The 55,908-nt window shown below is 74.7% G+C and carries 56 protein-coding genes, 1 other RNA gene, 1 pseudogene and 1 riboswitch (1 of these 59 only partly in view); of the genes and pseudogenes, 23 read left to right on the top strand and 35 right to left on the bottom strand.

Translation table 11 applies throughout. The annotated features are described in order from the left end of the window. Positions 1–292: the start of a protein kinase domain-containing protein gene (locus tag ACI79W_RS16760; RefSeq protein WP_456563222.1), read on the bottom strand. The gene continues 1,325 nt to the left of window position 1, outside the view; 292 of the gene's 1,617 nt are visible here — the first part of the coding sequence; the start codon lies at positions 290–292; its stop codon lies off the left edge, out of view. Between the two features lie 93 nt (positions 293–385). Between ACI79W_RS16760 and ACI79W_RS16755 the strand changes: the two genes are divergently transcribed. The 3 genes from ACI79W_RS16755 to ACI79W_RS16745 all read left to right on the top strand — a co-directional run bounded on the left by ACI79W_RS16755 (position 386) and on the right by ACI79W_RS16745 (position 3,661). Continuing rightward, entirely contained in the window at positions 386–1,636 is a 1,251-nt protein-coding gene (locus ACI79W_RS16755) for an NAD(P)/FAD-dependent oxidoreductase (RefSeq protein ID WP_456563221.1), read from the top strand. 85 nt (positions 1,637–1,721) lie between these two features. Further along, positions 1,722–2,996, top strand: a complete 1,275-nt coding sequence (gene lipB / locus ACI79W_RS16750; RefSeq protein WP_456563220.1) for a lipoyl(octanoyl) transferase LipB — start codon at positions 1,722–1,724, stop codon at positions 2,994–2,996. A gap of 71 nt (positions 2,997–3,067) precedes the next feature. Then, positions 3,068–3,661, top strand: a complete 594-nt coding sequence (locus ACI79W_RS16745) for a carboxymuconolactone decarboxylase family protein (RefSeq protein ID WP_456563219.1) — start codon at positions 3,068–3,070, stop codon at positions 3,659–3,661. A gap of 54 nt (positions 3,662–3,715) precedes the next feature. Here ACI79W_RS16745 and leuS read toward each other — a convergent pair whose 3' ends face one another. Beyond that, on the bottom strand, positions 3,716–6,607 hold the full coding sequence (leuS, locus tag ACI79W_RS16740; protein WP_456563218.1) for a leucine--tRNA ligase: 2,892 nt from the start codon (positions 6,605–6,607) through the stop codon (positions 3,716–3,718). Between the two features lie 452 nt (positions 6,608–7,059). On the opposite strand from leuS, the gene ACI79W_RS16735 reads away from it, so the two are divergent. After that, complete coding sequence (locus ACI79W_RS16735) at positions 7,060–8,607, top strand: diguanylate cyclase domain-containing protein (RefSeq protein WP_456563217.1); 1,548 nt, start codon at positions 7,060–7,062, stop codon at positions 8,605–8,607. Positions 8,608–8,614: 7 nt separating this feature from the next. Here the strand turns inward: ACI79W_RS16735 and ACI79W_RS16730 are convergent, their stop codons facing one another. Next, on the bottom strand, positions 8,615–9,328 hold the full coding sequence (locus ACI79W_RS16730) for a winged helix-turn-helix transcriptional regulator (protein ID WP_456563216.1): 714 nt from the start codon (positions 9,326–9,328) through the stop codon (positions 8,615–8,617). 187 nt (positions 9,329–9,515) lie between these two features. Here ACI79W_RS16730 and ACI79W_RS16725 point away from each other — a divergent pair, with 187 nt between their 5' ends. Then, positions 9,516–10,565: a class I SAM-dependent methyltransferase gene (locus ACI79W_RS16725; RefSeq protein ID WP_456563215.1), complete on the top strand. Its 1,050-nt coding sequence runs from the start codon at positions 9,516–9,518 to the stop codon at positions 10,563–10,565. Between the two features lie 16 nt (positions 10,566–10,581). Here the strand turns inward: ACI79W_RS16725 and ACI79W_RS16720 are convergent, their stop codons facing one another. Beyond that, positions 10,582–11,511: an LLM class F420-dependent oxidoreductase gene (locus ACI79W_RS16720; RefSeq protein WP_456563214.1), complete on the bottom strand. Its 930-nt coding sequence runs from the start codon at positions 11,509–11,511 to the stop codon at positions 10,582–10,584. A gap of 115 nt (positions 11,512–11,626) precedes the next feature. On the opposite strand from ACI79W_RS16720, the gene ACI79W_RS16715 reads away from it, so the two are divergent. The 3 genes from ACI79W_RS16715 (at position 11,627) to ACI79W_RS16705 (ending at position 14,798) form a co-directional block, all read left to right on the top strand. Beyond that, positions 11,627–12,721 (top strand): hypothetical protein, encoded by a 1,095-nt coding sequence (locus tag ACI79W_RS16715; protein WP_456563213.1) that lies wholly within the window; start codon positions 11,627–11,629, stop codon positions 12,719–12,721. A gap of 83 nt (positions 12,722–12,804) precedes the next feature. Then, entirely contained in the window at positions 12,805–13,791 is a 987-nt protein-coding gene (gene lipA, locus ACI79W_RS16710) for a lipoyl synthase (RefSeq protein WP_456563212.1), read from the top strand. Between the two features lie 170 nt (positions 13,792–13,961). Continuing rightward, entirely contained in the window at positions 13,962–14,798 is an 837-nt protein-coding gene (locus tag ACI79W_RS16705; protein WP_456563211.1) for a DUF4191 domain-containing protein, read from the top strand. Between the two features lie 61 nt (positions 14,799–14,859). On the opposite strand, the gene ACI79W_RS16700 is transcribed toward ACI79W_RS16705, so the two are convergent. After that, positions 14,860–15,078, bottom strand: coding sequence for a hypothetical protein (locus ACI79W_RS16700; protein ID WP_456563210.1), 219 nt, complete (start codon positions 15,076–15,078; stop codon positions 14,860–14,862). A 196-nt stretch (positions 15,079–15,274) separates the two neighbouring features. Next, positions 15,275–15,694, bottom strand: a complete 420-nt coding sequence (locus ACI79W_RS16695; RefSeq protein ID WP_456563209.1) for an RDD family protein — start codon at positions 15,692–15,694, stop codon at positions 15,275–15,277. A 166-nt stretch (positions 15,695–15,860) separates the two neighbouring features. Between ACI79W_RS16695 and glnA (ACI79W_RS16690) the strand changes: the two genes are divergently transcribed. Then, on the top strand, positions 15,861–17,297 hold the full coding sequence (gene glnA, locus ACI79W_RS16690) for a type I glutamate--ammonia ligase (protein WP_456563208.1): 1,437 nt from the start codon (positions 15,861–15,863) through the stop codon (positions 17,295–17,297). A gap of 528 nt (positions 17,298–17,825) precedes the next feature. After that, on the top strand, positions 17,826–18,431 hold the full coding sequence (locus tag ACI79W_RS16685) for an SGNH/GDSL hydrolase family protein (protein ID WP_456563207.1): 606 nt from the start codon (positions 17,826–17,828) through the stop codon (positions 18,429–18,431). 7 nt (positions 18,432–18,438) lie between these two features. Here ACI79W_RS16685 and ACI79W_RS16680 read toward each other — a convergent pair whose 3' ends face one another. Further along, on the bottom strand, positions 18,439–18,978 hold the full coding sequence (locus tag ACI79W_RS16680; protein ID WP_456563206.1) for a DUF1353 domain-containing protein: 540 nt from the start codon (positions 18,976–18,978) through the stop codon (positions 18,439–18,441). A 101-nt stretch (positions 18,979–19,079) separates the two neighbouring features. Here ACI79W_RS16680 and ACI79W_RS16675 point away from each other — a divergent pair, with 101 nt between their 5' ends. Then, positions 19,080–20,093 (top strand): iron-containing redox enzyme family protein, encoded by a 1,014-nt coding sequence (locus ACI79W_RS16675; RefSeq protein WP_456563205.1) that lies wholly within the window; start codon positions 19,080–19,082, stop codon positions 20,091–20,093. A gap of 12 nt (positions 20,094–20,105) precedes the next feature. Here ACI79W_RS16675 and ACI79W_RS16670 read toward each other — a convergent pair whose 3' ends face one another. Further along, entirely contained in the window at positions 20,106–20,999 is an 894-nt protein-coding gene (locus tag ACI79W_RS16670; protein ID WP_456563204.1) for a bile acid:sodium symporter family protein, read from the bottom strand. Positions 21,000–21,227: 228 nt separating this feature from the next. On the opposite strand from ACI79W_RS16670, the gene ACI79W_RS16665 reads away from it, so the two are divergent. Further along, positions 21,228–22,775, top strand: coding sequence for a methyl-accepting chemotaxis protein (locus tag ACI79W_RS16665; protein ID WP_456563203.1), 1,548 nt, complete (start codon positions 21,228–21,230; stop codon positions 22,773–22,775). A gap of 18 nt (positions 22,776–22,793) precedes the next feature. On the opposite strand, the gene ACI79W_RS16660 is transcribed toward ACI79W_RS16665, so the two are convergent. The 6 genes from ACI79W_RS16660 to ACI79W_RS16635 all read right to left on the bottom strand — a co-directional run bounded on the left by ACI79W_RS16660 (position 22,794) and on the right by ACI79W_RS16635 (position 30,142). After that, the gene (locus ACI79W_RS16660; RefSeq protein WP_456563202.1) at positions 22,794–23,120 is read right to left on the bottom strand and encodes a CDGSH iron-sulfur domain-containing protein; all 327 of its coding nucleotides are present in this window, start codon (positions 23,118–23,120) and stop codon (positions 22,794–22,796) included. A 56-nt stretch (positions 23,121–23,176) separates the two neighbouring features. Continuing rightward, positions 23,177–24,235 (bottom strand): AMIN-like domain-containing (lipo)protein, encoded by a 1,059-nt coding sequence (locus tag ACI79W_RS16655; protein ID WP_456563201.1) that lies wholly within the window; start codon positions 24,233–24,235, stop codon positions 23,177–23,179. A 114-nt stretch (positions 24,236–24,349) separates the two neighbouring features. Beyond that, entirely contained in the window at positions 24,350–27,445 is a 3,096-nt protein-coding gene (locus tag ACI79W_RS16650) for a bifunctional [glutamine synthetase] adenylyltransferase/[glutamine synthetase]-adenylyl-L-tyrosine phosphorylase (protein WP_456563200.1), read from the bottom strand. Further along, a complete protein-coding gene (locus ACI79W_RS16645) occupies positions 27,442–28,182 on the bottom strand; it encodes a type 1 glutamine amidotransferase (RefSeq protein WP_456563199.1) in 741 nt (246 codons plus the stop codon). The genes ACI79W_RS16650 and ACI79W_RS16645 overlap by 4 nt, the downstream gene beginning before the upstream one ends. 62 nt (positions 28,183–28,244) lie before the next feature. Further along, a complete protein-coding gene (gene glnA / locus ACI79W_RS16640) occupies positions 28,245–29,585 on the bottom strand; it encodes a type I glutamate--ammonia ligase (RefSeq protein WP_236831271.1) in 1,341 nt (446 codons plus the stop codon). Between the two features lie 122 nt (positions 29,586–29,707). Then, positions 29,708–30,142, bottom strand: coding sequence for a MarR family winged helix-turn-helix transcriptional regulator (locus tag ACI79W_RS16635; RefSeq protein WP_456563198.1), 435 nt, complete (start codon positions 30,140–30,142; stop codon positions 29,708–29,710). Positions 30,143–30,255: 113 nt separating this feature from the next. Between ACI79W_RS16635 and ACI79W_RS16630 the strand changes: the two genes are divergently transcribed. Genes ACI79W_RS16630 through panB form a run of 4 tightly spaced genes read left to right on the top strand, consistent with a single transcriptional unit; the run spans position 30,256 to position 34,377 of the window. Next, positions 30,256–31,125 carry a universal stress protein gene (locus ACI79W_RS16630; protein WP_456563197.1) on the top strand — a complete coding sequence of 290 codons (870 nt, stop codon included), beginning with the start codon at positions 30,256–30,258 and terminating at the stop codon, positions 31,123–31,125. Positions 31,126–31,166: 41 nt separating this feature from the next. Then, the gene (locus ACI79W_RS16625) at positions 31,167–31,664 is read left to right on the top strand and encodes an N-acetyltransferase family protein (RefSeq protein ID WP_456563196.1); all 498 of its coding nucleotides are present in this window, start codon (positions 31,167–31,169) and stop codon (positions 31,662–31,664) included. A gap of 50 nt (positions 31,665–31,714) precedes the next feature. After that, positions 31,715–33,550: an NAD+ synthase gene (locus tag ACI79W_RS16620; RefSeq protein WP_456563195.1), complete on the top strand. Its 1,836-nt coding sequence runs from the start codon at positions 31,715–31,717 to the stop codon at positions 33,548–33,550. Beyond that, positions 33,547–34,377 carry a 3-methyl-2-oxobutanoate hydroxymethyltransferase gene (gene panB, locus ACI79W_RS16615; RefSeq protein ID WP_456563194.1) on the top strand — a complete coding sequence of 277 codons (831 nt, stop codon included), beginning with the start codon at positions 33,547–33,549 and terminating at the stop codon, positions 34,375–34,377. Before ACI79W_RS16620 ends, panB begins: the two co-directional genes overlap by 4 nt. Positions 34,378–34,382: 5 nt before the next feature. Here the strand turns inward: panB and ACI79W_RS16610 are convergent, their stop codons facing one another. From ACI79W_RS16610 to ACI79W_RS16595, 4 genes are all read right to left on the bottom strand, one after another. Next, on the bottom strand, positions 34,383–34,808 hold the full coding sequence (locus tag ACI79W_RS16610; RefSeq protein ID WP_456563193.1) for a DUF2784 domain-containing protein: 426 nt from the start codon (positions 34,806–34,808) through the stop codon (positions 34,383–34,385). Positions 34,809–34,851: 43 nt separating this feature from the next. After that, positions 34,852–35,613, bottom strand: coding sequence for a helical backbone metal receptor (locus ACI79W_RS16605; RefSeq protein ID WP_456563192.1), 762 nt, complete (start codon positions 35,611–35,613; stop codon positions 34,852–34,854). A gap of 73 nt (positions 35,614–35,686) precedes the next feature. Continuing rightward, positions 35,687–36,382, bottom strand: coding sequence for an NADPH-dependent F420 reductase (gene npdG / locus ACI79W_RS16600; RefSeq protein WP_456563191.1), 696 nt, complete (start codon positions 36,380–36,382; stop codon positions 35,687–35,689). 60 nt (positions 36,383–36,442) lie between these two features. Continuing rightward, positions 36,443–36,637: a hypothetical protein gene (locus tag ACI79W_RS16595; protein WP_456563190.1), complete on the bottom strand. Its 195-nt coding sequence runs from the start codon at positions 36,635–36,637 to the stop codon at positions 36,443–36,445. Between the two features lie 133 nt (positions 36,638–36,770). Here ACI79W_RS16595 and ACI79W_RS16590 point away from each other — a divergent pair, with 133 nt between their 5' ends. Both ACI79W_RS16590 and ACI79W_RS16585 read left to right on the top strand, forming a co-directional pair. Beyond that, positions 36,771–37,892 (top strand): diguanylate cyclase, encoded by a 1,122-nt coding sequence (locus ACI79W_RS16590; RefSeq protein ID WP_456563189.1) that lies wholly within the window; start codon positions 36,771–36,773, stop codon positions 37,890–37,892. Positions 37,893–37,942: 50 nt separating this feature from the next. Beyond that, entirely contained in the window at positions 37,943–39,241 is a 1,299-nt protein-coding gene (locus ACI79W_RS16585; protein ID WP_456563188.1) for a M24 family metallopeptidase, read from the top strand. Between the two features lie 45 nt (positions 39,242–39,286). Here ACI79W_RS16585 and ACI79W_RS16580 read toward each other — a convergent pair whose 3' ends face one another. Beyond that, positions 39,287–39,715, bottom strand: coding sequence for a ChaB family protein (locus tag ACI79W_RS16580; protein WP_456563187.1), 429 nt, complete (start codon positions 39,713–39,715; stop codon positions 39,287–39,289). On the opposite strand from ACI79W_RS16580, the pseudogene ACI79W_RS16575 reads away from it, so the two are divergent. Together ACI79W_RS16575 and ACI79W_RS16570 are read left to right on the top strand one after the other, a co-directional pair. After that, positions 39,635–40,108 (top strand): annotated as a pseudogene (locus ACI79W_RS16575) (hypothetical protein); the annotation flags it as partial. The gene ACI79W_RS16580 and the pseudogene ACI79W_RS16575 overlap by 81 nt on opposite strands. A 119-nt stretch (positions 40,109–40,227) precedes the next feature. Beyond that, positions 40,228–40,776 (top strand): DUF4240 domain-containing protein, encoded by a 549-nt coding sequence (locus tag ACI79W_RS16570; RefSeq protein WP_456563186.1) that lies wholly within the window; start codon positions 40,228–40,230, stop codon positions 40,774–40,776. On the opposite strand, the gene ACI79W_RS16565 is transcribed toward ACI79W_RS16570, so the two are convergent. The 4 genes from ACI79W_RS16565 to ACI79W_RS16550 are packed head-to-tail and all read right to left on the bottom strand — an operon-like array spanning position 40,761 to position 42,828. Next, positions 40,761–41,159 carry an acyl-CoA thioesterase gene (locus ACI79W_RS16565; RefSeq protein WP_456563185.1) on the bottom strand — a complete coding sequence of 133 codons (399 nt, stop codon included), beginning with the start codon at positions 41,157–41,159 and terminating at the stop codon, positions 40,761–40,763. The two genes, ACI79W_RS16570 and ACI79W_RS16565, sit on opposite strands and share 16 nt — an antisense overlap. 1 nt (position 41,160) lies before the next feature. Beyond that, the gene (locus tag ACI79W_RS16560) at positions 41,161–41,391 is read right to left on the bottom strand and encodes a hypothetical protein (RefSeq protein WP_456563184.1); all 231 of its coding nucleotides are present in this window, start codon (positions 41,389–41,391) and stop codon (positions 41,161–41,163) included. 1 nt (position 41,392) lies between these two features. Beyond that, positions 41,393–41,650 carry a DUF2795 domain-containing protein gene (locus ACI79W_RS16555; protein WP_456563183.1) on the bottom strand — a complete coding sequence of 86 codons (258 nt, stop codon included), beginning with the start codon at positions 41,648–41,650 and terminating at the stop codon, positions 41,393–41,395. Positions 41,651–41,694: 44 nt separating this feature from the next. Beyond that, positions 41,695–42,828 (bottom strand): baeRF2 domain-containing protein, encoded by a 1,134-nt coding sequence (locus tag ACI79W_RS16550; RefSeq protein ID WP_456563182.1) that lies wholly within the window; start codon positions 42,826–42,828, stop codon positions 41,695–41,697. Positions 42,829–42,997: 169 nt separating this feature from the next. Here ACI79W_RS16550 and ACI79W_RS16545 point away from each other — a divergent pair, with 169 nt between their 5' ends. Beyond that, positions 42,998–43,342 carry a hypothetical protein gene (locus ACI79W_RS16545; RefSeq protein WP_456563181.1) on the top strand — a complete coding sequence of 115 codons (345 nt, stop codon included), beginning with the start codon at positions 42,998–43,000 and terminating at the stop codon, positions 43,340–43,342. Between the two features lie 90 nt (positions 43,343–43,432). On the opposite strand, the gene ACI79W_RS16540 is transcribed toward ACI79W_RS16545, so the two are convergent. The 9 genes from ACI79W_RS16540 to ACI79W_RS16500 form a co-directional block, all read right to left on the bottom strand. Further along, entirely contained in the window at positions 43,433–44,329 is an 897-nt protein-coding gene (locus ACI79W_RS16540; protein ID WP_456563180.1) for a type II secretion system F family protein, read from the bottom strand. Then, a complete protein-coding gene (locus tag ACI79W_RS16535) occupies positions 44,329–45,270 on the bottom strand; it encodes a type II secretion system F family protein (protein WP_456563179.1) in 942 nt (313 codons plus the stop codon). Before ACI79W_RS16535 ends, ACI79W_RS16540 begins: the two co-directional genes overlap by 1 nt. A gap of 2 nt (positions 45,271–45,272) precedes the next feature. Continuing rightward, positions 45,273–46,715 (bottom strand): CpaF family protein, encoded by a 1,443-nt coding sequence (locus ACI79W_RS16530; protein ID WP_456563178.1) that lies wholly within the window; start codon positions 46,713–46,715, stop codon positions 45,273–45,275. Further along, a complete protein-coding gene (locus ACI79W_RS16525; protein ID WP_456563177.1) occupies positions 46,712–47,905 on the bottom strand; it encodes an AAA family ATPase in 1,194 nt (397 codons plus the stop codon). Before ACI79W_RS16525 ends, ACI79W_RS16530 begins: the two co-directional genes overlap by 4 nt. Next, positions 47,902–48,639, bottom strand: a complete 738-nt coding sequence (gene cpaB / locus ACI79W_RS16520; RefSeq protein WP_456563176.1) for a Flp pilus assembly protein CpaB — start codon at positions 48,637–48,639, stop codon at positions 47,902–47,904. Before cpaB ends, ACI79W_RS16525 begins: the two co-directional genes overlap by 4 nt. A 12-nt stretch (positions 48,640–48,651) precedes the next feature. Further along, entirely contained in the window at positions 48,652–49,623 is a 972-nt protein-coding gene (locus ACI79W_RS16515; protein ID WP_456563175.1) for a pilus assembly protein TadG-related protein, read from the bottom strand. Then, positions 49,611–50,021, bottom strand: a complete 411-nt coding sequence (locus ACI79W_RS16510; protein WP_456563174.1) for a TadE/TadG family type IV pilus assembly protein — start codon at positions 50,019–50,021, stop codon at positions 49,611–49,613. Before ACI79W_RS16510 ends, ACI79W_RS16515 begins: the two co-directional genes overlap by 13 nt. Positions 50,022–50,116: 95 nt before the next feature. Next, complete coding sequence (locus tag ACI79W_RS16505; RefSeq protein ID WP_456563173.1) at positions 50,117–50,338, bottom strand: Flp family type IVb pilin; 222 nt, start codon at positions 50,336–50,338, stop codon at positions 50,117–50,119. A gap of 177 nt (positions 50,339–50,515) precedes the next feature. Further along, entirely contained in the window at positions 50,516–51,175 is a 660-nt protein-coding gene (locus tag ACI79W_RS16500) for a prepilin peptidase (RefSeq protein ID WP_456563172.1), read from the bottom strand. Between the two features lie 245 nt (positions 51,176–51,420). Here ACI79W_RS16500 and ACI79W_RS16495 point away from each other — a divergent pair, with 245 nt between their 5' ends. Next, positions 51,421–52,125, top strand: coding sequence for a class I SAM-dependent methyltransferase (locus ACI79W_RS16495; protein WP_456563171.1), 705 nt, complete (start codon positions 51,421–51,423; stop codon positions 52,123–52,125). 40 nt (positions 52,126–52,165) lie between these two features. Here the strand turns inward: ACI79W_RS16495 and ACI79W_RS16490 are convergent, their stop codons facing one another. The 3 genes from ACI79W_RS16490 to rnpB form a co-directional block, all read right to left on the bottom strand. Further along, positions 52,166–53,449 carry a hypothetical protein gene (locus ACI79W_RS16490; RefSeq protein WP_456563170.1) on the bottom strand — a complete coding sequence of 428 codons (1,284 nt, stop codon included), beginning with the start codon at positions 53,447–53,449 and terminating at the stop codon, positions 52,166–52,168. Positions 53,450–53,616: 167 nt separating this feature from the next. Continuing rightward, positions 53,617–54,510 (bottom strand): LysM peptidoglycan-binding domain-containing protein, encoded by an 894-nt coding sequence (locus ACI79W_RS16485; RefSeq protein WP_456563169.1) that lies wholly within the window; start codon positions 54,508–54,510, stop codon positions 53,617–53,619. A 24-nt stretch (positions 54,511–54,534) separates the two neighbouring features. Beyond that, a riboswitch (cyclic di-AMP (ydaO/yuaA leader) is annotated at positions 54,535–54,631 on the bottom strand. Positions 54,632–54,869: 238 nt separating this feature from the next. Then, positions 54,870–55,271, bottom strand: an RNA gene (gene rnpB, locus ACI79W_RS16480) — RNase P RNA component class A. Between the two features lie 450 nt (positions 55,272–55,721). Between rnpB and ACI79W_RS16475 the strand changes: the two genes are divergently transcribed. Continuing rightward, positions 55,722–55,908, top strand: a 187-nt coding sequence (locus tag ACI79W_RS16475) for a hypothetical protein (RefSeq protein ID WP_456563168.1), incomplete at its 3' end; no start/stop codon positions are given.

Here is a 55,908-nt window from a genome sequence, read left to right as displayed (position 1 = left end):
CCAGCACCAGCGCGACGCGGGCGGCCCCGCCCTGGCGCGGCTGGTGCACCACCTCGACCAGGCGGACCAGGTGCGGGTGGTCGAGCTCGCCGAGCAGCACCGCCTCGCGTGCCTGGCGGGCGGGGTCCCCGGCCACCAGGACCTTCACCGCGACCGGGTCGCCGCCCACCCGCGGGACCGCCTGCCACACCTCCCCCGAAGCACCCCGGCCCAGGAGGCTCTGCAGGACGTAGCCCGGCACGGACGGTGGCGGTGGGGTGCCCGGTGCGGCGGGCGGGTCGGCGGTCGGCACGGGGCAGGACGCTAGGCGCACCCGGCTCCCCCGCGCTGCCGCCGTCCACAGGCCAGGGCCGCGCGGACGGGCGGTGGCCGTTACCGTCTGGCGGTGTCCACGTCGCCCCGGGCCGAGGTCCTCGTCGTCGGGGCCGGCCTGGCCGGGCTCTCCGCCGCCGTCCGGCTGGCCGCGGCCGGCGTCGACGTGCACGTGCTGGAGGCCTCGGACCACGCCGGCGGGCGGCTGGCCACCGAGCGCATCGACGGCTTCGTGGTCGACCGGGGCTTCCAGGTGTTCAACACCGGCTACCCGAGGGCGGCCGACCTGGACCTCCCCGCCCTCGAGCTCGGGTGGTTCGAGCGGGGTGCGGTGATCCGGGTGGGGGGCCGGGCGCACCGGGTCGTCGACCCCCGCCGGCGGCCGACCGCCGTCCTCGGCACCGCGGTGGCGCCGCTGGGTCCCCTGCGGGAGAAGGTGGCGCTGGTCGCCTTCTCGCTCCGCGCCGGCTACGCACCCGTCGGCCGCCTGCTCCGCGACCCCGAGACGACGGCGGAGGAAGCGCTCCAACGCCGCTCCGCCGGCGTGGGCGGAGCGGCGTTGGAGCGCTTCCTCCGCCCCTTCCTCGCCGGCGTCCTGCTCGAGGAGGAGCTCGCCACCTTCAACCGTTACGTGGACCTGCTGTGGCGCAGCTTCGTGCGGGGCTCGACCGGCCTGCCGGCCGCCGGCATGCAGGCGATCGGCGAGCAGCTCGCCGGGCGCCTGGAGACCGGGCGGGTCCACCTGCGCACCGCGGTGCGGTCGGTCTCCCCCGGGTCCGCGACCACCGATGGGGGCACCTGGTCGGCCGACGCCGTCGTCATCGCGACCGACCCGGCGACGGCGTCGCGGCTGCTGCCGGCCATCGAGGCGGAGGCACCCCGGGAGGTGACCACGCACATGCACGTGCTCCCCACGTCGCCGTGGCCCTCTCCGCTGATCGTCCTGGGGCCGCCGCGGGGGCGCGTCGTGAACAGCGCGGTGGTGTCCGACGCCCAGCCCCGGTACAGCCCGGACGGCCGGGCCCTGGTGGCCAGCTCGACGCTGGCCCGCACCCGCGAGGCGGAGGTCCGCGACGAGATCGCCGCCGCGCACGGCGTCCCGGCCTCGGAGCTCGAGCACCTGACGACGGTCACCGTGCCGGGCGCCCAGCCCGCCGCGCTCCCGCCGCTGCAGCTGCGCCGTCCCGTCGACCTCGGGGACGGGCTGTTCGTCTGCGGCGACCACCGGGACACGCCGTCCATCCAGGGGGCCATGGCCAGCGGCGCACGGGCGGCCCGCGCCGTGCTGCGCCGGATGCGCCCCGGGGCCGGAGGAGCCGCCTGATGGCCGCGACCGCGCCGACGATCCCGGCCACCAGCATGGGCTTCGCCTCCCGCGGGCGCGGCCCCGCCGACTGGCGCCTGGTCCGGTGTTCGACCTGGCCGTCGAGCTGGCCGGCGCCCCCGAGCGCCCGCGGCTCTGCTACCTCGGAACGTCCACCGGCGACGACCCCGCCCGCGTCGCCGCCGTCTACGGCGCCTTCGCCAGCAGCCCGGTGCAGGTCGGCCACCTGAGCCTGCACGGTCTCGACGAGGTGTGCCGCGAGGCGTGGCAGGCCGGCGTCGTGCTCGCCGGCGTCTCGGCGGGGTCGCTGTGCTGGCACGTGGGCGGCACCACCGACTCCTACGGCCCCGACCTGCGGCCGCTGACGAACGGGCTCGGCCTCGTCCCGACGTCCAACGGGGTGCACCACGACCCGGCGGAGCAGCGCCGCCCGCTCTACCAGCGGCTGGTCGCCGACGGCACGCTCCTCGGGGGCCACGTCACCGGCGACGGAGCGGGCCTGGTCCACCGGGGCACCGCGCTGGTGGAGGCGGTGGGCGACCGCCCCGGGGCCGCCGCCTACCGCGTGGAGCGCGGCCCGGACGGCACCGCCGTCGAGACCCGCATGGAGCCGCGCCGCCTCGAGAAGGACCCCGTCCTCCTCATCCCTCGCATGCTCGGGCCGAGCCTCGGGACGGGGCCTAGGCTGGCGGCCGTGAGTGAGCTGCGGATCATCCGGGCGGGCACCGTTCCCTACGAGACGGCGTGGGCCCAGCAGCGCGAGCTGCACGCCCGGCGGGTCGCCGGCGAGGCCCCCGACACGCTGCTGCTGCTCGAGCACCCGCCGGTCTACACAGCCGGCAAGCGCACGGAGCCCCACGAGCGCCCCTTCGACGGGACGCCGGTCATCGACGTCGACCGCGGGGGCAAGATCACCTGGCACGGGCCGGGCCAGCTGGTCGGCTACCCGATCGTCGCGCTCCCGGACCCGGTCGACGTCGTCGCGTACGTCCGCCGGCTGGAGGAGGCGCTGATCGAGGTCTGCGCCGGTTTCGGGCTGGCAGCGGGCCGGGTCGAGGGGCGTAGCGGCGTCTGGGTGCCCGCGGACCAGCCCGGCCAGGGGCACCGGCCGGAGCGGAAGGTCGCCGCGATCGGCATCCGGGTCGCGCGCGGCGTCACGATGCACGGCTTCGCCCTCAACTGCGACCCCGACCTCTCCTTCTTCGCCAACATGGTCCCGTGCGGCATCCCCGACGCCGGCGTGACCTCGCTGTCGGCCGAGCTGGGCCGGGACGTCACGACGGCCGAGGCGATGGCGCCGGTCGAGAACGCGATGCGCGCCGTCCTCGGCATCGGCGCGACGACGACCGCGGCACGCTGACCGTCCGCCGGCATCGCTCCCGGAAGGCATCTCAGCACTAAGGTAGTCCTCCCACCGGGAGGAGACCCGATATGCCCAGGATCGAACCGTTGCCGCGGGAATCGCTGCCGGAGTACGAGGACACCTTCCGTGCCGTGGAGGCCGCGCTGGGGGTCCTGCCCAACAGCACGCTGACCATGGCCCGGCGGCCGGAGATCATGGAGGCGTTCGCCCGCCTCAACGGGGTGGTCATGGCCGAGGGCACGGTCGGGGGCGTGCTCAAGCAGCTGGTCGCGACCGTCGTCTCCGGTGCCGCCGGCTGCGCCTACTGCCAGGCGCACACCTCCCACGTCGCGGAGCAGCGCGGCGCTGATGCCCGCAAGCTGGCCGCAGTCTGGGACTTCGAGGCCAGCCCGCTCTTCAGCGACGCCGAACGGGCCGCCCTGCGCGTGGCCCGTGGCGCAGGGCTGACGCCCAACGCCGTCACCGACGAGGACATGGCCGGGCTGCGCCGGTACTTCGACGACGACCAGATCGTCGAGATCGTCGCCGTCATCGCCAACTTCGGCTTCCTCAACCGGTGGAACGACACCATGGCCACGCAACTGGAGCGCTCGCCGCTGGCCTGGGCCACCGACCGCCTGCAGGACGCGGGGTGGGAGGCCGGCAAGCACGCCGGCTCCTGAGCACCCCGCCCGGTGTGCGGTGCGGCCCCGCCGCACCGCACACCGGGCGAGCCCTCAGCCCAGGACGAAGTTGACCAGCCGGCCAGGCACGGCGACGACGCGGCGGATCGTGGCGCCCTCGAGGTAGCCGGCGATCCTCTCGTCGGCCCGGGCGGCGGCCTCCAACGCTGCGGCGTCGGCGTCCGCGGGCACCTGCACCTGCGACCGCACCTTGCCGTTGACCTGGACGGCGACCTGCACCGTGTCCTCGACCACCCACCGCTGGTCGGCCACCGGGAACGGCGCCCACGCCGAGGACCCGTCGTGGCCCAGCCGCGACCACAGCTCCTCGGCCAGGTGCGGCGCCAGCGGGGCGACCATCAGCACCAGCGGCTCGGCGACCGAGCGCGGCACCGGCCGGTCGGACCCGTAGGCCTGGGTGAGGTGGTTGGTCAGCTCGGTGATGCGGGCGATCGCGATGTTGAACCGCAGGGTCGAGTAGCCGTCGCGGACCCCGTCGATCGCCTTGTGCAGCGCGCGCAGCGTCTCCTCCGCCGGCTCCACGTCAGCGGCCCGCACCACCCCGGTCTCCTCGTCGACGACGACCCGCCAGATGCGCTGCAGCAGGCGCTGCGACCCGACGACGGCCTTGGTCTCCCACGGGCGGGACTGCTCCAGCGGGCCGGTCGACATCTCGTAGACCCGGAAGGTGTCGGCACCGTAGGCGCCGATCATCTCGTCCGGCGTCACCATGTTCTTGAGGCTCTTGCCGATCTTCCCGTACTCGCGGTTGACCGGCTTGCCCTCGTAGAAGAACCGGCCGTCCTTCTCCTCCACGTCGGCCGCGGGCACGTAGAAGCCGCGCTCGTCGGTGTAGGCGTAGGCCGAGATGTAGCCCTGGTTGACCAGCCGGCGGAAAGGCTCCTCGCTGGAGACGTGCCCCAGGTCGAACAGCACCTTGTGCCAGAACCGGGCGTACAGCAGGTGCAGCACAGCGTGCTCGACGCCGCCGACGTACAGGTCCACACCGCCGGTGTCCCCGGCCTCCCGGGGCCCCATCCAGTACCGCTCCAGCTCGGGGTCGACCATGCGCTCGTCGTCACCCGGGTCCAGGTAGCGCAGGTAGTACCAGCAGGACCCGGCCCAGTTGGGCATCGTGTTCGTCTCGCGCCGGTACTCCCTGGGCCCGTCGCCCAGGTCCAGCTCGACCGTCGTCCACTCGGACGCGCGGGACAGCGGCGGCTCCGGGGCGGAGTCGGCGTCGTCGTCGTCGAACGTCTTGGGCGAGTAGTCGTCGACCTCGGGCAGCAGCACCGGGAGCATCGACTGCGGCACGGCGACCGGGCGGTCGTGCTCGTCGTAGACGATCGGGAACGGCTCGCCCCAGTAGCGCTGCCGGCTGAACAGCCAGTCGCGCAGCTTGTAGGTGGTGGTCGCCTCGCCGAACCCCTTCTCCACCAGCCAGGCGGTGACGCGGGCGATCGCCTCGGCCTTGTCCAGCCCGTCCAGCGAGATCTCGTCGTTGGCGGAGTTGACCATCCGGCCGGGCCCGGTGTACGCGCCGCTGTCCTCGTCGAAGCCCTCGGGGCGCTCGACGGTCGGCACGATCGCCAGGCCGAACTTCTCCGCGAACTCCCAGTCGCGCTGGTCCTCCCCCGGGACGGCCATGATCGCGCCGGTGCCGTAGCCGGTCAGCACGTAGTCGGCGATGAACACCGGCAGCTCCCGGCCGTTCACCGGGTTGACGGCGGTGGCGCCCAGCCAGACGCCGGTCTTCTCCCGGCCGGCGTCCTGGCGGTCCAGCTCCGACCGCCGGGAGGCCTGCCGCTGGTACTCGCGGACGGCCTCGGCCGGGGTGGCGGCGCCGCCGGTCCAGCGCGCGTCCACGTCGGCGGGCCAGGCGGCCGCCGTCAGCTGCCCGACCAGCGGGTGCTCCGGCGCCAGCACCATGTAGGTGGCGCCGAACAGGGTGTCGGGCCGGGTGGTGAAGACCTCGATCGTCTGCTCACCCGCGGCGAAGCGGATGCGGGCACCGGTCGAACGGCCGATCCAGTTGCGCTGCATCAGCTTCAGGGAGTCCGACCAGTCCAGCCGGTCCAGGTCGGCCAGCAGCCGGTCGGCATAGGCGGTGATCCGCATCATCCACTGCTTGAGCGGGCGCCGGAACACGGGGAAGTTGCCGCGCTCGGACCGGCCGTCGGGCGTGACCTCCTCGTTCGACAGCACGGTGCCCAGCCCCGGGCACCAGTTGACCGGCGCTTCGTGCAGGTAGGCCAGCCGGTGCGCGTCGACGACGACGCCCCGCTGCACCTCGTCCAGCTCGACCCACGGGCGGCCGTAGGGGTTGGTGCCCTCGCCGGGCTCGCGGGTGCCGGCGTCCAGCTCGGCGACCAGCTCCTCGACGGGGCGCGCCTTCCCGGCGACCTCGTCGAACCAGGACCCGAAGATCTGCAGGAAGATCCACTGCGTCCACTTGTAGTAGCCCGGGTCGATCGTCGCGAAGGTGCGGCGCTGGTCGTGGTCGACGCCCAGCCGGCGCAGCTGGGCGCTGATCGCGGCGATGTTGGCCTCGGTGGTGATCCGCGGGTGCTGCCCCGTCTGCACGGCGTACTGCTCCGCCGGCAGGCCGAAGGCGTCGTAGCCCATGGGGTGCAGCACGTTGTCGCCGTCCATGCGCCGGAACCGGCTGGTGACGTCGGTGCCGAGGTAGCCCAGCGGGTGACCGACGTGCAGCCCCGCGCCCGAGGGGTACGGGAACATGTCCATCGCGAAGAACTTCGGCCGGTCGGCGACCCGCTCGAACCCCGCGCTCAGGCGCCCCACCGGGTTGGGCGTGTGGAAGGTGCCCTCGGCCTCCCAGCGGTCCTGCCAGGCCAGCTCGATCCGCTGGGCCAGCGCCGGGGTGTACCGGTGGGGCGGGACGCCGTCGCCCGTGGCCTCGGTGCTGCGGCGGTCGGTCTGGCTCATCGTCTCGTGCTCCCGGATCGTCGTGCGCGCGGTGCGGTACCGGTGGTGGGCAACAAAAAACCCCTCACGCAGGAGGGGTCGCCGTGCTGCTCGAGGGATGTCTGGTCAGCACGGCCGGAGAAGCAGGAGCCGCCCGGTCACGCGCCCGAGCCTACCGCCTGGCCACCCCCCGACCCGCCGCGGGCGCCGGGCGGCCCGGCGACCACCGGCGCCGGCGCGGCCGGAGCGGCGCTGGCCGCGCTCGGCTGCGACGTCGCGCAGGGCTGGGCCGTCGCGCCCCATGCCGGTGGAGGACTTCCTCGGCTGGCTGGCTGGCCGACCGCGCCCGGACCCCGGTGGTCCGGGCGGCGGTCCCCGCTCCCCGCGCGCCGTAGGAACGGATCCGGACGTGAGTGCGCGCGTCGGACGGGGGTTCTCCGTACCCCTGCCCGCCGGTGTGCCAAGGTGCGCGCGTGCGCGCTGATCGAGCCGAGGGGACGGGAACCGGCTGGTCGGAGGCGGTGTGGCGGTCGGTGGTGGCGGCCACCTTCGCCTGCACGGCGGTCTTCGCCCTTGGCGTGTGGCAGCCCCCCGGGACGCCTGCGGCGGACCTCGTCGACTCGGGCGCGCTCGCCGTCGCAGCGCCGCTGCTGGCGGTCGCGGTCTGCCTGCGGGCGGCGCGGCGGACGCCCGCGGAGCGGTTCGTCTGGTGGGCCGCGGCCACCGCCTGGATGTGCAACCTGGTCGGCGACCTCACCCACCGGGTGGTGCTCGCCGGCGACCCGGACCCGCCGTTCCCCTCGGCCGCCGACGTCTTCTGGCTAGCCGCCTACCCGGCGCTGTTCGCCACCCCGGTGCTGATGGTGCACGCACGGCTCACCCGCCCGCGTCCGGGAACCTGGCTCGACGGCCTGGTGGGGGCCCTGGGCGCGACCGCGGTCGCCGTCGCGGCCCTCGACCCGGGCGTCGGGGCCCCGGGCATGTCCGACCTGGCCGTGGCGGTGAACCTGGCCTACCCGGTCGCCGACGTGGTGCTGCTGGCGCTCGTGGGGGCGGTCCTGGCGATGATCGGGCACCGGGCCGATCTCGTCCTCACCACCGTCTGCCTCATCGTGGCCGTGAAGTTCGCCGGTGACCTGCTGCTGGCCCAGCAGCAGGCGGCCGGCGGGTATGTCCCGGGCGGCCCCCTGGACCTGCTCTGGATGGTCAACGCCAGCCTGACCGCCGCGGGCGCGTGGCTGACCCGCCCGCGCCGGCGCGACCCGGACGTGCTGGAGGACCGCATCCGCTGGCGGTCGCTCGCGATCCCCCTGACGTGCGCCGTGGGCTCGCTCGCCGTGCTCGGCGTCCGGTGGGGCGACGGCCGCACGGGACCCGGTGAGATCTGCGCCCTCGCCTGCCTGGCCGCCTTCCTCGTGCGCAGCGCGGTGACCTTCGCGGAGAGCCGGGCCCTGCACGAGGCGCGCCGCCAGGCCGGCACCGACGACCTCACCGGCCTGCCCAACCGCCGGGCGCTGATGCGCCGTCTGCAGGCGGACCTCGGCGCCGAGCGGCCCACCGGTCTGCTGCTGCTCGACCTGGACGGCTTCAAGGCGGTGAACGACGGCCTGGGGCACGAGGCCGGGGACGAGCTGCTGCGCCGGTTGGGCGAGCGGCTGCAGGCGGCGCTGCGGCCCACCGACCTGGTCGCCCGTCTGGGCGGCGACGAGTTCGTGGTGGTGCTCGACGCCACGGACCCCGACGCCGCCCCCGAGTGCGCCGAGCGCTTGGCCGACGCCGTGCGCCGCCCCGTGACCGTCACCGGCGTGCCGGTGCAGGTGGGGGTGAGCATCGGCCTCGCCCTCGCCTCCCGGGACGCCACCGACCCCGCCGCGCTGCTCCGGTGCGCGGACGTGGCCATGTACGCAGCGAAGAGCGCCGGGGGCGGGGTGCGTCGGTACATCACCGACGCCCCGGCGCCGGGACCGCGAACCCCGGCCGCGGCGCCGGCCGTCGAGGCCGACGTCGCACCGTCGGGGTGAGCGCCGCTCAGCCCGCCTGAGCGGCCGGCTCCCGGACGACCGGCCCCGGGGCGGGGCGCGGCGTCAGTGCGACCGAGGAGAGCCGCAGCCACCGCGGGAGGGCCCGGCAGGCCTGCGGCTCGCCGCGCAGCACCAGCTCCCCGGAGCGGATCACCTCGGCCCACGCGACGTCCCCGCGCCACACCCGCGTGAGCGTCCGGAGGGAGCTCTGCACCGTCACCCGCACCGGGAACCCGGGGTCGACGTCGCAGACGTCCACCCCGTCCGCGGCGATCACCAGCCACCAGCGCCGTGCGGTCGCCAGCTCGGGGAAGCAGAACTCGATGACCGTCCGGCCGTCCGGGACCGCCTCGGTGTCGACGTTGCGGTGGATGTCCCACAGCAGCAGGTGCGGGTCCAGGTCGGCGTCGCCGAGCTCGGGGATCCACCGGATGCCCCAGCGGCCGAGCGCGTCGACGATCGGCTCCAGCTCCCGGCCGGACTCGGTGAGCCGGTAGGTCACCCGGTTGCCGTCCTCCCACCGCTCCACGACCCCGGCGCGGACGAGCGTGTGCAGGCGCTTGGACAGCAGCGCCGGCGACATCCGGGGCAGGCCCCGGCGGAGGGCGTTGAAGTGCCGGCTGCCCAGCATGAGCTCGCGGACGACGAGCAGGGTCCACCGCTCGTCGAGCAGCTCCATGGCCTTGGCCACGGGGCAGAACTGGCCGTACTGCGAGGGCATGGCGGGGTCCCTCCCGACGTCCCCGTGCGGTATGGACGGTAGGACCGCGGACGGCTCGCGGGAAGGGTCCTGGGCCGCGGTACAGAGGCAGTACCGGTGCGGTTCAGATCCAGCACTGGAGCACCGGGCCGCGGCAGCGGGACCGTGACCGCGTCACCGGTCCCCACCCTCCTGCGAGAAGGCCACCATGACCACCACCGCCCCCGGCCCGACCCCCACCGCCGCCGGCCCGACCCTGGCCGACGCGGCCCCGACCGTCCTCTCGCTGATCGCGGGCTACGTCGGGCACCGCACCGTGGCGATCGGGCTGCGCACGGGCCTGTTCAGCATGCTCGCCGAGCACCCGGGTTCCACCGCCGACGAGCTCGCGGAGGTCCTGGACCTCGATCCCTTCTACGTCTCCGTCTGGTGCCGCGCGGCCGTGGGCGCGGGGGTCCTCGACCGCACCGGCACCGGCTACCGGCCGGCCCCGCACATGGCCACGCTCCTGCTCGACCCCGGCTCCCCGGCCTACGTCGGCGGGGTCTTCGGCGTCCTGGAGGCGCACGAGGTCTTCGGCCGCTTCGAGCAGGTCCTCACCAGCGGCGAGCGCATGTGGTGGGAGGACACGAGCCCGGCCTGGATCGCGGCGGTGTCGGGCACCGGGACGCCCTTCTACACCCGGCTGGTCCCCGGCGGGCTCGACCGGGTGCCCGGCCTCGCCGAGGCGCTGGAGGCCGGGTGCCGGGTGGTCGACACCGCCTGCGGCGCGGGGGTGGGTCTGGTGCGGCTGGCCACGACCTACCCGCGCTGCACGGTCGTCGGCGTCGACGGCGACCGGCACTCGCTCGACCTCGCCCGGGCACGCGTGGAGGAGGCCGGGCTGGGCGACCGCGTGCAGCTGGTGCACAGCGCCCTGGAGGACATGGAGCTGGAGACCCCCGCACGGGTCGTCGTCAACAACATCTCCATGCACGAGTGCCGGGACATCGACCGGGTCGCCGATAACGTGAAGGCCGCCCTCGAGCCGGGTGGCTGGTTCGTGATCTCGGACTTCCCGTTCCCCGACACCGACGAGGGGCTGCGCACCGTGCCCGGCCGGATCATGAGCGGCATCCAGTTCTTCGAGGCGCAGATCGACGACCAGCTGCTCCCACGGAGCGCGTACGACGAGCTGCTGACCCGCCACGGGTTCACCGACCTGGGCTCGCTGCAGCTGACGCCGATGCACGCGGTGACCCACGGGCGGCGGCCGTAGGTCGCCGGGTGGCGCCTCAGCCGAGCTGGGGCGCCACCTCGCCAGCCACCAGGTCCAGGTGGTCGAGGTCGGAGAGGTCCAGCACCTGCAGGTACACCCGCTGAGCGCCCGCCTCGGCGTAGCGGCCCAGCACCTCGACCGCCTCCGCCGGGGTGCCGGCGACCCCGTGCTCCCGGAGTTCGTCGACGTCACGCCCGATGGCCGCGGCGCGGCGGGCGAGCTCCGCCTCGTCCCTGCCGACGCAGAGCACCAGTGCGGAGCTGAACACCATGGACGACGGGTCCCGACCGGCCTCCTCGCAGGCCTCCCGCACCCCGGCGAAGAGCCGGGCGTTCTCGTCGGCGGGCATGAACGGCACGTTGAACTCGCGCGCGTACCGGGCCGCCAGCCGCGGGGTGCGCCGCTTCCCCCTGCCGCCGACGAGGATCGGCACGCCGCCCTCCTGCACCGGCTTGGGCAGCGCCGGCGAGCCGGAGAGCTGGTAGTGCTGCCCGTCGAAGTCGAACGTGCCGCCCACGGGGGTCCCCCACAGCCCGGTGATGACGGCGAGCTGCTCCTCGTACCGGTCGAACCGCTCCCCCAGCGGCGGGAACGGGATCCCGTAGGCGGTGTGCTCGGCCTCGAACCAGCCCGAGCCGATGCCCAGCTCCACTCGGCCCCCGCTCATCGCGTCGACCTGGGCCACCGAGATCGCCAGCGGGCCGGGGAGCCGGAAGGTGCCCGCGGTCATGAGCGTGCCCAGCCGGATGCGGCTGGTCTCCCGGGCGAGCCCGGCGAGCGTGATCCACGCGTCGGTGGGCCCGGGGAGGCCGTCGCCCCCCATGGTCAGGTAGTGGTCGGAACGGAAGAAGGCGTCGAAGCCGGTCTCCTCCGTGCGCCGGGCGACGGCCAGCAGGTCGTCGTAGGTGGCGCCCATCTGCGGCTCGGTGAAGATGCGCAACTGCACCGCCGGACCGTAACCAGCACCACGCCCGGGTGTTCACCCGGGCGCCCCCTCGGGGTGTGCGCACCGGCCGGACCGGGCAGGATGATCGCCAGACGTCAACTCGGAGGTGCAGCACGTGTTCCGGAAGAAGACGCGCGGCGAGATCATCAGCGCCGAAGTGCAGGAGGGCCTGTCCCACCTGGGGACGGCGGTGACCGAGGCAGGCCGCGCCGCCGCAGAGCATCTGGCGCCACGCGTGGAGGCCGCCCAGCGGGCCGTGGCGCCGAAGGTGGCCGCGGCGGCCGCCGTCGCCGCACCGGCCGTCGCCTCCGCGCGCGACACGCTGGGGCCGCGCGTGGAGGCCGCCCGCGACGTCCTCGGCCCGCGGGTCGAGGCCGCACGCGAGGCCTACGGTCCCCGGGTCGACGCCGCCCTGGAGGCCGCGTCGCCGAAGGTCGCCGCCGCGGTGATGTCGGCGCAGGTGGCCGCCAACCGTGCGGCCGCCGACCTCGCCCCCCGGGTCGAGGCGGCCCAGAAGGCGCTCCGGGAGGACGTCGGCCCGCGCCTGACCGCGGCGCAGGCCGCGGCACTGGCCTACGCAACCCCGCGGGTGGTCGCGGCCCGCGACGTGGTGTCGCCGGCGCTGGAGAGCGCGCGCGGCACGCTCATCGCCGGGGTGGACAGCGCCCGCAGCGAACTCGACGCCCGCCGCGCCGAACTGGCCGCCGCGGCCGCCGAGTCCAGCCGGAAGGCACGCAAGGCCGCGAAGAAGGCCCGCAGGAACGCCGGGAAGAAGCGGCGCGAGTTCGAGAAGGCGGCGCTGGCCACCGCGACCACCGTCAAGCGCCGGGCGGGCGTGGGGCCTGAGCCCCGCCGCTGGCCGTGGGTGTTGGCGCTGCTGGCCGCGGGTACCGCTGCGTTCGTCCTCCTCCGGCGCAGCAAGCAGGAGTCGTGGACGCCCGCTCCGGCCGGTGACGGCCCGGTGCCCAGCTACCGAGAGGACCCCGTGCCCAGTTCCGACAGCAACTCCGGCAAGACCGTCTCCACCGCCTCGCAGACCAGCGACTCGGCGCCGGCGGAGTCCGACATGGGCGTCCGCGACGCGCAGCTGGTGGAGGGCGACGGGCCCGACACCGCGACGGAGAACGGCAGCGATGCGCCCGAGCCGTTCTCCTCGGGCGGCGGCTCGGACCGGGGCCCGACCGCCGGCCCGGACGACAAGCAGGTCTGACCGCTCCACGCCGGTCCCCCGCCGCAGCCCCCGCCGCCCCGCGCGACGGGGGCTGCGGCGTCTGCGCGAGTACGGTGGGGATCATGAGCGAGGCGCCGGCGAGGAACCCCGAGCAGACCCCCGTCCAGGACTCCCGGATCGAGCCCTCCGGCCGCAAGCTGCTACGCCTGGAGGTGCGCAACAGCCAGGTTCCGATCGAGCGCAAGCCCGAGTGGATCAAGACCCGGCTGAGGACGGGCCCCGAGTACACCGAACTGAAGTCGCTGGTGCGCCGCGAGGGCCTGCACACCGTCTGCGAAGAGGCCGGCTGCCCCAACATCTACGAGTGCTGGGAGGACCGGGAGGCCACCTTCCTCATCGGTGGTGACCAGTGCACCCGGCGGTGCGACTTCTGCCAGATCGACACCGGCAAGCCGGCCGACTTCGACGCCGACGAGCCCCGCCGCGTGGCCGAGAGCGTCGCCACGATGGGCCTGAAGTACGCCACCGTCACCGGCGTGGCACGCGACGACCTGCCCGACGGCGGCGCGTGGCTCTACGCCGAGACCGTGCGCCAGATCCACGCCCAGCTCCCCGGCTGCGGCGTCGAGCTGCTCATCCCCGACTTCAACGCCGACCCCGACCAGCTGGCCGAGGTGTTCTCCTCCCGGCCGGAGGTGCTGGCCCACAACGTGGAGACGGTGCCGCGGATCTTCAAGCGCATCCGCCCCGGCTTCCGGTTCGAGCGCTCGCTGGCGGTCATCACCGCGGCGCGCGAGGCCGGGCTGGTCACCAAGTCCAACCTCATCCTGGGCATGGGCGAGGAGCCGCACGAGGTCGTCGAGACGATGCGGGCCCTGCACGAGGCCGGCTGCGACCTGCTCACCATCACCCAGTACCTGCGCCCCTCGCCCCGGCACCACCCCGTCGTCCGGTGGGTCAAGCCCGACGAGTTCGTGCAGTTCCAGAGGGATGCCGAGGAGATCGGTTTCCCCGGCGTGCTGGCCGGGCCGCTGGTCCGCAGCTCCTACCGCGCCGGCCGGCTCTACCAGCAGGCGATCGAGGCGCGGGGGCTGACCTCGGCCGTCTGAGCGCCATCCCGCCCGCTGCGGCCAGCCCTCGGGCTGGGGGCAGGCGGCCTCCCTGCAGGAACCCGCCACGAGCCTGCGAGTGGTGGGGGGTAAGGCGGCCCCCGTGCAGGGCCCCGCCGCGAGCGGGCGAGTGACGGGGGGCGCGAGGGTCCTTCTTCTATCCTGGGGCCATGGCGCGCAGCAAGTCCTCTGATCCCACCGCTCCGGGCGGCACCACCGGACGCCCCCCGAAGGACGGCGGCCGGGCCTCGGGGGCGACCGCCGCGAGCTCGGGCAAGGCCGCCAAGACCCCGAAGCTCGACAAGAACGGCCAGCCGAAGGTCGGCCGTCTGAAGAAGATGCGCAGCCAGGGCAGCATGATCAAGCAGGCGTACGGCCTGACGCGGCGCAACGACCCGAAGCTCCCCTGGATCATGCTGATCTGGTTCGTCGCGGTCGCCGCCGTCGTCGAGCTGATCGGCATCCTGCTCAGCGCGCCGTTCCTGTTCATCCCGCTCGCGCTGCTCCTCGGTGGGCTCGCGGCGCTCATCGTGTTCGGCCGCCGCGCGCAGCGCTCGGCCTACACCCAGGTCGAGGGCCAGCCGGGTGCGGCCGCGTGGGTGCTGGAGGGCATGCGCGGCGACTGGCGGGTCACCTCCGGGGTGGCCGGCACGCCCCAGTTGGACGCCGTCCACCGGGTGCTCGGCCGCCCGGGCATCATCCTCGTCGGCGAGGGCTCGCCCAGCCGGGTGCGCGGCCTCATCGCCCAGGAGAAGAAGAAGATCGCCCGCGTCGTCGGCGACACCCCGATCTACGACGTGACGATCGGCGACGCCGAGGGGCAGGTGCCCCTCAAGAAGCTGAGCACGCACGTGATGAAGCTGCCGCGCAACCTCAGCGCCGCCGAGGTCAACACCCTCGGGCGGCGGATGAGTGCGCTGGGCGGCCCCAGGATGCCGGTGCCCGGCGGCCCGCTCCCGGGCGGCCGGCAGATGTCGGTCAGCCAGCGTCAGGTCCGCCGGCGCTGACGGCCTTCCTGCCGGGTCCTGGCGCGAGCTCGCGAGCGTTGGGCGGCAGGGAGGTCCTTCTTCACAGCCGTTCGAAGGGGGCGGCGTAGCGGAACGTGCCCGCGACCAGGGGTCCGGCCAGCCGGCGCGCCTGGAAGTGCCCGCCCCAGGCGGGTTCCGGCGGGCTGACGCCCAGCTCGGTCGACGGCCGGAACCCGAACCGCCGGTAGTAGGCCGGCGCGCCGAGCAGGGCGACCACCCGCTCGCCCGTCGCCTCGGCCACCGCCAGCACCGCGTGCACCAGGACGGTGCCGATCGACCGGGCGCGCCTCCGGGACGTCCCTCCCGGCACGAGCGGCGCCGCTCGCCGGGTCCGTGGCGAACGCGGCGCGGTGCAGCGCGCGCACGGCCGCGTGGTCCCCGGGGCGCTCGCGGCGGACGACCACCGGCGAAGTCTGCTGCTCGCGGGCCTCAGCGGTCCACCGGGTTCCACGGTCTCACTCGAGGACGACGGCGGTGCCGGTGAGCCGGTCGTGCAACCCGCGGCCGTCGGCGTCCACCAGCAGCGCCGGGACCAGGAGCACGAGCAGGGCCGTCCGGGCCACGGCCCGCCAGGGCGCGAGCCGCGCCTCCGGCGTCGGGTGGGCCAGCCGCATGCCGAGCAGCCTGTGCCCCGGCGTCTGGCCGAACAGCACGAGCGTGCCGACGGTGAGGACGCCGAAGACCAGCAGGCTCCAGTTGCCCGGCCCCGCGGGAGCGGTGAAGGCCCAGGCGATCAGCGCGGAGGCGACGGCGTCGACGAGGTAGCCGCCGACCCGCCGCGTGAACGGGGCCAGCGACCCCGGCCCGCTGGACGGCAACCCCAGGGAGGCGCCGCGCGCGGGTGCCTGAGAGGGTTGTCCGGCATCACTGACCATGACAGCCAGGGTAATGACAGGGCCACCCCTCCCCCGCGCCCGAAGGGTGGCCACCGCCTGCGACACGCCCAGAGCGTTGTTACCGCCCCGAAACACTCGGGACACGGCGGGGCAACTCCCCGCTCGTAGCGTGCCGTTCGGCAATCCGCCCACACCCGGAGGATCGATGTTCAACAGTCCCGACGAGGTCGCCGCCTACATCCGCGACAACGACGTCGAGTTCGTCGACGTCCGCTTCTGCGACCTGCCCGGCGTCATGCAGCACTTCACCATCCCGGCGTCGACGTTCGGCGAGGACACGTTCAGCGAGGGCCTCGGTTTCGACGGCTCCTCGATCCGCGGGTTCCAGGCGATCAACGAGTCGGACATGCTGCTGCTGCCGGACGCCAACAGCGCGTTCGTCGACCCGTTCCGCAAGCACAAGACGCTGAACGTCAACTTCTTCATCCACGACCCGATCACGCGGGAGGCCTACAGCCGCGACCCGCGCAACGTGGCGAAGAAGGCGGAGGCCTACCTGGCCGCCAGCGGCATCGCCGACACCGCGTACTTCGGCCCCGAGGCGGAGTTCTACGTCTTCGACTCGATCCGGTACGACACCTCGATCAACGAGGGCTACTACCACATCGACTCGGTCGAGGGCTCGTGGAACACCGGCTCGGCGACCGGCGAGAACGGCATCGGCCCCAACCGCGGCTACAAGGCCCGCCCCAAGGGCGGCTACTTCCCGGTGGAGCCCTACGACCAGCAGAGCGACCTGCGCGCCGACATGATGAAGAACCTCATCGGCGTCGGGCTGGAGCTCGAGCGCGGGCACCACGAGGTGGGCACCGGCGGCCAGGCCGAGATCAACTACAAGTTCGACACGCTGCTGCGGTCGGCCGACAGCCTCATGCTGTTCAAGTACGTCATCAAGAACACCGCCTGGGCGCACGGCAAGACCGCCACCTTCATGCCCAAGCCGCTGTTCGGTGACAACGGCTCGGGCATGCACTGCCACCAGAGCCTCTGGAAGGACGGGCAGCCGCTCTTCCACGCCGAGACGGGCTACGCCGGGCTCTCGGACATGGCCCGCCACTACATCGGCGGCCTGCTGGCCCACGCCCCGTCGCTGCTGGCCTTCACCAACCCGACGGTCAACAGCTACCACCGCCTGGTGCCCGGCTACGAGGCCCCGATCAACCTGGTCTACTCGGCCCGCAACCGCTCGGCCTGCCTGCGCATCCCGATCTCCGGCGACAGCCCGAAGGCCAAGCGCATCGAGTTCCGCGTGCCCGACCCGTCGGCCAACCCCTACCTCGCCTTCTCGGCGATGATGATGGCCGGCCTCGACGGCATCAAGAACAAGATCGAGCCGCCGGCGCCGATCGACAAGGACCTCTACGAGCTGCCGCCCGAGGAGGCCCTGGGCATCGAGAAGGTGCCCGCGTCGCTGGACGCCGCGCTGGACAACCTCGAGACCGACCACGAGTACCTGGTCGACGGCGGGGTGTTCACCCCCGACCTGATCGAGACGTGGATCGACTACAAGCGGGCCAACGAGATCGACCCGATCCGCCTCCGCCCGCACCCGCACGAGTTCGCGATGTACTACGACATCTGATCCCGGCGTCCGCCGCGGCCCCCGACCTGCTCGAGGTCGGGGGCCGCGGTGCGTCCTGGCACCCCATCGCCCGCACCGGACCCGGGGCCGTAGCCGGGCGACCGCCTGGTCACGTGACGTCCGCCCCCTCAGGCGGATGCGCACCCGGCGGCCCACGCCCGCCGAGCGCTGCGCGTCCCGGTCGCGGGGGGATCCGTCGTGGGCCTTGCGCGTCGCAGCGCGCTCACGGCCGCGGGGGTCGTCGCGCTGCTCACCTCGTCCGCAGTCGTCACGCTCGACGCCGGATCGGCGGCCGATGACTGCCCGGACGTGGCCATCGTCGGCCCGCGCGGCTCCACGAGTCGGCCACGACGGCCAACTGCGGCATCGGGACGAACGCCGACTACTTCGCCGACTCCCTCGAGCGGGAGCTGACGGCCCGGTACGGCGGTGCGCTGGTGGTGCAGAGCCTGGCCGGCGCGCACTCACCCACCTCGATCAGCGTGCTCCGTCCCGGCCGGGTACCCGCAGGGCGCGTCCGGCGTCCCGGTGTCCACGACGGGCGCCGACCGGACGCCGAGGGACGGCGCCAGCTGGACCTCACCCCCGCTCCCCCGCGGCACGCACACCGCCACGCTGGCGAACACCAGCGGCCGCACGGTGCTGGTCGAGGGCATCAGCGTCTACGACGGCGACGAGGCCGCGGGCGTCCGCCTCTGGGAGGCCGGCCCACTCCGGATGGCAGGCCGAGGACTACGCATACCACCCCACCGCGCCGCAGCACGGGCAGGCGGTCGCCGCCGCGGCGCCGCACCTGGTGGTGGTCGCCTCGGCTACAACGACGTCGTCGCCGGGTTCAGCGCCGCGGACTTCCGCGGGTCCCTCACCACGACGATCGCGCACCTGCTCGGCCCGGACGCCGGCCCCGACCCGTCGGTGCTGGTCGTCGGCTACCCGCCGAGCACCGACGTCCCCGCAGCCGCGTGGGAGGAGTACATCCGGGCCATGTCCGGCGTGGCGGCGGAGCAGGGCTACGCGTTCGCCGACCTCTCCGCGCTGCCTGACTTCGGCATGTCCGGCGACGGCGTCCAGCCGACCACGAGCGGCCACGCGCAGATCGCCGCCGCCCTCGACCGGTTCCTGGCCGCCGGCTGACGCCGCCTCAGGTGCGCATCGAGCCGGCGTCCTCCGGCGGGGTGCCGGTGACCAGGCCCACCGCCGCCTCGGCCAGCCCGTAGACGGTCAGGGCGACCGCGATGAGCACGGCCGGCGGCACCACGACCGGGGCCGCGAGCAGCGAGATGCCGACCACGGCGGGCGCGCTCCGCCACCACCCAGCGCCCCGCACCGGATCGGCGAAGGCGCCCCACCGCACGGCGCACCACATGAGCCAGCGGCGCAGCACCGGCACCCCGCTCTCCCGCAGCACCCGCCGGAAGATGCCGTCGGCCTCGCGGGGGGTCACCACCCCGCCGGCGATGCCGTCGGTGACCAGCCAGTCGTGCAGGATGGCGGCCGCGGTGTAGCTCCCGAACCGCGGCACCAGCCAGACCACCACGCGCGGCACCGTCGCGAAGTCCGTGGGGAAGCCGGCCGGGACGACGAACCGGTCGCGGTTCCCCCGGTACACGAGCGGCTCGACCACCGTCCAGCGGTCGGCGTCCAGCCGCCGCACGACGACGTCGTCGGACTCGAACGGCATCGCTCCCCTTCCGTGTCGTGACCCCGCGCCCCCGTGGCCGGCCGGGTGACATCACACCTCCCGGTGCATCGAACCGGCCGCCGGTGGGCATGCTGGCGATCATGCGCCTGCCCGAACCACGTGGCCCGCTCAGCGACACCCTCGCCCGCGACCTCAGCACCCGCTCGGACCTCTCCTCGGCGACGCTGGAGCGCGCCGAGCGCTTGGACGTCGACCCCGCCGGAGCGCTCGCCGACGACGACCTGCAGCTCAGCCTCGCCGTCTGCTACGAGCTCCACTACCGCGGCTTCGACGGGGTTCCCGACGACTGGGAGTGGCACCCCGGGCTGCTCGGCCTGCGCGCCGTCCTCGAGCGGGCGCACCTGGCCGCCCTGCGCGGGCTCGTCGGCGAGGTCGCCGTCACCGGTGACCCGATCGACCAGCAGCTCACCGCGCTCATCGCCGCCGACGACGGCCCCTCGCTCTCGGCCTACATGGCCAAGCAGGGCACCCTGGAGCAGTGGCGGGAGCACCTCGTCCTCCGGTCGGTCTACCACCTCAAGGAGGCCGACCCGCACACCTTCGCCGTCCCCCGGCTCTCCGGGCGCGCGAAGGCCGCCATGGTGGAGATCCAGGCCGACGAGTACGGCGGCGGCTCGGCCGAGCGGATGCACAGCGAGCTGTTCGCCGGGCTCATGCGCGACCTGGGTCTGGACCCCGCCTACGGGGCGCTCTGGGACGAGGCGCCCGCGGTGGCGTTCGCGTCGGTCAACACGATGTCGATGTTCGGGTTGCACCGCCGCTGGCGCGGTGCGGCGCTGGGCCACCTGGCGACGGTGGAGATGACCTCCTCCGAGCCCAGCCGGCGGTACTCGGCCGGGCTGCGCCGGCTCGGCTTCGACGAGCGCACCACCGTCTTCTACGACGAGCACGTGGAGGCCGACGCGGTGCACGAGCAGATCGCGTCGGTGGACATGTGCGGCTCGCTGGTCGCGGCGGAGCCGGAGCTGGTGCCCGACGTGCTGTTCGGGGCGGCCAGCTCGCTGGCCATGGACGGCCTGGCCGCCCAGCACCTCCTCGGGGCCTGGGAGGCCGGCGCCTCGGGTCTGCGCACCCGGCCGGCCCTGGCGGCCTGAGGGCGCGCCCGGCTACCCGGCCGGCACCGCCTCATCGCGCTGCCGGGTGGTGCTGCGGTTTCGGGCGATCAGCCAGCCGAACGACGCGGCGACGGGGAACATCAGCACCCCGTAGACCGCGGCGGGGACGGCCAGCTCGACGCTGTCCAGCACGCTGATGGCGACGGCGATCGCCAGCGTGCTGTTGTGCACGCCGATCTCGAAGGAGCTGGCGACCGCCTGCCGCTGACCGATGCCGAGCAGCCGGGGCACGCCGTACCCGACCGCCAGGCTGGTGAGGCAGAAGGCGAGCGCCGGCAGGCCGACGTCACGCAGGTAACCCCCCACGTTCTCCCGCTCGGCCAGCATGGTGCCCACGATGACCAGCGCGAGGACGACCGCCGACAGGATGCGCACCGGCTCGTCGGAGCGGTCGGCGAACCCCGGCGCTGACCGGCGCACCAGCATGCCGAGCGCCACCGGGACGAGGACGATCGCGAACACCTGCAGCGTCTTGCCGAACTGCAGCCCCAGGCTGCCGGCGCCCGGCGGGTCGAACCACCCGATCGCCAGGTTGGTGACCACCGGCAGGGTGACGACGGCGATGACGGAGTTCAGCGCGGTGAGGCTGATGTTGAGCGCCACGTCACCCCTGTAGAGGTGGCTGAACAGGTTGGCCGTGGTGCCGCCGGGCGAGGCCGCGAGCAGGAGCATGCCGACCGCCAGGAGCGGCGGGAGGTCGAAGACCAGCACCAGCCCGAAGCAGACGACCGGCAGGACGAGCAGCTGCAGGGCCAGGGCGACGATGACCGCCCGGGGCTGCCGGGCGATGCGGGTGAAGTCGCCGGTGGTGAGCGAGAGGCCCAGCCCGAACATGACGACGGCCAGCGCGAGCGGCAGCGCGACGGCGGTGAGCGCGGAATCCACGGGTCCTCCGATCGGGCACCGGCCGGGGAGCCCGCCGGGCAGGACGTCCCGCGCATCCTGTGCGATGCGGGTCACATCGGGCAACCGACCCGCCCGGCATACCAGCCGCCGCGGGCGGCGCCGGGGGTTACTGCACCGGTACGACTCAACAACGCCGGTGGCCGACCGAAACCTCTCGCGCCACCGGACCGCACCACCGCGGTGCGGCAGCGGGCCACGGGAGGGTTCATGCGCAGGCGGGAGACGCGTCGGACGGTGGAGCCGGCAGAGCAGCCGCGCGACGTCGAGGCGCTCGAACAGGTCATCGCCGCGCTCGAGGACGACGTGGCCGGCGAGCTCGACGCCCACCAGCGGATCCTGACCACGCTCGTCGACGCCCTCGGCCTGAGCTACGGCGCCGCCTGGCTGCCCGACGGGGAGGGCCGCTTCGTCCTGCGGGTGTCGGAGGGATCGGCGGCCGGCGCCATGTCTGCCGGGTGGCCCGCCGGTGAGGCCATCGTCGAGGGGGCCGGATACGGCGGGCAAGCCATGCGCCGCCGCATCCCGGTGCTCATGGACGCGAGCACGCCGACGAGCACCTGCCTGCGGTGGGCCACGGCCCGGGCGGCCGGCGCCCGCCAGGGCTGCTTCCTGCCCGTCGTCGAGGGCAATCGGGTGACCGCCGTCCTGGAGTGCTACGGCGAGCGCGAGCTGCCGTTCTTCGGCGGGCGGGGCGAGAAGTGGCAGGCCCTCGGCCGACTGGTCGCCCACGCCCGGCGCAGCGTGCTCGCCACCACCCAGCTCCGCGAGACCCTCGACGACCGGGAGGCGGTCACCACCGTCGTCGCGCGGGTCGGCGAGGCGCGCGACGAGGCGACCGCCCTGCGGGTCGCCCTCGAGACGGTCCGGACCGCCTTCGGCTGGGCGTACGGCTCGTTCTGGGCGCTCGACGAGATCGAGAACGTCTTGCGGTTCGCCGTCGAGTCCGGCTCCGCCGGTGAGGAGTTCCGGCAGGTCACGCTCACCGCCAGCTTCGCCGAGGGGGTGGGCCTCTCCGGCCGTGCCTGGCGCAAGCGCGACCTGGTCTTCGTCCCGGACCTGGCCGACGTGACCGACTGCGTGCGCCGCCCGGCGGCCGTGCGGGCGGGCGTCAGGTCCGGCGTCTGCTTCCCCATCACCTGCGAGGGGCGCGTCGTCGGGACGATGGACTTCTTCGTCACCGAGACCATCGAGCTCTCCGAGTCGCGCGCCGCTGCCCTGCGCAACGTCCAGGAGCTGGTCTCCCAGCGCCTGGACATCCTCCGCCGCGCCGAGGCCGACCAGGCCAACTCCCGCGAGCTGCTGGAGACGGTGTCCCGGCTCCGCGACGCCGCGGACGACGCCGGCCGGGTCGCCGAGAACGCCGTGGCCGAGGCCTCCGCGATGACCACCCAGGTGGAGGCCCTGGCCAGTGCCTCGGCCGCCGTCGGCGACGTCATCCGGATCATCTCCACGATCGCCGACCAGACCAACCTGCTGGCGCTGAACGCCACGATCGAGGCCGCCCGCGCCGGGGAGTCCGGCAAGGGGTTCGCCGTGGTGGCCAACGAGGTCAAGGAGCTGGCCCGGGAGACCGCTCAGGCGACCAGCCGGGTGTCCGAGCAGATCGCCGGCATCCAGGCCGGCACCGAGTCGGTCACCACCGGCATCAACGCCACGAGTGCGGTGATCGGGCAGCTGGACGCCGTCCAGGCCCGCATCGCCGAGATCCTCGAGGAGCAGGTCCGCATGGCGCGGGCCTTCGAGGCCACCCGCTGAACCGGGACGGGCGCCGGGTCAGTCCTCCCGGCGCCCGTCCCGGAGGATCCGCGCGGCCGGCCGGGGCCGGCTGGGCGCGCTCGGTGCCGAGAAGCCGGACCGCTTGTGCGAACCGTCGCAGAACGGCTTGATCCCCGACTTGCCGCAGCGGCACAGCGCGATCGTGTCGCGCCCGGGGTCGATCTCGGCCCCGTCCTGGTCCTGCAGGCGGAAGCGGCCGCGCACGATCAGCGGACCGTCGCGGTAGGGCGTGATCGTGGCGCCGGCGACCTGCCCCCCATCGGGGTCGGTTCCGGCGGTGGGGTCCTGGGTCGGCTCGGGTTCGGCCGACGGTGGTGGCGACACGCTCCCCAGCATGCCCCGCCGCTCCCGGCGCGAACCCGGCTGTCCCCCGCGCGGGCTCAGCCGGCGTCCCCGATGGTCAGCGTCGCCACCATGCGGTCCAGGACGTCGACGTTCCGCGGGTAGTCGAACCGCGGGAGGCCCACGGTGTCGACGACGAGGGTCCGCGGGTCACCGCCCTCGGCCCCGAGGTCGACGACGACGCTGGTGATCGGGACGCCCTCGGGCCAGAGCCCTTGCCCCGCGGTCACCCGCTCGATCCGCACCGCAGGCCGGCCGTCGACCGTGGTCTCGTCCCGGCTGAGCACCTCACCGCTGCCGGTGGTGGCCACCTGGTCGAAGGGGATGCCCTCCACCCGCACGCTCACCGGCGCGACGCGGGCGTCCGAGGCCGGTGGCACGGTGAACGTGTCGGGCGCGAAGCGGGTGCAGGCCGGCACCTCCGTCCCCGGGTTCACCGACCACTCCTCCGGATAGGAGATGGCGAAGCCGGCCGGGCTCTCGCAGCGTTCCTCGGGGCGCTCCGGCTCCACCGGCTCCTCGGCGAGCAGGTCGACGACGATGCGCTGCGGTGAGTCGAGCGCGGCCACGGCGAACGGGCGCCGCGCGTCCAGCCCGGCGAAGAAGCTGTAGCGCCCCTCGGACAGGGTGTCCTCCACCAGCGCGTCGAGCACCGCAGCGTCGGCGACCGTCAGCCGCGAGGCGCCCCCCCACGGCGCCACGCCGTCCGGCGCGTCCCCGGGCAGCGCGATGTTGCTCAACGTGATCCCCAGGACGGCGTCCTCGGGCACCTGGACCGGCGCCCCGGACCCCTGAGCCCGCGGATCGTCGGTCCAGGCCACCCGCCAGCCCGCCTCGCCCTCCCCGGCCAGCTCGAAGACGACGCGGTCGAACCGGCCGTGGGCGGCCAGCCGTACGTCGGTCAGGGTCACCGCCGGCCCGTCGCCCACCGCCACGGACTCGTCGGTGCTGCCCTCCCCGACCGGCTCCACCACCTCCTCGACGTCCGGCGTCGCGGTCGCCGAGGCCGTGGGCCCGGCGTCCGCAGGTGGGGCCTCGTCGGCCCCGCACCCGGTGAGGAGCACGGCCGCGCAGAGCCCGAGGGGTCGGAGGCGCATCGAAGATCCTGACGGGGGGGGGGGACGGCGGTCCCTCCGTGCCTTTGCCAGCGCCGACCTCGTCGAACCCTCCGGGCGGCGCGGTACCACCCGATCGTCGTGCGCACCGGCGGCTCAGCCCGGGGCGGGTTGCCCGTAGAAGACCTGCTCGACGACCGTGCGCGCGTGCCGGGTGGTGCGCCGGTAGTCGTCGAGGAACCGGCCGGGGTCGTCGTCGGCGCCGTAACCGCATGCCCGGGCGACCCCGCCCAGCTCCAGGCCCGGCCGCGGCAGCTGGTCGCTGGGGCGCCCGCGCACGAGGAAGACCGCGTTGCGCGACCGGGTGGCCAGCTCCCACGCCGCGGTCAGGGCCTCGGCATGGTCCTCCGGCAGCAGGCCCTCCTCGGCGAGCGCGGTCAGCGCCCCCGTGGTGGAGGGGACGCGCAGCGCCGGGACCCGCGCGGCGTGCTGCAGCTGGAGCAGCTGGACGGTCCACTCGACGTCGGCCAGCCCGCCGCGGCCCAGCTTGGTGTGGGTGGCCGGGTCGGCACCGCGCGGCAGCCGCTCGCGCTCCACCCGCGCCTTGATCCGGCGGATCTCCGCCACCTGCTCCGGGGAGAGCCCGTCGGCCGGGTACCGGACCGGGTCGACGAGCGCGACGAACTCCTCGCCCAGCTGCTCGTCGCCGGCGACGGGGACCGCGCGCAGCAGCGCCTGCACCTCCCACACCGACACCCAGCGCTGGTAGTACTCGCGGAAGGCGGGGAGGCTGCGCACGAGGGCGCCCTGGCGGCCTTCGGGCCGCAGGTCGGCGTCCACCTCGAACGCCGGGTCGGGGGCCGGCTCCGCGAGCAGCCGCCGCAGCGTGTGGGCGACGGCGTTCGCCGCGGCCGAGGCCTTCGCCTCGTCCGCCCCCGGGCGCGGCCGGTGGACGAACAGGACGTCGGCGTCGGACCCGAAGCCCAGCTCCCCGCCCCCGAGCCGCCCCATGCCGATGACGGCGAGGTCCATCGGCAGGTCGTCGACGTCGACACGGCTCTCCTGGGCGTACGCGCGCAGCGCGGCGTCGAGCCCGGCCTGCAGCGTGGCGGCGGCGACGTCGGTGAGCGCCCGGCCCACCCGGTGCACGTCGAGCCGGCCCAGGAGGTCGGCGGCGGCGATCCGTAGCAGCTCCTGGCGGCGCAGCGCGCGGATGACCCGCACGCCGGCCTGCGGGTCGGGCGCGCGACGCGCCGCCTGCCGCCACGCCTTGGCCAGGGTCGCCGCCGACCGCGGCTCCAGCTCGGCGTCGTCGGCGAGCAGGCGCAGCGCCTCGGGCGTGCGGGTGAGCAGCGAGGCGACGTACTGGCTGGACCCGAGCAGCTGGGCCAGGCGCTCGGCGACCTGCCCCTCGTCCCGCAGCAGGCGGAGGAACCACTGGTTGCCGCCCAGCGCCTCGCTCACCTGCCGGTAGGCCAGCAGCCCGGCATCGGGGTCGGGGCAGGAAGCGAAGGTCTGCAGGAGCACCGGCAGCAGGTACTTCTGCATCGACGCCGACCGGGAGACCCCACCGGTGAGCGCCGCCAGGTGCCGCAGCGCCCCCTCCGGGTCGGCGAAGCCGAGGGCCCGCAGCCAGTCACCGGCCGCCTTCGAACCCAGGTGCAGGTGCTCCCCGGGTACGCGGGCGACCGCGGAGAGCAGCGGCCGGTAGAAGAGCTTCTCGTGCAGCCGCCGCACCTCGCGGGTGTGCAGGGCGAGCTCGGCCCGCAGCACGTCGACGGCGTCACCCCGGTGGTCGGGCTTGTACCCCATCGACCGGGCCAGCCAGCGCAGCTGCTGCTCGTCGGTGGGCAGCAGGTGGGTGCGCCGCAGCCGCAGCAGCTGCAGCCGGTGCTCGACGGTGCGCAGGAAGCGGTAGGACGCGATCAGCGTGGCGGCGTCCTCGCGGCCGACGTAGCCGCCGGCCGAGAGCGCCAGCAGCGCCGGCAGGGTGCCGCCGAGCCGCAGCGTCGGGTCGGCCCGGCCGTGCACCAGCTGCAGCAGCTGGACGGCGAACTCGACGTCGCGCAGCCCACCGCGGCCGAGCTTCAGCTCCCGCTCCGCCTGGGCCGGGGGGATGTTGGCCTCCACCCGGCGGCGCATCGCCTGCACCTGGCCCACGAAGCCGGGCCGGTCGCCCGCCTTCCACACCAGCGGCCAGAGCGCGTCGACGTAGGCGCGCCCGAGGTGCGGGTCACCGGCGACCGGGCGCATCTTGAGCAGCGCCTGGAACTCCCAGGTGTCGGCCCACTGCTCGTAGTAGGCGGCGTGCCCGGCGACGGTGCGGACCAGCGCGCCGGCCTTGCCCTCGGGGCGCAGGGCCGCGTCGACCTCCCAGGCCGCCTCCCGGCAGATGCGCATGAGCGACGCGGCGACGCGTGTCGCCCCGGTGAGGGCCGCGCCCTCGGGGTCACCGGGGTCGACCGGCTCGGCCACGAAGACGACGTCGACGTCGCTGACGTAGTTCAGCTCCCGCCCACCGGTCTTGCCGAGCGCGATGACCGAGAGACGGCAGGCGGTCGTGTCCGTCGGCTGCTCCGCGACGGCGAGCGCCAGCCCGGCCGTGAGGACGGCGGCGGCGATGTCGGCGAGCTCCGCCGCGGCCTCCTCGGCCGGCACGCCGTCGGCCAGGTCGCGTCCGGCGAGGGAGAGGATCGCCCGGCGGTAGGCGTGCCGCAGGGCCGCGATGCGCGAGGGCCCGGCGTCGGGCGCGGCGGAGCCCAGCCGGACGCCCCACGGCGGGTCGTCGGGGTCGGCGCCGACCGCCGCGAGCATCTGCCGCTCCAGCGCGGGGGGCGTGGGCCGGCTCGGCCCGTTGCTGTCGTCGAGGACCTCCCAGTCCAGCGGGTAGGCGGCGAGGTGGTCGGCCAGCCCCGAGCTCGCGCCCAGGACGGCGAGCAGGCGGGCGCGGAGGTGACCGGAACCGCGCAGCCGGGCCAGCAGCGCGGCAGCCGCGCCGCCGGTGCCGTCCTCGGCGTCCAGCGCCTCGACCAGCCGGTGCAGCGAGCGGACGGCCAGGTCGGGGTCCCCCGCCCGGGCCAGGGCGGCGACGACCGGCCCAGCCTCCGGGTCGGCCGGCTCGTTGCGGTCGAGGTCCCAGAGCCCCAGCGACGGGTCGGACAGCAGCCGGGCCGCGCGTTCGCCGTCCTCGAAGCCGAACCGGACGAGGCGGACCACCGCCCGCCGCGGGATCTCCGCCTGGGGCACGCTCACGCGCGCACCTGCGCCCGGGAGCGCACCAGGTCGGCGAACCTCCCGGCGAAGGGCCGCCAGACCTCGTCGAGGTCGTCGTGGGCGGCGGCGGCCCGGGCGCACAACGTCTCGACGTCCAGCGGGCTCGCGGCCACGCCGACGGGGTCGCTGGCGGCCCACGCCCGCACCATCTCCGGCGTCGTCTCGATGTGGAACTGCAGCCCGTAGACGGCGGTGCCCACCCGGTAGGCCTGGTGCGGGTAGTGCGGGTTGCCGGCCAGCAGCGTCGCCCCGGCCGGCAGCTCGGAGATCTCGTCGTGGTGCCACTGGATGACGTCCGGCGACAGCGGCAGCGGCCGGAACACCGGGTCGGCGTCGGCGGCGTCCCGCTTGGCCACCAGCGTCGCACCGACCTCCGGCCCCGCCGCTCCCACCCGGGTGCGCCCCCCGCCGACCTGGGCCAGCAGCTGGGCGCCCAGGCACACGGCGAGGGTGGGCAGGTCCGCGGCGAGCGCCTGCCGGAGCAGCTCGCGCACGCCGACGAGCTCGGGGCTGGTCGCCTCGTCGTCCATCGACGACTGCGGCCCGCCCAGGACGAGCAGCCCGTCGTAGCCGTCCAGGCCGGCGGGCAGCTCGGCGCCCAGGCCCAGCCGCCGCTCGTCGAGCTCCAGGCCGGCCGCGCACAGCCACTCCCCCAGCCGGGCCGGCGGATCGGTCTCGCTGGGGACGACGACGAGCAGGCGGCCGCTGGAGGTCACGCCGCCGAGCCTAGAGCCAGGGGGCCGCCGCCCCGCACCGCCGCTTCGGGAGCGCGGCTCCCTCAGAGGCCGGGCAGGTAGCGCCGGAGCTCGAACGGCGTGACGTTCTGCCGGTAGGAGTTGAACTCCTCCCACTTGTTGCGGAGGAAGAACTCGAAGACGTGCTCGCCGAGCGTCTCGGCGACCAGCTCGCTGCCCTGCATCGCGGTCAGCGCCTCACCGAGGCTCACCGGCAGGTCCTCGTACCCGGCCGCGCGGCGCTCGGTGTCGGTGAGCGACCAGACGTCGTCCTCGGCCTCCGGCGGCAGCTCGTAGCCCTTCTCGATGCCCCGCAGCCCGGCGGCCAGCAGCACCGCGAAGGTCAGGTAGGGGTTGCAGGCGGAGTCGGGCGAGCGCACCTCGACCCGGGCCGACTGGGCCTTGCTCGGCTTGTAGCTCGGCAGGCGGACCAGCGCTGAGCGGTTGGCCCGGCCCCAGGTGGCCGCGGTGGGCGCCTCGGTGCCGGCCAGCAGCCGCCGGTAGGAGTTCACCGTCTGGTTGGTGATCGCGGTGACCTCGCGGGCGTGGGTCAGCAGGCCGGCGATGAACTGCTTGCCGGTCGTCGACAGCCGCATCGGGTCGGCCGGGTCGTGGAAGGCGTTGCGGTCGCCCTCGAACAGCGACAGGTGGGTGTGCATCGCCGAGCCCGCGAGCTCGGTGAACGGCTTGGGCATGAACGTCGCGTGCACGCCCTGGGCCAGCGCCACCTCCCGGACGACGTGCCGCAGCGTCATGATGTTGTCGGCCATGGAGAGGGCGTCGGCGTAGCGCAGGTCGATCTCCTGCTGCCCCGGGGCGACCTCGTGGTGGCTGAACTCCACCGAGATGCCCATCGCCTCCAGCGCGAAGACCGCCTCGCGCCGGAAGTCGTGGGCCACGTTGTGCGTGGACAGGTCGAAGTAGCCGCCGGTGTCGGCCGGCTGGGGCGGGGTGCCGTCGGTGGGCAGGTCCCTGAGCAGGAAGAACTCGATCTCGGGGTGCGTGTAGAAGGTGAACCCCATGTCGCCGGCCTTGGCCAGGGCCCGGCGCAGCACGTGGCGCGGGTCGGCCCACGACGGCGAGCCGTCGGGCAGCGTGATGTCGCAGAACATCCGCGCGGTGTCGCTGGCCCGGCCCTCGCGCGCCGGCATCACCTGGAACGTCCCCGGGTCGGGCTTGGCGAGCATGTCGGACTCGTAGACGCGGGCGAAGCCCTCGATCGCCGAGCCGTCGAAGCCGATGCCCTCGGCGAACGCCGCCTCGATCTCCGCCGGGGCCACCGCCACGGCCTTGAGGTAGCCGGAGACGTCGGTGAACCACAGCCGCACGAAGCGGATGTCGCGCTCTTCCAGGGTCCGCAGGACGAACTCCTGCTGTCGGTCCATGCCGGCCATGATCCAGTCCGCTCGTTTCGTGGGTGTGACGTCGGCGCAAGCCTGCCCCGTCCGGGCGATCCGCGCACCGTTCCGCGCCCCTGACGACGACGTGTCGCGGTGCCGGCGCCCGGTCAGCCGGGTGCGTGCCAGTCCGGCGGGCTGAGGACGGCCGCCATCCGGCTCAGCTCGGCCCGGTGCAGGGAGGCGAGCCGGCCGAGGACCTCCTCCCCCGCCGGGGTCAGCACCACCCGCACCGCGCGCGCGTCGTCGGGGTCCGCGGTCCGCCCGACGAGGTCCTGCTTCTGCGCGCGGTCGACCAGCTCGACCACGCTGTGGTGGCGTAGCTGCAGCCGCTCGGCCAGCTCGCGGACCGTTGCCCAGTCCCGCTGCGGGAAGCCCTTGAGCGCCAGGAGCAGCTGGTACTGCTGCGGGGTGAGCCCGTGGCTGCGCACGATCTCCTCGCTGAACCGCAGGTAGCGCCGGATGCCGAACCGGAACCGGGCCAGCGCCTCGAAGTCGGCCTTGCTCAGGGGCGCCGGATCGCCGTCCCCGCCCGTCGCAGCCACGGCGTCATCACACCACGGGGCCGCGCCCGGGAGGCTGGCGGCTTCTATCGTGATGCGATACGTTCGGCGTCGTCCCGGGCGGCCTCCGCCCGGCGTCCGGCGAGGAGGACCTCGTGCGCAGGCAGCCCGGCACCCGCTCCGCGCCGGTCGTCGTCCAGGTCACCCCTACCTCCGGTGATGCCGTCGACTGGGCGGCCGCCGAGGCCTCGATCCGCGGCCTCCCCCTCCGGCTGGTGCACCCGGTGGGTGCCACGACCGGGGCGCTGGACGCCGCGGCGTCCCGGGCCCGCGCGGTCGACCCAGGCCTCGCGGTGGAGAGTTCCCGGGTGGGCGGGTCGGCGCGCACCGCGCTCCTGGGCGAGAGCCGCACGGCAGCCCTGCTGGTGCTCGGCACCCCCGCTGCCACGGCGTTGCCCCGCCTCTGGGCCGGACGTGCGCCGCTGCGGCTCGCGTCCGCCGCCGCGTGCCCGGTCACGGTGGTCCGCGCCCTCGCGCGCGCGACCGACCCGCGGTCGTCCCCCCGCGTCGTCGTCGGCATCGGCGGCGCGCCGCCCTCCGGCGCCGCCCTCGGCTTCGCCGTCCGGGCGGCCCGGAGGCGAGGCCTCCCCCTGACCGTCCTGCACGCGTGGAGCGCCGACGCCCCCGCGGACCTCGAAGGGGTGTGCGCCTCCCGCGTCGTCACCGAGGCCGGTGCCGTCCGGCTGGTGGACCGGGCGCTCGCCCCGTGGCGGGAGGAGTTCCTCGACGTGCCCGTGACGGTGGACGCCCGGAACGCGGACCCCGCTTCCGCGCTCGTCGCGGCCGCCGCGGGCGCCGCCCTCCTCGTCCTGGGGGCCCCGGGCCGGCGCCGGCTGACCCGGAGCGCCTGGTCGGTGGGGCGGAGGGTGCTGGCCGGGGTCGCCGGTCCGGTCGTCGTCGTCGGGCACGGGGGACGCGGGACGGAGCCGAGCCGGCGCGGCCTGCGCAGCGTCTCGAGCCGCTGACCGGTGCACGGCCCCGCCCTCCGGACCGGCATGCTGCTGCCATGCCCGGCCACTCCGCTCCTGGGACTCCTCCGGAGACCCCGCTGCGCACGACCGCCAGCCACGTGGACGTGCGCCGGGCCGGCCCCGACGACGCGGCCACCGTCCTCGCGATGGTGCGGGAGATCGCCGCGCACGAGGGGACCCCGGACGCCGTCGCCGGCGGCCTCGGGACGTGGACGGCGATGCTCGCCCGGCCCGATGTCGTCGTCCTGCTCGCCGAACGCGACGGAGAGCCGGCCGGGTACGTCTCCGCGGTCCGCCGGCTGCACCTGTGGCTGGGCCGCGACATCCTCGGCCTGGACGACCTCTTCGTGCGCGCAGGCCACCGGGACGCCGGGGTGGGCCGGCTGCTGATGTCCGAGCTCGGCACCCTGGCGGCGCGGGAGGGGCTCGCCGTGCGCTGGGAGGTCCGCGAGGACAACGTGGCCGCCCAGCGCTTCTACCGGCGGCTCAGTGCCGAGCTGCGCACGAAGGTCGTGGCCTTCTGGAGACCGTGACCACCGGGCCCCCCTCGCACCCGGGGCGGGTCCGAGACGAGGATGGGCCCGTGAGCGATCAGCAGCCGGTGCAGATGCGGGTGTCCCTGGCCCAGGTCGACACGCGGGTCGGTGACCTCGCGGGCAACAGCGACCTCGTCGTCCGCCAGGCGGCGGAGGCGGCGCAGGCGGGCGCCCACCTCGTCGTCTTCCCCGAGATGACGCTGACCGGCTACCCGCCGGAGGACCTCGTGCTCCGGGAGTCCTTCGCCCGCGCCAGCGAGCGCGCGCTGGTCGACCTCGCCGCGCGGCTGGCCGCGGACGGGCTCGGCGGGCTGGCCGTGGTCGTCGGGTACCTCGCGCACACCGAGGGCAGCGGGCCGGCCCCGGTCGACGAGCCGCCCACCGACGACGACCGGCCCAGCGACGCCAACCCCCGCCGGGGGGCCCCGCGCAACGCCGCGGCCCTGCTGCACGGCGGTGAGGTCGTCGTCCGGTACTACAAGCGGCACCTGCCCAACTACGGCGTCTTCGACGAGGCGCGCTACTTCGTGCCGGGCACCGAGCTGCCGGTGGTCCGGCTGCACGGGGTCGACGTCGCGCTGACGATCTGCGAGGACCTCTGGGTCGAGGGCGGGCCGTGCGGCGTCGCCGGTCAGGCCGGCGTCGACCTCGTCGTCTCGCCCAACGCCTCGCCCTACGAGCGCGCCAAGGACGACCTGCGACTGCCCCTGGTGCGGCGCCGCGCCGCCGAGGCGCGGGCGGCGATCCTCTACTGCAACCAGGTCGGCGGCCAGGACGAGCTGGTGTTCGACGGCGACTCGATGGCCGTCTCCCCGACCGGCGAGCTGCTGGCCCGGGCGCCGCAGTTCGTGGAGCACCTGCTCACCGTCGACCTGTCGATCGACCGGGCCCGGGTACCCGAGCGGCGCGCGGGCCGGCTCGGTCCGATGACCGTCACCCGGCACGTCGTGGGCGAGGAGCCGGTGGCCGACTACGAGCCGCGGCCGGCCACGGTCGTCGAGCCGCTCGGGGAGTGCGAGGAGGTCTGGCGGGCGCTGGTGCTGGGACTGCGGGACTTCATCGACAAGAACGGCATGCCCTCGGTGGTGCTGGGCCTCTCCGGTGGCATCGACTCGGCGGTCTGCGCGGCGCTGGCGGTCGACGCCCTGGGCGCCGACCGGGTGCACGGTGTCGGGCTGCCGTCCAAGTGGTCCAGCGAGCACTCGCTCGCCGACGCCGAGGACCTCGCCCGCCGCACCGGGCTGCACTACTCGGTCGTGCCGATCGCGCCGATGGTCGACGCGTTCGAGGCCTCGGTGGAGCTCTCCGGCGTCGCCGCGGAGAACCTGCAGGCACGGGTGCGCGGCACGCTGCTCATGGCGCTGTCCAACCAGCACGGGCACCTGCTGCTGACCACGGGCAACAAGAGCGAGGTCGCCGTCGGGTACTCCACCCTCTACGGCGACTCGGCGGGCGGCTTCGCCCCGATCAAGGACGTGCCCAAGACGCTGGTGTGGGAGCTCGCCCGCTGGCGCAACGCGCACGCCGCCGAGCGCGGGGAGACCGAGCCCATCCCGCGGAACTCCATCGAGAAGCCGCCGTCGGCCGAGCTGGCGCCGGGTCAGGTGGACAGCGACTCGCTGCCCTCCTACGAGGAGCTGGACGCGGTGATCGCCGACTACGTGGACCGCGACCTGGGTCTCGCGCAGCTGCTCGAGCGGGGGCACGACCCGGACGTGGTGGCCCGCGTCCTCCGGTTGGTGGACGCCGCCGAGTTCAAGCGCCGCCAGTCGGCCCCGGGCACGAAGATCAGCCTCAAGGCGTTCGGCCGCGACCGGCGGCTGCCCGTCACCAACCGGTGGCGCGAGACCCTGCCCACCGTCCGCGAAGGAGCACAGGCGTGAGCGAGTCGGTCCTGTACGGCGGCCAGTCGACGGCGCGGGTGCGCATCCACCACCTCCAGCAGGCCAAGCAGCGCGGCGAGAAGTGGGCCATGCTCACCGCCTACGACACCTACAGCGCGGCCGTGTTCGAGGAGGCCGGCATCCCGGTGATGCTGGTGGGCGACTCGTCCGGCAACGTCGTGCTGGGGCACTCGAGCACCGTGCCGGTCACCGTCGACGACATCCTGCTCATGACCAAGGCGGTCACCCGCTCCACCAAGCGGGCGCTGATCGTCGCCGACCTGCCGTTCGGCAGCTACGAGTCCGGTCCGCAGCAGGCGTTCGACACCGCCGTGCGCATGATGAAGGAGGGCGGGGCCCAGGCGGTCAAGCTCGAGGGCGGGGTGCGGGTGGCGCCGCAGATCAGGCTGCTGCACGACGCCGGCATCCCGGTGATGGCGCACATCGGTTTCACGCCGCAGAGCGAGCACGCGCTCGGGGGCTACCGGGTGCAGGGGCGTGGCGCGGGGGCCGAGCAGCTGCTGGCCGACGCGCACGCCGTGCAGGAGGCGGGTGCGTTCGCCGTCGTCCTGGAGATGGTGCCGGCCACGGTCGCCGCGCAGGTGACCGAGGAGCTCACCATCCCGACCATCGGCATCGGAGCCGGTGCGGACTGCGACGCCCAGGTGTTGGTGTGGCCGGACATGGCGGGCCTCAACGGCGGCCGGGTGCCGAAGTTCGTGAAGAAGTACGCCGACCTGCGCGGCGAGCTGCTGCGGGCGGCCCGCGAGTACGCCGCCGACGTCAGGGGCGGTGTCTTCCCGGGGCCGGAGCACTCCTTCGAGTAGGCCGCTCAGCTCGCTGCGGGGGTCGGACCCGCGCTCTCCGGCTCCTGCAGCGGCCCCCGGGCACGCGGAACGCCCCCGGCGCCGACTGCGCGCGCCGCGAGCAGCCCGTAGCCGACGGCGTTGAGGCCGAACGCGACCGCGTAGATGCCGAGCTGCGTGCCGGCCGCGTCGACGTCCAGCCCGAGCGGCTCGAACAGGTAGTGGCCCAGGAAGCCGCCCTCGTAGCCCGGCGCGCCGGCCCGCCCCCGCAGCCAGAGCTCGAGGTCGGTGAGCGGGCAGTCGGCGCCGGCCAGGTTGACGCCCAGGACCACCAGGGCGACGGGGGCGTGCAGCAGCACCAGCCGGGGCCGGCGGAGGGCGAGCAGGGCGCCGGCCAGCATGAACAGGACGGCGGCGGCGTGCACGAGCGCCACCGCGTTCGCGAGCAGCACTCCCCCACTCTGCCACCGGGCGGAGGTGCAGGGGTGTGGACGGTCAGCCGCCGAGCTGGGCGAGCAGCACCCCGGGCGCCTCGGCCAGCGAGGGGCCGTACCAGGTCAGGTGCCGGCCGCTGACGAAGGCCGGCCTCGCCTGCGGCCACGCCTCCGGGCCGTCCTCGGGAGCGAACGGGTAGGGCTCGTCGGGGAGGACGACGAGCTCCGCCCGCACCACCGCGGGCTCGTCCCGGCCGAGCTTCGGGTACCGGTCGGCGTGCCCGGCGAAGACGTTGCGGACGCCGAGCCGTGCCAGCACGTTCCCGGCGAAGGTGTCGCGGCCCAGCACCATCCAGGGGCGGCGCCAGATCGGGACGACCGCCGCCACGTCGGGCAGTCGCGCCGGCGCGGCCCAGGCCGCTCGCGCCCCGGCCAGCCAGGCCGGGTCCGCGTGGCCGAGCGCGGCGCAGAGCCGGCCGAGGGAGTCCAGCGCCTGGTCGACGGTGGCGGGCGCGGTCACCCACACCGGCACTCCCTCGGCGCGCAGCGCGTCGACGTCCTCCGCGCGGTTCTCCTCGGCGTTGGCGACCACCAGGTCGGGCGCCAGGTCGAGCACCCGGCCGACGTCGGGCCACTTGGTGCCGCCGACCCGCGGGACGTCGAGCCCGGCGGGGTGGGTGCACCAGTCGGTCGCCCCGGCCAGCAGCCCGGCGTCGGTGGCCGCGATCGCCTCGCTCAGCGACGGCACCAGCGAGACGACCCGCCGCGGCGGCGGCCCGACGTAGGGCCGCCGCTGGTCGTCCCGGATGACAGTGCCGGACACGGCTCGGCTCCCCGTGGCCCCGTCCGGAGGCCCACCCCCGAGCATGCGAGGGGGTGCGGAGGACGGGGCCCTCCTAGACGTCGGTGATCCGGACGCCCGCGTGGACCTTGTACCGGCGGTTGACCGACACCAGGTTGATGGTGAGCGCCTCGACCTGGCGGGCGTTGCGCAGCCGCCCTGCGTAGATGCCCCGCATCCCCGGCAGCCGGCCGGCCAGCGCCTGCACGGTGTCCATCGAGGCCCGGTCGTCGCCGACCACCATGACGTCGCCGTCGATGGTGGGCTTGGAGAGGTCCTCGAGGAGCTTGGCCGACAGGTGGTGGAAGGCGCCGACCACGTGCGAGTCGGGCAGCAGGGCGGCCGCCTGCTGGGCGGCGCTGCCCTCCTCGACGTCGAGCACGTAGGCGCCGAGCTCGTCGAAGCCCATGGGCACGACGCAGTCGACGACGATCTTCCCGGCCAGCGGGGTCGCGAGCTCCGCGAGCGTGGCGGCGTGCCCGGCGAACGGGACGGCGACGATGACCAGGTCCGCCGCACCCGCGACGTCGACGTTCGAGCCGCCGGTGACCGACACCTCGACCCCGCCGGCCACCGTCGCGGCGCGCTCGGCGACCTCGGCGGCCACCTCGGCGGCGCGCTCGGCGTCCCGGGAGCCCAGCAGCACCCGCTGCCCCTGGGCGGCCAACCGCACGGCCAGCCCGCGCCCCTGCGGCCCGGTGCCACCCAGCACGCCCACGACCAGTTCCTCGACCGCGCGACCGTCCGTCACGTCCACCCCTCCCGCGGCGCCGGACAGCCCGGCTGCTCGGACTGATCATGCCCCGCCCGGTCAGGAGGGCGGTGGGTCGCCCCGCCACTCGCGGTCCTCGGCGTCCAGCTCCTCGTTGCGCTCGGCGAGGGACTGCAGCGCGTGCTCGGCCTCCTCGCGGGTCGCGTACGGGCCGAGCCGGTGCCGCTCGGCGCACCCCTCGCGCGGCTCGACGGTGTGGTGCCTGAGGCAGAAGAACCAGGGCCCCTGGCTCATGCGCGACCTCCTTCGCTCGTCGGACGCCCCCAGCCTTCCACCGGTCGGGCGGGCCCGCTCGCACACGCACCGCAGGGTGACGGGAGAGGAACAGGGGGTGCCGGAACACCGGTCCGTGCGGCATCCTGCACCCGTGACCGGCCCGGACGTGCGCGCCCCTGACCTGGCCACCGTCCTCCCGGAGCCGGCCGACCCGCACGGTCACGAGCACCGCGTCGCCGCCCTGACCCTCGCCGTCCTGCTGATCACCGGAGCCCTGATGGGCTCGGTCAACCTCCTCGTGGACGGCGTGCTGCGCGAGGGCGCCGCGCGGTGGGCCTACGCCGGCACGATGCTGCTCCTGCTCGCCCTCGCCGCGTCGTTGATCGCGCGGGGACGGCTCGGGCCGGGGCACACGCTCGCCCTCGTCCTGCTCGGCGACCTGGTCTACCTGGTGGTCGTCCTCTGCATCGAGGACCCGCTGCGCTACGCCACCCCGCTCATGCTCCTGTTCCCCGCCCTCGCGGCCGGCTGGTTCCTGGCACCGAGGGCGCTGAGCCTGCACATGGCGGTGACGACCGTTGTCTGCCTGGCGGCGCTGTGGCCCAGCTACGACGACGGCGTCGCCCTCGGCGTCCAGGTCGGGGTCAGCGCCTGCACGCTCAACGGCGCGGCGACGTCGGTCTACCTGCTCCGCCGGCGCGTGCAGCGCCTGCTGGCCGAGACCGAGACGCTCACCCGCCTGGACCCGCTCACCGGGCTGCACAACCGCCGCTACCTCGTCGAGCAGGCCGACCGCCTGTGGCGGCAGGCGCGGCGCGACGGCGCCCGCGTCTGCGCCATGGTCCTCGACCTGGACCACTTCAAGCGGCTCAACGACGAGTTCGGGCACGCGGTCGGCGACGCCGTCCTCAGCGCGGTGGCGGCGTCCCTCCGGGTCGCCGTCCGCCCCGCGGACGTCCTCGCCCGCGTCGGCGGCGAGGAGCTGGTGGTCGTGGGCTCGGTCAGCGACGCCGCCGAGGCCGGCCTGCTGGCCGAGCGGCTGCGGTCGGCCGTCGCCCGGGGGCAGGGCGCCGGCGGGCACGGGGTCACCGCCTCGGTCGGCCTCGCCGTCACCCGGCCGACCGACGGGGAGGACCCCGTCGCGGCGCTCTGGCGGCTGGTCGACGAGGCCGACGGCGCGATGTACCGGGCCAAGCGCGAGGGCCGCGACCGGGTGGCGACCGCCGGGGTGCCGCGCGCCCGCAGCCCCCGGGCGGAGGAGACCAGCTCCTAGGCCGGGGCGCTCGACCGGTGCGTCCGGCGGTTCTCTGCTTCGCTAGGGGCATGTCGCTCGTCGCGCCCGGCCCGACGCGAACGGTGCCGCCTCCGCTGCGCGTGCAGGCCGACGTGCGCGACCGGTGGCTGACCCAGCGGCTGCTCGACGTCCTGCCCGGCCTCATGGACCGTGCGGGCATCGACCTGTGGATCGTCGCCGGCCGCGAGTACAACGAGGACCCGGTGCTCGCCACGCTGCTGCCGGCGTCCTGGTTGTCCGCCCGGCGGCGCACGATCCTGCTGCTGCACCGCAGCGACGACGGCGTGACCCCCGCGGCGGTGTCCCGCTACCCGGTGGGCCAGTTCCTGCCCGCGTGGAGCGCCGACCCCCGGGAACCGGCCGGGCGGGGGCAGTGGGCGGAGGTCCGCCGGTTCGTCGAGCAGGCCGACCCTCGTCGCATCGGCATCGACGTGTCCGAGGACTTCGCCCTCGCCGACGGGCTCTCCCACACCGAGCACCGCTTGCTCACCGAGGCGCTGGGCCCCTACGCCGAGCGGCTGGTCTCGGCCGAACGGCTGGCGGTGAGCTGGCTGGAGACGCGCCTGCCGGAGGAGATCGACGCGCTGCGCGGGATGAACCGGCTGGTGCACCAGGTGATCGCGGAGGCGTTCTCCCCCTCCGTCGTGCGGGTGGGTGCGACGACGCCCCTGGACGTGGCGTGGTGGATCCGGCAGCGCTTCCACGACCTCGGGGTCGAGCCGTGGTTCCAGCCGTCGGTGCTGCTGCAGCGGGCCGGGGTGCCGCTGGCCGAGGACGCCGGCACGCTGCTCCCCGCCGTTCCCGGGGATGCGGTGGTGCGGCCCGGCGACCTCCTGCACTGCGACGTCGGCCTGAGCTGCCTGGGCCTGCGCACCGACACCCAGCGCGTCGCGTACGTCCTGCGCCCCGGCGAGACCGACGCTCCCGCCGGGCTGCGGGACGCCCTGGCGGCGGCGAACCTCCTGCAGGAGCTCACCACGTCCGCGCTGGTGCCCGGCCGAACCGGCAACGAGGTGCTGGCCGCCACCCGCGCCGCGGCGGCGGTCGAGGGGCTCGACGGGGACGTGTACTCGCACCCCATCGGCTACCACGGGCACGGTGCCGGCCCGGCGATCGGCCAGTGGGACCAGCAGCACGGCGTGCCCGGTGCCGGCGACTACCCCGTGCACCCCGACACGGCGTACGCCCTGGAGCTCGCGGTGCGCCGGACGGTGCCCGAGTGGGGCGGCCAGTGCGTCCGACTGGGGCTCGAGGAGGGCATCGCGCTCACCCGTGCCGGCGTCGAGTACCTCGACGGGCGGCAGACCGAGTTCCTCCTCATCGGCTGACGTCGCGCCGCTCGCAGCGTGGGCGGGAGCGGCGCGATGGGCCGTTCACTTCTTCCGCGACTTGGCGGTCTTCTTGTCGTTCGCCTTCTGGATGGCGTCGACCAGTTCCTTCTTCTTCATCTTCGCCCGGCCGGAGATGTCGAGCTTCTTGGCCAGGTCGTAGAGGTGCGACTTCGAGGCGTTGGCGTCGACCCCGCCCTTGGTCCTCCTGCCCGTGCCCCGGCCACCTTCGGCCTGGGCGTCGGAGGGCCCCTTCTTGCCGCCCTCCTTCTTCTCCCAGTGATCACCGACCTTCTCGAAGGAGTGCTTCACCGCGGCCCACGCCGTCCGTGCCGCGCGCTCGCCGTCGTCGTACTCGTCCATGGCCGAGTCGTAGGCCTTGGTGAAGGTGCGCTGCGCCTTCTTCGGCGACCGCTGCAGGGTGCTCGGGATCTCCGACTGCTTCGGGTCGCCCTTCTTCGTCGTCTTGGGCATCGCTGTCTCCTCTCGATCGCCCTCGGCCCTACCCCGGGAAGCGGGCATGATCACCTGGGTCGCGCGCTCCCCCCGAGTCAGCGACGGCGCCGTCCTGGTCACCAGCGAGCTGGACCCCGCGCTCGACGCGGACCTGCGCGAGCTGCAGGTCCCCGCGGTCGTCGTCGACCCGGCCGGCGCACCCGGGCTGGGCGTGCCGACGACCGGCGCGACCAACTGGGCCGGGGGCCTCAGCGCCACCGAGCACCTGACCGGGCTCGGCCACCGGCGCACGCCTCGGGAGCCCGCGCGGCGGACCGCCTCCTGGACCACCCGGACCCGCCGACCGCCGTCTTCGCCGCCGACGACCAGATCGCGCTGGGGGTCTACGAAGGGATCCGGCGCCGGGGCATGCGGGTCCCCCGAGGCCCCGGCACGGCACCTCCCCGCCGAGCCGGGCTCCCCCTGGGAACGACGGGCGTGGCGGGCTCGGCGACCTCCCCGCCGCCCCGCCGCGCCGGTAGGTTCCCGCCGTGGACGCGAGCACCTTCTGGACGCTGGTCGAGGACACCCGCGCGGAGGCGGTCGAGACCGCGAAGGACTCGGCCGTCGCCGAGCACGTCGCGACGCTCACGGCCGCGCTCGAGGAGCTCTCCGACGACGACGTCCTCGGTTTCTACCGGCAACTCATGGCCGCACGCGCCCGGGCGAACCGCTGGGACCTCTGGGCCGCGGCGCACATCGCCCTCGGCGGGGCGAGCGACGACGCCTTCCTCGACTTCCGCAACTGGCTGATCAGCCACGGTCGCGAGGCCTACGAGCGGGTGCTGGCCGATCCCGACGCCCTGGTCGACCTCGAGTGGGACGAGGACGAGGACGACTTCGGGTGCGCCGAGGAGTGGGCCTACGCCCCGCTCGAGGTGCTCGAGGACCGCGGCTTCGCCGAGGAGGACCTCGACCCCGGCCCCGACGAGGTCGACGACCAGTTCGGGCGGCCTTCCGGCGAACCGTTCCCGGAGGACGACGACGAGTGGTTCGCCGCCCGCTTCCCCCGGCTCTGGGCGGCCTACGGGGCGGTCTGACCGGCTTCCAGGTACCGCGTCCAGTGCGCCCGCTCGGCGTCGGTCATCGGCCGGCTGGCGTTCGCCGCGAAGTCGAACACCACGAGCACGCAGTCCGCGCGGATGGCGACCTCGCCGTCCTGCACCAGCTCCTGCCGGACGGTGAAGGACTTCGTGCCCAGCCGGGTCACCCAGCTGTGCACGCGAAGCTCCTCGCCGACCCGGTAGTAGAGCTGGCGCAGGTAGTCCACCTCGAGGCGGGCCAGGATCAGCCCGCCACCGGCGTGGTCGTCCCCGATCGCCAGACGCGCGTCCTCCAGGAGGGCGAGCGCGCGGGCGTGGTTGGCGTGGCCCAGCACGTCGGGGTCCGACCAGCGCAGCCGGACCGGGTGCTCGTGGCGCACGTCAGGGCAGGTCCGCGGTCTCGGCGGACTGCCGGTGCGCCCCCTGGGCGTCGTCCGGGTCGGCGTTGACCGTCCGCTCCTCCGACTCGGCGAGGATCACCTCCGCGGCGACCTCCTCCATGCCGCTGCCGCGGAGGGCCTCCTCCTCCGGCAGCAGCCGCGACCGCGTCCCGACGTTGTCCTCGGTGACGTTGTCGAGCGCCTCCGGGCTCGGCTTCTTCTGCGTGGTCACGTCAGAACCGCTGCTGCTCGGTGCCGATCCCCAGGGCCCGGGCGACCTCCTGGACGTTCTCGAACTGCTGCCCGGCGGGCAGCCGCCGCAGATCCGACAGCACCCGGTCGGTGGGGTTGCCCTCCTGCGCCTTGGCGATCAGCTGGTCGCGATCGGCAGGCCACACCTCCTTGCCGAGGGCCTCGGCGAGCGCGGCGCGGTGCTCGATGTCGCGCTGATCGGTGCCCGGTGCGGTGGCGGCCTGGTGGGGGTCGGTCACGGGGATCTCCTTCGTCGTGGCGGTGGGGCGTCGGAGCGCCGGCGTCAGCTGCCGGCGTCGGTGGATGCGTCGGTGTAGCGCAGGATCGCGGCGACCGGCTCGTCGCCGGGCAGCGCCGCCTCGGGGACGACGATCACGCCGGCCGCGCTGGCCACGGCCGCCTCCAGCAGTGCCGGGCCGGCGGGGACGACCTCGCCGTGCACGCCGAGCGCGTCCATGTCCTGCTGCTTGACGCCGAGCTCGAGCGGGCCGCCGCCGACCAGCAGGGTGGCGTCGGCGTCCTGCTCGTCGGTGAGGAGCAGGGTCTCGACCTGGCCCTTGCGCAGCGCCTCGACGACCGCGTCGGTACCGGTGACGGCCAGCCCGTGGGCGGCCGCGGCCTGCACCTTGTCGACGGCGTCGGCGATGTCGCGCGCCTCGTGCTCGGCGACCAGCTCGTTGGTGCGCCGCTCGATCGGCTCGCGGTCGGCCCCGGCGGCGCGCCCTCCTTCGTCCATGGAGACGACGAGGTCCGACCACGAGGCGTGCGCCTTGTCGGCCAGGATCTGGCGGGCGCGGACGTCGCCGGCGAGCAGGACGAATCGCAGGGGGAGCCGGCGGTTGAAGGAGTCGATCTCGTCCGCGACCCGGCCGGCGTTCTCCTCCCACTGGTTCTCGGCGGTGTGCATGTAGGTGTTGTGCGCCCAGCCGCCGACCTTGACCTTGCGCATGTGGAAGGTGTCGCCCTCCACGTGCCGCTCCTCGTCCGGCCGGCCCGAGAGCCCGGCGACGGTGATGTCGGCGCCGACCCGGTCGGCGACGACGACCGCGTGCGGGACCCGGCCGGCCAGCTGGCGCAGCACCGGGAGCAGATCGGGGTGCGCGGACCACTCCGCGGTCTCGCGGGCGGGGGCGTCGGCCAGCACCTCGTCCAGGACGACGGTGCCGTCGGCGGCGGCGACGACGGCGCGGCCCCTCAGGGTGCCGGCCTCGCCGCCCTCGTTCCCCTCGAGCAGCCGGGCGCGCACCGCCTCGACGACCGCCTCCGGCGCCCCCTGCTCGCTCAGCTTCTCGCTGAGCGCGCGCACGCGGAGCTCGAGCTCGGTGTCGGCGGACTCGGTGGTGTGCGTGACGTCGGCGCAGACCGTGGCGTAGGGACCAGCGGCGGCGAACACCGGCTCCAGGAAGGACACGTCCATGTCGGGGGGACAACTCCTCGGTCGATCGGGGGTGCTCGGTGAGCGGGGCGGCCGGGGCCGCGACTCCCGCCGTCGCCGCCTACCCACCGACCGAAAGCTCACACCCGGTGTCGATCGCGGAGGACGGGGTAGGCGGTCCCGCGACACGGAACGCCAGAGAGGACGAGGGATGACCGAGCACGACCAGCTGCCCCTGCCCGACTACGACCACCTGCCCGTGGAGGGTCTGGCCTCGCGGATCCGGACGCTGGACGCCCAGGGTCTGGAGACCGTGCTCGAGTACGAACGCGCCCACGCCAACCGCGTGCAGGTGGTCACGATCATGGAGAACCGGCTCCAGTCGCTCCGCGAGGGCGCGCAGCCCTCCGGTGGCGACCCGGCCGCACCTGCGGCCGACGACCCGTCGCACGCCGCGGGCGGCTCGAAGGTCTCCGAGGCGACCACCGGCCCGGCGATGAACCCGCCGTCGCAGGGCGACCCCACCAACCCCGCCCAGCCCCGCTCCACCGGCTGACCCACCGCCCTGTCCGGGCATAGGAGGCTTTGCATGCGGGATCACGACTGATCCGCACGTGAAGCCTCCTATGCCCTGAGGACGACGACGTCACGGCCCGCTGAAGGTGGCCACGATGTCCATGACGGCGGGGCCGAGCAGCACGATGAACAGCGTGGGCAGGATGCAGAGGATCAGCGGGAAGATCACCTTCACCGGGATCTGCATGGCCTTCTCCTCGGCCCGCTGCCTCCGCTTGAGCCGCATCTCCGCGGCCTGGGTGCGCAGCACGTCGGCGATCGACACCCCGTACTGGTCGGCCTGCACGACGGCCCGGATGAACCGGCGCAGGTCGGCGACACCGGTCCGCTCGGCGAGCGCCAGGTAGGCGTCCCGTCGCGGCTGGCCGACGGCGATGTCCTGCAGGGTGCGCACCAGCTCCTCGGCGAGCGCGCCCTTGCCGTTGCTGCCGGCCCGGGCCATGGCCGACTCGAAGCCGAGCCCCGCCTCGACCGCGATCGTCATCTGGTCGAGGGTGTCGGCGAGCTCGAGCGCGATGGCCTCCCGGCGCTCCTGCCCGCGGCTGTGCAGCAGCAGCTCCGGGAGGAAGTAGGCGACCAGGGTCGACACGGCCGCGACCAGCGCGGTGAGCAGGCCAGGCCGGGAGGTGGCGACCAGCAGCCCCAGCGCGCCGGCGATCACCCCGAGCACGAGCTTGGCCGCCACCAGCCGCGGCACCGGCCAGGCCGCCGGGCGGCCGGCGGTGGCCGCGAGGCGGTCGAGCCGCTTGACCGTTCCGCGCGGGGTGAGGCCCCGGGCCAGGCGGGTGAGCGCGCCGGGACCGCTCCGGACGGCGGTGGGCCCCTCCGTCGGGAGCCCCCGCAGCAGGTTGTCCCGCGCCTGCACCGTCGCGGCCGGGGTGCGGTCGAGCAGCGACCAGCCCAGCAGCGGCACGGCGGCGCAGACGCCGACGGCGCCGAGGATCACGGGAACCGGCAGGCCGCTCATCAAAACCTGATCGCCACGGTCTTCTTCAGCCACAGGCCACCGGCCACCAGCATGAGGGCCGCCGCGGCCAGCATGCCGTAGCCCACGAGGCTCTCGGTGAAGGTGGCCAGGTAGCCGGGGTTGGTGAGCGAGATGAACCCGGTGACGCCGAACGGCAGGGCCATCAGCACGACGGCCGAGAGCTTGCCCTCCGCCGAGAGCGCCTTGACCTGCCGGCGGATGGCGTTGCGCTCGCGGATCGTGTTGCCGACCGCGTCCAGCACCTCGGCGAGGTTGCCCCCGACCTCGCGGTGGATGGCGATCGCCTGCGCGACCCAGGTGAAGTCGTCGCTGCCCATGCGCACGGCGACGTCGTCGAGGGCCTCGGCGAGGTCGCGGCCCACCCGGGTCTCGTTGACGATGCGGGCGAACTCCTCCGAGGTCGGCGCCTCGGCCTCCTGCGAGACGGAGTCGACCGCACGGAGCAGGCTGTGCCCGGCGCGGAGGCTGCTCGACATCAGCTGCAGCGAGTCGTCCAGCTGGTCGGCGAAGGCGGCCTGGCGCCGGCCGGCGCGGAAACCCACCAGCAGCTTCGCGCCGAACGGCACCACGACCACGAGCAGGAGCGCCAGGAGCGGGCCGCCGAGGACGGCACCGGCGAGCGCACCCACCAGCGTGGTGGCGCCGACGGCGAGCACGAAGTTCGGCAGCGCCGTCCCGATACCGGCGCGCTCGAGGGCCGCGGCCCCCGCGGCCAGCCGGCCGCGCTTGACCAGCGCCTTCTCGACCGCGGCGCCGGCCGCCGCGCCCGCGCCCAGCAGCGGCGAGGCCGGCGGCGCGACCGAGGGGTCCAGCCGGGTCAGCGGCACCCGCGCGGGGCCGGCCGGGAGGACGACGAGGGCCACGATGAGGAGGGCGGCGGAGATCGCGCCCACCCCCGTGACGAGCAGGACGCCGGCCACCGTCACCACCGCCCCGCGCCGGCGGCCTCGGCGGCGCCGAACACCCGCGGCGAGAGCCGGATGCCGAGCTCGTCGAAGCGGTCGGTGAAGCGCGGGCGCACCCCGGTCGGCACCGGCTCGCCGAGGAACCGGCCCGAGGCGTCGACGCCGGCGGAGTAGTCGAAGAGGAACGCGTCCTGCAGGGTGACGGTGTCGCCCTCCATGCCCTGCACCTCGGTCACGTGGGTGACCCGCCGGGTGCCGTCGCGCAGCCGGGTCAGCTGCACGACGACGTCGACGGCCGAGGCGATCTGCTCGCGGATGGCCCGCAGCGGCAGGTCCATGCCGGCCATGAGCACCAGCGTCTCCAGCCGCGCGATCGCGTCGCGGGGCGAGTTGGCGTGCACCGTCGACAGCGAGCCGTCGTGCCCGGTGTTCATCGCCTGCAGCATGTCGAGGGACTCCCCGCCGCGGCACTCCCCCACCACGATCCGGTCGGGCCGCATGCGCAGGGAGTTCCGCACCAGGTCGCGGATGGTGATCGCGCCCCTGCCCTCGATATTGGGCGGGCGCGACTCCAGCCGGACGACGTGCTCCTGCTGGAGCTGCAGCTCGACGGCGTCCTCGATGGTGACGATCCGCTCCCCGTCCGGGATGAACGACGACAGGACGTTGAGCAGCGTCGTCTTCCCGGTACCGGTACCGCCGGAGACGATGACGTTGAGCCGCGCCTCGACGCAGGCGTTCAGCAGCTCGGCCATCTCCGGCGAGAGCGTGCCGAAGCCGATCAGGTCGGTCACGGTGAACGGGTCCTTGGAGAACTTGCGGATGGTCAGCGTCGACCCGCTGAACGCCAGCGGCGGGATGATCGCGTTCACGCGCGAGCCGTCGGCGAGGCGGGCATCGACCAGGGGCGAGGACTCGTCGATCCGCCGCCCGACGCGGGAGACGATGCGGTCGATCACCCGCCGCAGGTGCTCCTCGGAGGTGAACCGGGTGGTGGTGCGCTGCAGCTTGCCGCCGCGCTCCACGTAGATCGCCTCGGGCCCGTTGACCATGATCTCGCTGACGGCGTCGTCGTCGAGCAGCCGCTGGAGCGGGCCGTAGCCGAGCACGTCGTCGGCGAGCTCGGCGGTCAGCCGCTGCCGCTCCTCGGTGCTGAGCGGGACGTTCTCCTCCTCGACGACCTCGTCGAGCTCCTTGAGGACGACCGCGCGGAGCTGGTCCTCGGCCAGCGTCGGGTCGTTCATCCGGCTGCCCATGCGCTCGAACAGCGCCTTGCCCACGCGGTCCTTGAGCCGGCTCAGGGCATCGGTCGGCGGCGGGGTCGCGGCCGACGCCGGGCGGGCGGCCGGGAGCACGCGCACGGCCGCCGGGGCCGGGGTGGCGGCGGGGACCGGCCCGGCGGGGGTGGCGGGCGGCCGGGACTCCCCGCGGGCGGCCTCCAGCCGCTGGGCGAGGTTCACGACGCCGCCCGGTGCCGGGCCCGGTAGCGCCCGGCCTTCATCAGCGGCGTCGCGGAGAAGCGGGACACCAGCCGGCGCAGCTCGCGGACCATCGGGTCGCGGCGGCTCCCGCTCTCCAGGATCGGCACGCCCTGGTTGGTGGTGGCGGGCACCGCCTTGGACCGCGGCAGGACGACGTCGACCCCCGTGCCGATCGTCGTCTCGACGTCGCGGACGGTCAGCCCGCCCTTGGGGTCGGCGAAGTTCATGACGACGTGCCGCCCGGCGGGGATCATGCACAGCTCGCGGAGGACGTCCATCTCCTTGCGCAGCCCGCGCACGCCGGGCACGTCCATGCTCGAGAGCATGACGACGTCGGAGGCGCGGTCCAGCGCCGCCAGCGTCTGCTCCGACAGCCCGGGCGCGGTGTCGACGACGACGTAGCGGAACTCCCGGGCCAGCGAGGCGAGCAGCCGGCTGACGTCCTCGCCGGTGATGCCGTCGCCGGCCGCGGGCGAGTCCGATCCGCAGACGGCGTACAGCCCGCTCGGGTGCTGGGTGAGGAAGGTCTTGAGGACCATCGTGTCCTCGCTGGCCGGGCCGTGGACGGCGTCGGGCAGCGTGTACTCCGGCACCAGGCCCAGGGCGGAGGCGACGTCGCCGAACTGCACGTCGAGGTCGACGAGCACCGTGGACTGCGGCGCGGCTGCCGTCAGCCCGATCGCCAGGTTGGTGGAGACGGTCGTCTTGCCGACGCCGCCCTTGGGCGAGGCGATGGTGATGACCCGGCCCGCGTAGCGGTCGGTCTCGGCGACGGGCCGCAGCACCCGGCGGCGGCCCGCCGCCGCGTGCCCGGCGCGCTCCACGGCGGCGGCGATCTCCGCCACCTCGGCGTCGGGCGGGAGCAGGTCGCGGATGCCGGCGCGCATCGCCGAGCGCCACATGTCCGGCGACGGCTCGGCGATCAGGACGACGGTGATGCCCGGGCTCTGCACGTCCAGCCGGCCGGCGAGGGTGAGCACCTCCGGCGCCGGCGCGTGCGGGCCGACGAGCAGCACGTCGGGGAGTTCGTCGTCGAGGAGCTGCTCGAACAGCCGGGCCGGGTCGCTGGGCAGCCTCCCCGGCGGCAGGACCTGCAGGTCGCCGCCGGTGGCCTCCTTGACCCGCAGGACCAGGTCCTCTCCCGCTCCGGCCAGGACGACGCGGCTCATGAGTAGGCCTTTCCGTAGAGGGTGTCCGGGGTCAGCACCGTGGTGCGGGAGACGTCGGGGTCGGCCGGCTCGAGGGACAGCCAGATGCTGGCGTGCTCGGCGGCGAAGACGATCGCCTCGGCCTGGGCGGCGGTGACGGCGAACGTGATCATGAGGCTGCCCGAGGGGGCGGGAGCTGCCGCGGCCACGGTCCCGTCGGAGGGCGGGGCGGGCGGGGCGGGCGCCCCCTGCACCTGGGTGACCAGCACCTCGTGCAGGACGGAGTGCGTGCTCACCGGCTCGGTCATGGAGACGATGACGCCGACCGTGTCGCCGGCGGCCAGCCGCCCGCCCACCGCGCGCTGCGGGTCCAGGACGACGCTGACCTCCTGCATGCCGTCGGGCACGGGCACCGTGCCGGGCGCCTGCATGTCCCCGGGCCGCTCGAAGCGGCTGTCGAGGAGCTGCTCGCCGGGCGCCAGGTCCACGGTGGCGACCCGGTCGGCGAGCGCGGTCAGGTCGGTGACCCGGCCCGGCAGCGCCGCCTTCGCCGGAAGCAGCGCCGTGCCCACGAGCTCGGTGAGCGCGCTGCCCGTGGTGCCGGCAGGGATGGGGGCCTCGGCCACCAGCACCTCCACCGCCTGCACCCCGGCGAGGGCACGCTGCTCGGCGCCGCGCACGTAGCCCAGCAGGACCGCGGTGCCGGCCACGACGAGCGCGAGGGCCGCCACGGCGGCCAGGAATCGACGTCTCACGAGTGGTCGCCCCTATCGGATCAGTCGGAGGATCGAGGCGCCCGTCTGCGGCGCGTCCGGTGAGTGGTTCCAGTCGTCGGAGAGCTCGACGAAGCGGGTGTAGTAGCCGGTGACGCAGCGGTCGCTGGAGGTGGTGCCGGGCCCGCAGACCTTCTTGCCGCTGCTGATGGAGCCGTTGACGGCGTAGCCGGTGAGCGTGAAGGCGGCGTAGCCGTAGACGCGGTACCAGCCGTTGCTGCCGCCGGCGCCGAACTCGTCGAACAGCGGCAGCAGCACCGTCCGGCCCAGCCAGCCCTGGAGGTCGGCCTCCGAGCACCCCTGGGGCAGCGAGACGCCGGTGTCGGAGTCCAGCCGCTGCCCGATCGCGGAGGTGGCGTGGCAGCGACCCTGGTCGGGCACGACCCAGCCGAAGCCACCGGGCACGAAGTTCCCCGACGGCCCGGTGCAGCCGCCGACGTCGTCCGACTTGCTGAACATGATCGTCTGCAGCGTCTCCGTGGACGGCAGCCCGCCGCCGGTCTGCGCCTTGAACGAGCACCAGGAGAAGGTGAGCGGCAGGACGGCGGTGCCCTGGCTGGGCGCTCCCCAGCCGACGGTGGCGGTGGCCGACACCTGGCTGCTGTCGTGGCCGATGACCGGCGCGAACCAGTGCTCCTTCGGGGCGGCGCCGGTGACCGTCACGCTGAGCGGGTCGCCGCTGAGGACGGGCTGCGCCGCCGTGCCGGTGGGGTCGTTGTGGCTGATCAGCTGCTGCGCCGTCGCGAGCATGTCGCCGCAGTCGCCGCGCGAGCAGTCCTGGGCGACGGCGATGGCGGCGGCGTCGGCCGCGACCTGGAGCCGAGCGCGCTCGGCGTAGAGCGCACCGATGTCGACGGCGATCGCCGCGAAGCCGAGCAGCGGGACGAGCACGAGCGCGAAGACGACGGCGGTGGCGCCGCGCTCGCCCTCGAGGCGCCGGCGGATGCGAGGGGTCAGCCGTTGCACCGCATGACCCCCGTTCCGGTGAGCTCGATGCCGGAGCCGAAGAAGTCGGTCAGGTACGGCATCGGGTAGGTGATGGTGAGGCGGACGGCGGTGTCGCCGGCGCCCGTGGTGGGGCAGGTCTCCGCGGTGCCACCGACGACCTCGATGCGGATCTGGGCGTCGGTGATCGCGGGGTCGAGCGAGGCTGCGGCGGTGCGGACGACGTCGCGGGCGTCCGCCGGGTCGTTGCGCAGGGCCATCGCCCGCACGCCCTCGCGGGCGGCGGCCGAGAGCGTGCCCTGGACCTGGAAGGCGTGGCCGAACTCGGCGATGCCGATGAGCAGCACGAGCAGCAGCGGCACGATGAAGGCGAACTCGACCGCGGTCGCGCCGCGCTCGTCCTGACGACGTCGGCCCATCCCCGGCACCACCTCTCCTCGTACGGCGGCGCAGCGGCCCTCGGGGCGAGGGCCGCTGCGCCGGAACCGCTACGGCGTCGCGCAGCAGCGGGTCGTCAGGGGGTCGTGGCGGCGGGAGCGTCGGGCAGCTCGTCGGTGATGCTGGTGAACAGGGCGCCGAGCTCCTCACCGAGCAGCGTGACCGCCGCGATGATGACGACGGCGATGAGGCCGACCATGAGGCCGTACTCGACGGCGGTGGCGCCCTTCTCCTCCCGGCGCAGGCGCTCCTGGGCGACCGCGACGAAGCTGGCGATGGCGGCGTAGGCGTTGATCACGTGCACTCCCTGAGGTGTCGGCCGTCCAGCAGGATCGGGTGATCCGGCCTGTGCGGCTGCTGGGGGGAGTTGTCGTGCGGGACACGCCGCGGCTTGAGCGGGTCTCACCCGTTCCAGCGACACCGGCCCGCCGTGCGGGGGACGTGGCGGCAGGTCGGATCACGCTGCGTGAGCGGATCAGCCGAGCAGAGCGCCGCCCCAGCCCACGGCGAGCGCTGCCCCCGCGAGCATCGCCGGCCCGAAGGGCAGCTCGCTCCGCCGGTCGACCCGTCGGGTCGCGAGCAGCACCAGCGCCACCACGGCCTGCACGACGAAGCCCGCCACCGCGCCCAGCAGCACGGCGTCCCAGCCCAGCCAGCCCAGCGGCAGACCGATCAGGGCGGCCAGCTTGACGTCGCCCATGCCGAGGCCGGCGGGCGAGATCAGCGCCATGACCAGGTAGCCGCAGAACAGCGCCACGGCCGCCAGCCCGGCGCGCAGCAGCTGCTCCCAGGCGCCGTCGGCCGCCGCGGCCGCGGTGAGCAGGGCGGCCGAAGCCGCGACCGCCGGCCCGGTGACCCGGTCGGGCAGCAGCCGGTGGCGCAGGTCCACCAGGGCGAGGAGCACGCCCGCCCCGGTGACGACGAGGAACGCCGGCAGCGCCCAGACCGCACCGAGCCGCAGCGCCACCAGCGCGAACAGCGTGGCCGCGAGCACCTCCGTCAGCGGGACGGGCAGCATCCGCCGGCTGCGCGTCCCCTCCTCGCCGTCCCAGGGAAAGGCCGCGGCGAGCCGGTCGGCCACCGCTCCGGTGAGCACGCCCAGCAGCGCGGACACCGCGGCCGCCGCGGCGGTCACCGGCCGGTGGGAGGGAGCTCGGGGGTCACGGCGCACACCCTGGCACAGGACGCCCCGGCTTCCCGGCAGGCCGTCGGAACCGGACGAGCCGTGGGTTCGGCCGCAGACCGACCGGTCCCCGGCCGTGGGGAGGGAGGACGCCGGACGACGGGCAGAGGACGGGCAGGGTGTCCTCCGCCTGCTGGGCTGAGCCCACGCCACCCCGACGGCGAGCGGACATCCCGCCGGTGGGCCAGACTCCGGTCGTGACTGTGGACGAGGGCTCGACCCATCGCACGGCGGCGGTCTGGTCCTACCGGGGGCACGGGGTGCACGCCGCCCCGGGCGTGCACGAGTACGCGCTGGACCTGGTCCGCCAGGAGCTGCCCGAGGGCGGCCGGATCCTCGAGGTGGGTGCGGGCTGTGGCGCGCTGACGTGCCGGCTGCGGGAGGCGGGCTTCGACGTCGTCCCCACCGACCTGGACCCGCCGCACGACTGGATCCACCGGCTCGACCTCGACGACCCGCAGTGGACCGAGGAGACCCGCGGCCCGTTCGACATGGTGGTCTGCGTCGAGACGCTCGAGCACGTGGAGAACCCGCGCAAGGTGCTGCGCTCGATGCGGTCGGTGCTGGAGCCGGGCGGCAAGCTGCTGGTGAGCACGCCCAACATCGGCCACCCGCACTCGCGGCTGAAGATGTTCCTGCGCGGGGCCCCGTTCATCTTCGGGCCGGGCCACTACCACCAGCCCGGCCACATCTCGATCCTGCCCGACTGGCTGCTCGCCGAGCACGTGCGGACAGCGGGCTTCGGGGACATCACCGTCACCAGCGGGGGCTCGACCTGGTACGTGGGCGCACGGAAGGTGGCCCATCGGGTGGAGACGGCGCTGCTGTGGGCGATCGGGCTGCGACCGCGGGCCCAGTCCGGCGAGGGGATCTGCACCTTCGTCACCGCCGTCGCCGTGTGACGCGGCCGGGGGACGCGTGCGCGCCCCCCGGGCCCGCCGCTCAGCCCCGGGTCAGCCGGAACACCGAGATGGTGCCGTCGTCCTCGTTGCTGGTGAGGAACAGGTGCCCGCGCTTGACGGCGAGCAGCCCCTCGGGCGCCTCCCCCGTGGGCAGCACCTGGAGCAGCTGCGGCGCGGCCTCGTCGGCGAAGTCGTAGACCAGCACGGCATCTCCGCGCTCGGAGCCGATGAAGGCGTAGGTCGTGCCGTACAGCGCGGCCACCTCGGCGCCCTCGAACTCCGCCCCCTTGTCGTCGCTGCGCCCGTCGGGGTAGCGGCCGGCGTCGGCGAGGGCCTGCTCGGCCGCCCCGCCGGACGTGCTGACGACCTCGCCCTCCGGGGAGAAGACCGTCCAGCCGCGGCCGCCGCTGGGCTCCTGGGCCAGGTCGCCCTCGTCGGCGGTGACGAGGTTGCCCTCCGGGGTCCACTGGACGGCGTCGGGCTCCCGGGGCGCGGACAACGCGTCGTGGAAGGCGATCGTGCCGTCGTCGGCCGTGTCGGCGTCGGTGCGGGTCACGACCCCGGCGGAGAAGGAGCCGACCACGGTGCGGGTGCGCAGGTCGACGAGGGCGACGGCGTTGTTCTCCTGGAGGGTCACCGCCGCGACGCCCTGCCGGTTGATGTCCACGAACTCCGGCTCCGGGTCCTCGGGGAAGGCCGCCCCCTCCAGGCCGGTCAGCTCGACCCGGTCGACGGCCCAGCGGTCCGGCGTGCCGCGCAGGTCGACGACGGCCAGGAAGCCGGCGGGCTCCTGCGGCAGCCCGCCCTCGACGCCGTCGACCTCGATCTCCTCGTCGCGCTGGTTCTCGATCGCGACCGCCGCCACCGCACCGTCCGGGCTCAACGCGATCGAGTCGGGCTGCCCACCGAGGTCGACGGTCCGGACGACCGACCGGGTGCGCAGGTCGATGACGGCGAGCTCGCCGGAGGGGTCGGTGAAGGAGGTGCTCGTGTCGACCACGGCCAGGGCGTGCCGCCCGTCGCGGGTGACGGTCACCGACGTCGGCTCGCCGTCGACCGGCACGCTGCCGATCGCGCGGGGCTCCGCAGGCCTCGACAGGTCGACCAGCCCGATCTCGCCGGTGGCCGAGTCGGTGTACAGGAGTGACCGGCCGTCCGGGGTCACCGCGAGGATCTCGGCGACCTCTCCGCCCACCTCGTAGGTGGCCAGCTCGGCGAAGACCGGCGCGGGCGCGGGCACCGCAGCGGCCGGGGCGACGGAGGCGGCGAGCAGCAGGGCGGCTGCCGGGAAGGAAGAGGCGAGAAGCCGGGCACGGGATCGCACGGGCGTGCTCCTGGGGGTCGAGGGACAGGTGGTGCCGACCCTGACCAGCGGAGACGACGCCCCGGCATCCGGCGGACCAACCGCGGGTGACCGGCGGGCGACCAGCTCGACGCACGTGCGCCCCCTGCCCGGGAGCCGGGCAGGGGGCGCACGTCGTCGAGCGGTGGTTACGGCAGGAAGGCGACGTGCGGGTGGTCCATGTGGTTGGCCGTCGGCGAGCCGCGGTCCTCCATGCCCTGCCACGCCCAGCCGGTCCACGAACCGGCGATCCGCTGCTCCCAGATCACGTAGTCCACGCCCAGCCGCGCCGCGTTGTCGATGACGTACTGCGCGATGGCGTGGCCCTTGGCCGAGTCGCTGTAGACCATGAAGTCGGCCGCCAGGCCTGCCCTGGGGCTATGTCCGGGGCGCGTGAGCACTGTGCCGACGCCGTGGACCTCGGCGATCTCCTGCACGTCGGGGCGGACGTGGGCGTCCCACTGGTCGTAGGCCGACGACGTCGCCACCGGGGCCGGGGCGGGGGCCGGGGCGGGCCGCTCCGACCGGCTGGCGGCCTCGGGCACCGCTCCGCCACCGCTCAGGGCGAGCACCTGGCCGACGCGCAGGACGTTCGCGTCCGGCCCGATGACGCCGAGGTTGAGGGCGTGCAGGTCCTGCCAGGTGGTGCCGTGCCGGGCCGCGATGCGGGCCAGCGTGTCGCCGGCGACCACGGTGTAGGAGCCGGCGTCGGCCGCGGGGGCCGCCGCCGGTGCCGGGGCGGCACCGGCGCCGCCGATGGTGAGCACCTGCCCGACGCGCAGCAGGTTGGGGTCGGCGCCGATGGTGCCGCGGTTGGCGTCGTAGATGCTCTGCCACGTGGTGCCGTGGCCGGCCGCGAGCTTGCTGAGGGTGTCGCCGGCGCTGACGGTGTGCTCGCCGGTGTGCGCGGCCGCGGGGCTGATGGCCCCCATGGTGAACGCGGACGCCGCGGCGATGACGACCGCCGGGTAGGACACGGCGGCCATGGTGCGGTTGCGGGAGGGACGACGGTGCCGTCCCACGGTGCGGTTGCTCTTGGGCATGGAGTGGTGAGCCTCTCGCCGCCTGCGGGGTTAGCTGTCGGGTTCGGGCGAGAGCTGCCCGGCCGCGCTGGGCGCGGCTTCACCCCGAGGTCCGGGAGACCACGAACGGTGGGTCCCCCACCCTGCCCGTCGTGTTCGACGCTGCCGGGCGGCCGTGGGCAGGTTCGGCGGGCGGCCACCCGGGTCCGCCGGTCAGCGGACGAGCGAAACGCTAGGCAGGGCGACCGGCGAGCCAGAAGCTCGGACCCGACCTTTTCGCGGACCCTCCGCGCAGCCGCACGGTGAGTCACCGACCGAGCGCGCAGCGCCCCGTTTTCACCCCTTCGGGTGAGGCCACGGACGCCGGCGCACGGGGGCGACGGACGAGTCGGCCTGTACGCCGGGTTCTGTCCACGGGCGCCTCACGGCCTCCCGATGGGCGGTCATCCATCTAGGCCTGCCGTTGCCGGCAGGCTCCAGCGGTCTACCCGCAGGCTCGGGCGGGCCGCCCTCGAACGCCTGCGCGGAGCGGCGGCGGACCGCCGCTCCTTCTTGACCTAGCTCCGGGTGGGGTTTACCGAGCCACGCCGGTCACCCGGCGTGCTGGTGGTCTCTTACACCACCGTTTCACCCTTACCGGCGCGAACGCCGGCGGTCTGTTTTCTGTGGCACTGTCCCGCGGGTCACCCCGGGTCGCCGTTAACGACCACCCTGCCCTGTGGAGCCCGGACGTTCCTCGGCGACGGGGTCTCCCCCGCCGACGCGACCGCCCGGCCGACTCGTCCGTCGTGCCAGGGAGTCTAGGCGGTCCGGCACATGGCGTCGGCGGCACGCGGGTAGAGGACATCGGTACCGCCACCACCCGATGAAGGAGGACGACATGGGACTGATCTCGGGCCTCGTCAAGGCGAACCTGCTCAAGCGGCTGCTCAGCCGGTTCAGCCGCCGCACGCGCTGACTCTCCGTGCCCCGCCCTGCAGCACCGTGGGCGCTCCGGGGCGACTGCCTGCCCGCCACCGCGGTCGTGAAGCCCGACGGGTCGACCGCCCGTGGCACGCAGCGGGCAGTCCCCCGACCCGCGCCCTGACGGCGTCGGGGCTTCGGCCCTCGCCAGCGCCTGCCCCTCGGCGGAGCCATTGTTCGTCTGCGCCTCAACGCGTCGGCTCCAGCCCGTGCCCGCGCCCGCCCGGGTAGGGCCGGAAAGTGTCGTACCTCCGGCCTAGCCTGCGGGTATGTCGGTGGCGGCGGGCTTCCAGGTGGGGGTAGGGGTGTCCCTGGTGGATCCCTTGCCCTCGGAGTGGGAGCTGGCCGATCCTGATCCGCGGCGGTGGGACGAGCCGCTGTCGGCATGGTTGCCGGCCCGCCGGTCGGCGGGCGAGGCGGCGGATCTGCTGCGGCAGATCGTGGCGGCCGAGGCCC

The organism is Blastococcus sp. SYSU DS0533, from assembly GCF_054050775.1.
The sequence above is the reverse complement of the archived record's forward strand: the minus strand, read 5'-3'. Positions and strand labels throughout refer to the sequence as shown.

Excerpts from the sequence above, each read along its gene's own strand:
- ACI79W_RS16545 (WP_456563181.1), top strand. The coding sequence starts at position 42,998 with ATGACCGAGCACGACCAGCTGCCCCTGCCCGACTACGACCACCTGCCC.
- ACI79W_RS16705 (WP_456563211.1), top strand. The coding sequence starts at position 13,962 with ATGGCGCGCAGCAAGTCCTCTGATCCCACCGCTCCGGGCGGCACCACC.
- ACI79W_RS16550 (WP_456563182.1), bottom strand. The coding sequence starts at position 42,828 with ATGGACGTGTCCTTCCTGGAGCCGGTGTTCGCCGCCGCTGGTCCCTAC.
- ACI79W_RS16675 (WP_456563205.1), top strand. The coding sequence starts at position 19,080 with ATGCGCCTGCCCGAACCACGTGGCCCGCTCAGCGACACCCTCGCCCGC.
- ACI79W_RS16525 (WP_456563177.1), bottom strand. The coding sequence starts at position 47,905 with ATGAGCCGCGTCGTCCTGGCCGGAGCGGGAGAGGACCTGGTCCTGCGG.
- ACI79W_RS16655 (WP_456563201.1), bottom strand. The coding sequence starts at position 24,235 with ATGCGCCTCCGACCCCTCGGGCTCTGCGCGGCCGTGCTCCTCACCGGG.
- glnA (WP_236831271.1), bottom strand. The coding sequence starts at position 29,585 with ATGGACCGACAGCAGGAGTTCGTCCTGCGGACCCTGGAAGAGCGCGAC.
- ACI79W_RS16725 (WP_456563215.1), top strand. The coding sequence starts at position 9,516 with ATGACCACCACCGCCCCCGGCCCGACCCCCACCGCCGCCGGCCCGACC.
- ACI79W_RS16745 (WP_456563219.1), top strand. The coding sequence starts at position 3,068 with ATGCCCAGGATCGAACCGTTGCCGCGGGAATCGCTGCCGGAGTACGAG.
- lipA (WP_456563212.1), top strand. The coding sequence starts at position 12,805 with ATGAGCGAGGCGCCGGCGAGGAACCCCGAGCAGACCCCCGTCCAGGAC.
- ACI79W_RS16510 (WP_456563174.1), bottom strand. The coding sequence starts at position 50,021 with ATGGGCCGACGTCGTCAGGACGAGCGCGGCGCGACCGCGGTCGAGTTC.
- glnA (WP_456563208.1), top strand. The coding sequence starts at position 15,861 with ATGTTCAACAGTCCCGACGAGGTCGCCGCCTACATCCGCGACAACGAC.
- ACI79W_RS16585 (WP_456563188.1), top strand. The coding sequence starts at position 37,943 with ATGTCGCTCGTCGCGCCCGGCCCGACGCGAACGGTGCCGCCTCCGCTG.
- ACI79W_RS16580 (WP_456563187.1), bottom strand. The coding sequence starts at position 39,715 with ATGCCCAAGACGACGAAGAAGGGCGACCCGAAGCAGTCGGAGATCCCG.
- ACI79W_RS16730 (WP_456563216.1), bottom strand. The coding sequence starts at position 9,328 with ATGCCCTCGCAGTACGGCCAGTTCTGCCCCGTGGCCAAGGCCATGGAG.
- ACI79W_RS16485 (WP_456563169.1), bottom strand. The coding sequence starts at position 54,510 with ATGCCCAAGAGCAACCGCACCGTGGGACGGCACCGTCGTCCCTCCCGC.
- ACI79W_RS16625 (WP_456563196.1), top strand. The coding sequence starts at position 31,167 with ATGCCCGGCCACTCCGCTCCTGGGACTCCTCCGGAGACCCCGCTGCGC.
- ACI79W_RS16595 (WP_456563190.1), bottom strand. The coding sequence starts at position 36,637 with ATGAGCCAGGGGCCCTGGTTCTTCTGCCTCAGGCACCACACCGTCGAG.
- ACI79W_RS16540 (WP_456563180.1), bottom strand. The coding sequence starts at position 44,329 with ATGAGCGGCCTGCCGGTTCCCGTGATCCTCGGCGCCGTCGGCGTCTGC.
- ACI79W_RS16695 (WP_456563209.1), bottom strand. The coding sequence starts at position 15,694 with ATGGTCAGTGATGCCGGACAACCCTCTCAGGCACCCGCGCGCGGCGCC.
- ACI79W_RS16665 (WP_456563203.1), top strand. The coding sequence starts at position 21,228 with ATGCGCAGGCGGGAGACGCGTCGGACGGTGGAGCCGGCAGAGCAGCCG.
- leuS (WP_456563218.1), bottom strand. The coding sequence starts at position 6,607 with ATGAGCCAGACCGACCGCCGCAGCACCGAGGCCACGGGCGACGGCGTC.
- ACI79W_RS16680 (WP_456563206.1), bottom strand. The coding sequence starts at position 18,978 with ATGCCGTTCGAGTCCGACGACGTCGTCGTGCGGCGGCTGGACGCCGAC.